Here is a 57,671-nt window from a genome sequence, read left to right as displayed (position 1 = left end):
TCAGCACGCGCGCAATGACAAACAGCAGGTCAGAAAGACGGTTGATGTAATTAGCGGATAGTTCGGGAACCTTTTCGGACTTGGATAGCGTTACTAGGCTACGCTCGGCGCGGCGACACACGGTGCGCGCAAAATGCGCAAGAGCTGCGGCGCGCGAGCCACGCGGCAGGATAAACTCCTTGAGCGGCGGAAGATCGGAATTAAGCGAATCCAGCGTTTTTTCCAGGCGCTCCACGTGCCTTCGAGCAATCGCAACATGTCCCGGCAGGCACAGCTCTCCGCCGAGATCGAACAGATCGTTCTGGATATCGCACAGACATGTCCTCACTCCCAAAGGCAGGTCTTCGGCGAGCAACACGCCGATGCAGGAATTCAATTCGTCAATTTCGCCGATCACCGCAATGCGCAGACTGTCCTTGGCAACGCGAGTCCCATCGCCCAAGCCGGTGCTCCCGTTGTCGCCAGTGCGCGTGTAAATTTTTGTCAGGCGATGCTTCATGATTTTTGCTTTCTACGCCACGGCTCATTATATGTACTAACAACATCGCTGAACAGTGCGAAACTTCGGAGCAGGCCGGTTCACACCATATGTTCCGGCGAACGTGGACGCCAATCCAAGCGGGCGGCTCGATTTGTTGTGAAAAAAAAGCGCTCTGGCGGGTGCCTCTCGGTGTGGGCAAACACCATTGACCTCAAGCCGAGTATCCTTTAAAGTGCCGCAATCTGTTTTATTCTCCAAACAAGAGCAATATGAAAAAAGCCAGTCTGTTTACCTTTAGCGCGATAATGTTGTTAACCGTATCCATTCAAGCCCACGCAGCGGGCGACGCGGCACTTGGAAAGGAAAAAAACTCGATGTGCGCCGGCTGCCACGGCATTCCTGATTGGCGCATCGCTTACCCCCAAGTGTACAGCGTACCCAAGCTTGGTGGTCAGCATGCCGCCTATATCGTCAAGGCGTTGCACGAATACAAGTCGGGAGCGCGCAAAGTGCCGACAATGAATGCCATTGCAGCCGGCTTGACAGATCAGGACATCGCAGACCTTGCCGCCTATTATTCGGGTGGTAATTAATTTAAGGCTACTAGGCGCAGGGAACAATGAAAAAATTGGTTACAGTAGCAGTTGCAGGCACATTGTTACTAGGTGCGGCCCATGCTTTTGCTGCCGGGGACGCAGCAGCCGGCAAGCAGAAATCTACCACGTGCGCGGCGTGCCACGGTGCGGATGGCAATAGCGTTGCGCCCGACTTCCCGCGACTCGCCGGCCAGCAGCCCGATTACATTGTGCACTCGCTAAACGCCTACAAATCGGGTGCGCGCAAAGATCCTATCATGGATGCAATGGCGGCGAATCTTTCCGAGCAGGACATTCAGGACCTGGCCGCGTATTTCTCCAGCCAAAAAGGCTTGTACGTGAAATACTGAATTTGACTAAAAAGCGGTGCGAACCTCTTTTTTTTGTTCCGAGTCGCCCGCCAGCTGAGCGGAGCGATAATCCAGCGCAGGTCAAATTCGGTGGTTAGTCCTTTTCCGTAGTCGTAGCAGAGCGTCTTTCGAGGCACTCGAAGTAAATTCGTTCGTCGGGCTTGGTATTGGCCCGCTGCGCGTGCCACATCATCTCCGCCAGACATTCCATAACCAGATGAAAAGCGGCATGCCGGTCCGCATTATTTTGCAGAATCCGTTTAAACAGTCGGTAAATGCCGCGCGGCTGGTCGATGGAAAGCTGCTCTTCGATCGCGAGGTGCATCCCCATATGCAGAAAAGGATTGATATCCCCTGTTTCGGGTAAATAGTCGCGGTTGAGATAGCGTGCCGGGTCATTCATCACAGAGTGATATTCAGGGTGCTGGATAATGATTTCCACGGACAGCTGTTCGAGCCCGGAAAGAGGCTTCCCTTCCTTGTATTTTTTCCAGGTATCGAAGAAAAAACGTCGTGCTTCGTCGCGCGAGGGGTTAAACATAAAATGAGCGAGGTATGAAAATTCAGTGGTAAGCGGTACAGATGTTCAACACGGATTCATGGTTCAAGCGAAATTTGCACTTCACTGCTTACCCCTGACCCCTCACTGTTTTGTTAGTGTATTCGCACAAATCGCTGATGATGCAAGCGGGGCAAGCGGGATTACGCGCCCTACAAACGTACCGTCCGTGCAAAATGAGCCAGTGATGGGCATCGCGGCGAAATTCTTTCGGTACGAACTTTAATAACTTGCGCTCTACCTGCAGCACATTTTTTCCGGGCGCGATACCGGTCCGGTTGGCAACTCGAAAGATATGCGTGTCTACTGCAATCGTCGGTTCGCCAAATGCGGTGTTGAGAATAACATTGGCGGTCTTTCTGCCCACGCCCGGCAGTCTTTCAAGTGATTCCCGGGAGCGCGGCACAGTGCCGCCATGTTCGTTTATCAGCATTTTACATGTGGCCAGCAGATTCTTGGCCTTGGTGCGGTACAGCCCGATGCTTCTGATGTATTTTTGCAATCCGGGCCGGCCCAATGCCAGCATCTGCTGAGGCGTATTGGCTACTGCAAACATTTTTTGCGTGGCGATGTTCACACTCTTGTCGGTCGCCTGCGCCGAGAGTATTACTGCAACCAGCAGTTCAAAGGGGCTGCGGTATGCAAGTTCCGTGGCCGGGCGGGGGTTGGCTGTTTTTAGGCGTGTAAAAATCTCCGCGCGCTTGGCCGCGTTCATTTCTGCAAGGAACCTCTCCGCGCACTGGCGCGCTCCAGGGCTCGTTGAATCGCGTCTTGCTTCCGTCCCTGCATGGCGACGAGTGTTTTTTGCGCGAGTTTTCGTTGTCTTTCCTGTTGCTCGCGCTGAATGCGCAAATTGCGAATACCGAAACGCTCACGAGCAGCGTCGGCATCCTGCTTGGACCAAACCGGCCGTGCCGACTGAATCATGCTTATACAATCTACGGGGCAGACCGGAATGCACAGCTCGCAGCCGGTGCAATAGGCTGCGATTATCGTGTGCATCTGCTTCGAGGCGCCAATAATCGCATCCACGGGACAGGCATCGATGCATAGCGTGCAGCCTATGCAGGTTTGCTCATCAACGGCTGCAATTTCCATCGGCTCTTTCACGCCGCAGCCTGGATTGAGCGGCATGAACTCGCGGCCTAAGAGCGCGGCAAGCTTGTGAATTCCAGTTTCGCCGCCGGGGGGACATTGATTGATTTCGGCTTCACCTGCGGCGATTGCCTTGGCGTACGGTTTACAGCCGGCGTAGCCGCATTTGCGGCATTGGGTTTGTGGCAGTATTGCATCGATTTGCCCAACAAGGGTAGACATTGAAGCCATGCTGCAATTTTACTCTTTTGACGCAAGGGTCATAGATTGGAAGATTCAAATCAATACGGGGGGCGAAACAGTACGAGGAAACCGGGCTGCACCACTTTTTTGTTGGCAAATTGCCGCAAAACGTAATGAGCAGGTCGAGATGCTAGGCTGCGGCTTTGCGGCGCTGCAGCCGTATCAGGCAGCGGTCTATCCACTGCGCGGTGAGCTTTTCCTGCAGCGAATTCTGGTTCAGTCGCGCTGAGAGCCCCTCGAAATCCACCTGGTCAAGCGGCTGATCCTGGTTAAAGCAGGAGAACACGTAACTAATCGCGCCGGTTTCCGGATCGACATGCGGCTGTAAGCATTGAGAACAGATCTCCTTCATCATGCACTGCATCGGCGAGTTGATTGAACCAATGGCAAAGTGATGCGGTTTGAGATACGGTTTGAGCACTGCATGCCGCTCTTCGGCAACTGCCGCCATCATCTTGTCAGAACCGATGGCGATGATGCGATCGGCGTCGTGCACTGCAATCTGTTGCGGCCCCAGCGCGCGCCGCGCGTAGGCGGTGATACCCTGTACGATGTTGCCGACAAAAGCGTGGTCCTGCGGCCGGTCCGGCTGAAAACCGGGATGTTCGTCGCAGCACCACACCACGACATCTGCCGCAGCTTTGATTTCTTCAGCCTTGTAGCGGTCAATTATCTTCTTGTAGCCGGCGAAATACAGCACCTTTGATCCGGCACGGCGCAACGCCTGGCCGATCGAAAAAAGCACCGCATTTCCCAATCCGCCACCGACAAGGATTACTGTTTCGCCCGAGGGGATCTCGGTCGGCGAACCGGTCGGTCCCATCAGAACCACCGGTTCTCCGGGTTTGAGCAGCGCGCACAGATCGGCTGATCCGCCCATCTCCAGAACGATGGTGGAAATCAATCCGCGCTTTGCATCCACCCAGGCGCCGGTCAATGCCAAGCCTTCCATCGTGAGTTGAGTACCATCGACTTTTATTGCACGCGTTTCGTAATTTTGCAGCCGGTAGAATTGACCGGGGCGGAAACGGCGCGCCGCCTGCGGCGCTTTGACAACGACTTCGACAATGCTCGGCGTAAGACGGATGACTTGGTGCACAGTAGCTCGCAGTTCATAGTCAAGGTGCGCGAAGAATTCCGCATCGCTTTTATCGCTGGCGGCCTTGACGCGCCCGAGCACGCGGCTCACTACCGGGTACCCCTGCCTTGCCCCGCCCATTGCCTTTACAACATTGCCATAATATGAGGGATGCAAGTCCCCGAAAAAACTGATGAAGCGGCCGTCGCTGCGCTTCGACAAAAGAACGTTCGCGAACTTCGGCTTGGAAATATTTCTCTCGGGTCTCACCGGATTGCCGTCTTCATCGCAGGCCTCGAAGTAGCGGCCGTCCAACTTGAAATTTGCCGGGTCTTCGCGGGCGAGCACCGTGTTCGGCTGCGTTCCCGCCGCCACCAAGATGGTGCGTGCCGGAAGTTCGACCTGGCTGACCTCCTTCCAGTGGCCTGCCGCGTCTCTGATCTGCGCGGACATGCGGATGGCGCGCGCCGCGCCGAAAGAATCGACTTCAACGCGCAGCGGATTCAAGCCTTCCGCAAAACGGACGCCTTCCTGCAGAGCCTTTTCCACTTCTTCATGGTTCAGCGTATAGGACGGGCTGTCAATCAGGCGCTTGCGGTACGCGATGAGCACGCCGCCCCAGCTTTGCAGCAGTTCCAGAATGCGCGGGGCACGGCCTTCGGCCTGAGCGGCCACGCGTTCTCCACGGAGGATACGAGCATGCTCTATAAACTCATCGGCAATATGCCGTTCTTCGGGATGCCAGTTGCGGCGCACCGCCGCCACGCCGCGCTCGGCGACTAGTGTTTCATAGCGATGCAGGAATTTCTCGACTTGCAACGGGTAATAAGCAAGCGATTCAGTCGCCGTGTCTATGGCGGTCAGACCACCACCGATCACCACCACCGGCAGCCGGATCTGCATGTTGGCGATCGAGTCTGTTTTCGCCGCGCCGGTCAGTTGCAGCGCCATGAGAAAATCCGACGCCGTGCGCACCCCACGCGCCAGCCCGTTTGGCATATCGATTACCGTGGGGCGCCCGGCGCCGGCGGCCACGGCGATATGATCAAAGCCATGCTCAAACGCATCGTCGACGGTGAGCGTGCCGCCAAAGCGCACGCCACCGTACATCGAGAACTGACGGCGGCGCTCCAGCAGCAGCCGGATCAGTTTCAAAAAATTCTTGTCCCAGCGCACTGTAATGCCGTATTCGGCTACACCGCCGAAACCCGCCATCACCCGCTCGTCGAGCGATTCGTACAACTCGCTTATATCGCGAATCGGCTTGAACGGCACCCGTTTGCCGTGCTCATCGACGCCTGATATTTCTGCGGGCAGCGGCTCGATTTTCAATCCGTCTATGCCGACCACGGTGTGTCCGTCGTTTATCAGGTGGTGCGCCAAGGTGAAACCTGCTGGACCCATGCCCGCAATCAGCACGCGGCGATGCGTCGGGGCTTTCGGCAATGGGCGCCGCAAATTAAGCGGGTTCCAGCGGCTGAGCAGGCTGTAAATTTCGAAGCCCCACGGCAATTCCAGCACGTCTTTTAACGTGCGTGTCTCGGCTTGGGGTATATTGACCGGGTCCTGTTTTTGGTAAATGCAAGACTTCATGCAGTCGTTGCAGATGCGGTGGCCGGTGGCTGCGACCATCGGATTATCTACGATGATCAGCGCCAATCCGCCTATGACCTGCCCCTGGGTCTTTACCTTGTGGAACTCGGAGATTTTTTCTTCGAGCGGGCAGCCGGCGAGCGTCACGCCAAAAGGGCTCTTTTTGAACCCTTCCACCGGCGGCTTTTCCTTGAGACCTTTAGAGCAGGAATCCTTATCCTGTTCGTGACACCAGATGCAGTAATGCGCTTCGTCGAGCGCGCCAACCAGGTCGGTGCCGGAATCGGTGAGCGCAAATCCCTGACGGCGCCGCAAGTGTTTCTCGTCGAGCGAATACGCGGTATAGCCTTTGCTGTCATCCGCAACCACCGGCACGAGCCGCATATAGTTGAGCTTGGATGGCGCCTTGAACAATACGCCACGGCGGTGATGCTCGCGTCCAAGGGGCGTGAGCGCCGCCCATGCGGCATACTGTAGCGCGAGTTGCAGTCTGTCGGCGTTGAGTACTTCATCCTTTTGCCATTGCGCAACGTGCTGGGCGAACGCGAGTTCCGAGAACGGCTCGCCAAAAAGTTCTGCGAGCTGTTTCTCAACAGCAGGACCGTCCACCGCGGCTGCTTCCTCGGGCGTTACTTTATTCATCGCCTTGCGTTGCACGAAAAGCCGTTTGCAACTGTAAAGGGGAGCCAGTTCATGATGGCGCGCAGAAAGCTTGCTGACTTCTTCTCGAATGCCGAACAAATCGGCGATAAAATCATCGAGATGCGGACTCACGGCTATCAGTAGTTCTGATTCTTCCATAGAGGACAGTGCTTGAGGATTGGCGCGCGCGGCTTCGAGGCGATGCCGCAGCGCAGAGTCCGCTTGGTCGAGAAAATTGAGAAATGCGGCATCGAGCCGCAGCAATCCATCACGAAGATAAAGATCATCAAAAGACAATTCGTGATGCAGCTTAGGTCTTGCTTCGCGTTGTGCGGTCATTCAAACCTTGACCCAACCCGTTTAAAAGTCTGCATTATCGCTTTTAAGGAGTGGCCATTCAACCATGCTCAGGTTATATGCATAGATATTGGGATTATATGAGTGGGGAAAAGATTCACTATGCGCATCAGGAAAACGCTCGAGCCGGATCGACAAAAGGCATTCCCCTATCTTCGGCGAGGTTTTGGTAAGTGACATGGCCCGCATGGGTCTGCAGACCGTTTTTAAGCCCGGGATCGGCGGACACCGCGGCCTTTAGTCCGAATTTTGCCAAAGCGCGGACATACGGCAGAGTCGCTCGCGTCAACGCAAGTGTAGCGCTGCGCGCGACGGCGGAAGGCATGTTGGCTACGCAGTAGTGCACCACGCCTTCGTCCACGTAAAGCGGGTTGGAATGCGTGGTCGGACGCGATGTCTCGGCGATGCCGCCCTGATCGATCGACACATCGACCAGCACCGATCCGGGCCGCATTTTTCTCAGGAGCTCGCGGGAAATAAGTTTGGGTGCCATTTTGCCCGCAATCGATACTGCGCCAACTACAAGATCGGCACCCGCCACGTGCTCGGCAAGGATCGACGGGTCTGAAAGTCGGCCTTTTATTTTGCCTGGATACGCTTGTTGAAGCTCCGCAAGCCGCGTAGCGCTCGCTGCGACGATGGTCACGTCGGCGCCCAAAGCCACCGCGATATGCGCGGCATTTGAACCCACCATGCCCGCCCCGATGATAACAACCTTGCCGGGTGCGACGCCCGAAATGCCGGGAAGCAGTACCCCGCTGCCGCCGTTCGCCATCAGCAAGGCCCATGCGCCGACCTGCACTGAAAGCCTTCCCGCAATTTGCGACATCGGCGCAAGCAGAGGGAAGCCGCCTCCGGCGTCAGTCACGGTTTCGTATGCCACGCAGGAGGTCCTTGCTTGCAGCATGCGGTCCAGCAATTTGCGGTTAGGCGCGAAATGCAGGTAGCAGAACAGCACTTGCCCGGCGCGCACCAATTCAAATTCTGCGGGCTGCGGTTCTTTTACTTTCACCACCAGTTCGCAGGCATAAATTTGGGCGGGGCTGTCGCCGATATAAGCACCGGCGTCACGATAAGCCGAATCCGGGAAGCCGATTCGCAAACCTGCATTAGTTTCGATCCATACCTCGTGCCCTTCGCGACAGAGCAACGTCACGCCTTGCGGAGTCATGCCAACCCGGTATTCCTGGTCTTTGATTTCCCTGGGTATGCCAATGCGCACGACTCGTATCCTGCGAGTTGATGGAAAATCCGTAATCGAGTTACAGCGCCCTGAGCAGTTCGCGCACCAATTCCGGTCCGCGGTAAATGAGCCCGCTGTATATCTGCACCAGACTTGCGCCGGCATGCAGCTTATCTAAAGCATCCTTGCCGTTCATGATGCCGCCAACTCCGATGATGGGCAGCTGTCCTTGCAACGCGGCTGCAAGTTGACGGATGACCGCAGTGGATTTCTCAGCTAACGGTGCGCCGCTTACGCCCCCGGTTTCCTGGCTTAAGCTTTCGATTCCGGCACGCGAAGTCGTGGTGTTGGTAGCTATTACGGCGTCAATCTTATGTGCAAGAAGCAAGGTAGCGGTGTCCTCAATTTCCTGGGGCGACAGATCGGGAGCGATTTTCAGCGCCAACGGCACGTGCTTCCCAAAAAGCCTGGCGAGCTTCTTGTGCTCCTCCTTTAACGCGCTCAACAAATCGTTGAGCCGCTGTTTCTGCTGCAGATCGCGCAGGCCGGGGGTGTTCGGCGAGGAAATGTTGATCGTGACGTAGCTTGCAAATGGATAAACTTTGCGCAGGCAGGCGACATACTCGCTGGCCGCATTTTCCCCTGGGGTGTCGGCATTGATGCCGATATTGATTCCCAGAATGCCTTTGTACCTGGCACGCCGAATATTTTTTACCATCCGCTCTGCGCCGTCGTTATTGAAACCCATACGGTTGATGATTGCCTGCGCTTGCGGCACGCGAAACAGGCGTGGGCGCGGATTCCCGGGCTGCGGACGAAGCGTAATGGTGCCGATTTCGATAAAACCGAAACCCAATGCGGCAAGGGCATCTATGTATTCACCATTTTTGTCCAAGCCGGCCGCGAGCCCGACCCGGTTCGGAAAATCCATTCCCAGAACGCGGCAAGGTTTGCCGCTGGCGGGCACACCGAATAATCGGTGCAAACCCAACGTGTGTCCAAATTTCAGGCAGGCGAGCGTCAAACGGTGTGAGGTTTCGGCATCCAGCTTGAACAGCAAAGGTCGCAACAAGGAATAAAACATGGCGTGAATTTAACTGTTTCCGGCGCCGCAAGAAATTAACCCGGCTGAAAAGCGGCCTCTTTTTCCGGAACTGAATGGCGCCGCAACAGCAGTTCGTATACGGCAAGCATCACCAGCCAGCAAATGAGTGCCGCCCAGAGCTGATGCGAAAAAAAATGCGCGCCCTGCATGACGCGCCCGAAGCCAAGTATAAATCCGAGACCCAAACCCCCGAATAGACCCCAATTTGCGAGCTTGCGATTGCGCAAATGCCGCCCGGCAAAATATAACGCCATTAAGCAAAAGCCCGCTGTAGAATGTGCCCCGGGCCAGCAATTACCGGATTTGACGCCCCGCGGTGTTTTTTCAAACAAAGCGACGTAAGGCGCATAGCCGCCAAATATTTTTAAATCATACGGGCAGTGCTTGGGACTTTCGTTTTTAAGCAAGTTCACCGTCGCGGTTGAAAGTGCCATCGCAAGAACCACAAAGACTAGAACACGGCGCAAGGGAGCCAGCATGGCAACCCAAAACGAGGACACATATGCCACGAGCACTGATAAACCCAAAAGGATCACTGCGTACTTGATCCAATGATGCATCACCGTTTCAAGAAACCAGTTGTCGCGTAGCGGGAAGCGTCGAGTTTCGGGATTGAAGAACAGACGCGTAATTCGCTCATCGATACCCAGTATGTAGATCACCCACAGTATCAGGGAAGCAGCTGCTGCGGGAATGACCAAATGCAGCAGGTAAAAATGCCGTGAGCTATTGTATATTTTCGGCCGCTGCGCAGTTTCTATCATTTTCGACAGAAAATTCAAGCCGCCATTTACGGTTAGAGGTAATTTCGATAAATGTAAAAACTGGTACGGTGACCGCTAAATGCTTGTCGCGTTTCTGAGCAGTTCTGAACCCCGTTCCGTTTTGATCTGAAAGCTGCTGGGTCCGCCACAGCCACAGGCGCGGTCTTTTCGAGCCCTGTCACCTTGCTGGTGTCAACAAAGCAGCATCTTGATCAGGTTGAGCAGCACAGATTAAGTTCAGGATCGCATTTAAGCGCGTCCTTGCCGCCCGGTAGCGCCCAGTCCTGCTGTGTTCAAGAATGCGCCGCCTTGAACGTCCTGCCAAGGTGCAACCACGTTGCTGTCAGGTCGCCGCAAGCGGGCCGAACAGCGGTTGCCAGCGCTCACCAATGAGTCCCTGCATCGGCTGAAATTTGGCTTTGTAGGCCATTTTGCGGCTTTCCGCGATCCAGTAGCCGAGGTACAGATAGGGCAACCCGAGGGCGCGGCACAATTCGATCTGCCACAACACATTATAAGTGCCGTAGCTTGCTCCCGGTACTCCAGGCTCAAAAAAAGTGTATACCGACGATAAGCCATCATGCAGGCGATCAATAATGCTAATCATGCGCAGTGTTGATCCATCGCGAAACTCCACCAGCCGCGATTCGACATTGCTTTGCAACAGGAAATGTTGGTACTGTTCGCGACTGTCCTGATCCATTCCGCCACCGGAATGGCGGCTTGCCTGATAACGCAGATACAGCGCGTAATGTTCGGCGTTGTACTTCAGGTCCAGCAATTCGGCGCGCAATTTCTGGTGACGCTTCCAAGCCCGGCGCTGCGCGCGGGATGGAGCAAAGGCGCTGGCGATGAGCCGCACCGGAATGCAGGCGCGGCAGCTGTCACAGTGCGGTCGGTAAGTAAATGCTCCGCTGCGGCGGAAACCGCTTCTCACCAGCTCGCTGTAAACCGCGGAGTCTATCAAATGGCTCGGGGTCGCCACTTGCGAGCGTGCCATTTTCCCGGGCAAATAACTGCACGGATATGGAGCAGTTGCATAGAACTGCAACACCGACAGCGGAAATTCATTCAAGTAAGTCATTATCAAACCGCCAAATTCCTTCTGCGCCCCCATAGTGTATCAATTCTTCAATGATTCGAGTAAATTGTGTGCGCGGAATTTCACGCGCGCCTAAGGATGCCAGGTGTGCAGTCTTCATTTGACAGTCAATGATGCCGAAATTCCAGCGCGCCAGTTGTCGAACCAAATGTACAAACGCGATTTTTGACGCGTCGCTTACGCGTGAGAACATTGACTCACCAAAGAACGTGCGACCCAGCGCTACACCGTAAAGACCCCCAGTTAGCTCGCCGTCTATCCATGTTTCCACCGAATGCGCATGGCCGAGCCGATGTAATTCTATATAGGCCTCGATCATTCTGGCGTTGATCCAGGTCCCACTTTGGTTGCGGCGCGGTGCGGCGCAACCCGTAATAACTTGGTCAAAAGCGCGGTCGGCGGAAACCCGGTAATCGTGTTTTTGCAATGCCTTGCGCAAGGAGCGGGAAATTTTAAGTTCTGCGGGGAATAACACCATGCGCGGGTCTGGTGTCCACCACAGAATGGGTTCGTCTTCGTTGAACCACGGAAATATGCCTTTGGAATATGCGTAAATCAGACGCTTGCAAGACAGATCGCCGCCGACCGCTAACAGACCGTTAGGCTCGGTAAGTGCGCGCTCCGACGGTGGGAATGAGATGTCGGAAGTCAGCCAAGGAATCATCGCTTCATTTTAGGCGATCATTCCGCATCCGGTATAGCTAAGGACAGTGCTTTAGTAACCGGAATATCCGGATTTATTCTTATCAACGAAGAGGAGCACGCCGCACGCCACTCGGGCCCCGGAATTTCCGTCAGGTTGCGAAATCAGGTCATCCGGATCGGCATGAACAATGACGCTCCGGTTAATAATACTGTCATAGGCGTTCGGGTTGAGCGCAATGCCCGAAGCCTCATAAGTGAAGGTGGCGTTGCCGGAGTGGTCGGCAGTCAGGTTGCCGAGGTCACCCGCTTTGTGCTCGGCGCTCCCAGGTGCGCCGTGTTTTTTGGCCAAGGGATTGAAAATTGGTCCCGCGCTCATGCCGTTCGCTGCGCTGCAATCGCCGTTTTGGTAAATGGCAAAACCGTGCAAACCCGGGGCCAGGCCGTGGACATTCGCGACCACAAGCACCTTGGCGCCTTTCTGAGTGAATGTAACAGTACCGCCGACCTGATTTCCTCTTGTAGGTTGCAGGCGTGCGATTGCGGGGGGTGTGGACCCGTCCATTCCGGCGCAACCCGCCAGCACCAGAAACAAAGTTGCAGCTGTAAGCAGAGTTTTCATTGCGAGCTCTTAGCCGTTACTAAGCTGCCAAACGGCGTTCAGCATCTGACTTGCTGTTGGCAGAATGCTTTCAGTTCGGTAACCACTGCCTCGCCGGTTACGGGTTTCTCCGCCGCGTTGGAGCCGTACTCCAAATTCAGCCTAAAGTCGTATTTGGAAAAAAAATCGTTGAACAGCTCTCCGCCCAGTGTTCCGACCGCGAACAATTCGTCTGTTTTCTTGTTATATTCAAGCATGATCGCAGCAAGCGGTTGCGGGGCGGGACCGGAAATTACTTTCGCGCCCTGGGCGGGATCGTATTCGCTATGTTCGGCGCAGCAGTGAATCACGTTGGCGTTCCCGATTTTTGGACTGACGTCTCCACGGAAACTGATAAAGCTGATCTGCCTGGTTGGGTACGCGAGCTGGTGGGCGCAGATTGCAGAATACGCGACAATCGAACGGTCCGCGCCGACCCCGCCGTTCCAGTGATAGCTTTTGCCGTCGGCAGTAGCAAGGATTGCGTCGCTGGTAGTGGGTTTGCCGAGGTTCAACAGGAAACACGGCGTGCCCACAAACGGGTAATTGAAAATATAGTTGCGCTTAATCTGCATTTCAGATGTCTTGAACGGGTGCCCGTCGTAGTCCACCAGAAGCGTTCTGGAGTAAAACCGGGGTTCACGGCTTTTCGCGGCTAAAGTGTCGCTGGCAGCCAGTGCTGCGGTGACGGCACAAATCTTGATGAATTCCCGTCGTTCCATGAGCGATCCGGAGGAGTGGTGCTTTTTTAGCACTCAACGCTCCGGGATGTCAACCGGACGGCCATGGATTAAAACCTGAAAAAAGCGGCGGAGATGTGCTCGCCGTCGGACGCTTGTCGTGATATCTGCGGCAACCAGCGACTGGCAATACGTTTCCGTTCAGGCTATTCTTGAATCTTGCATGATTGTGAGGAAAGAAAATGCCCGATCAAAGCCCGGAAGTTGAGGCTCTGCTCAAGGAACTTCGCACTTTTCTTGCCAACGGCAGCGAGCCGTGGGAACAAAGACGCGAACTGATGCAAAAAATAAATCATGTGATTGAAGGCGGGGAAGTGGATTTATTTGTAGGAATGGCACGAGAAATGAGCCGAATCGGCGCAACCTACGCCAACTTGTTGCAGGCGTTTGCCCAGTTCGGCGTTGCGCAGCAGGGTGGGGCGGCTCTCGTGGATTGGTTCACGCGTTCCTTGCGCCAGCCGACTTCCATGGTGCAGCCGTTCCCGTTTCAGGCAGGATTTGATTATTTCAAGCAGCTTTCCGATTTCATGAGCGCTCAAGCCAGGTCGGAAGACGAATCGCAAAAGAAAAAAGATTAACCCAGGGCTGGGCGTTTCACGGAAAAGCGACGTTGGCGCCGTGAGGAAAATAATATTGCAAAGCTTACTACTGCTAACATCGTCAAAAAAAACGGGCGTGGGGGACACGCCCGAAGTTTTATAAAGGAGAATGAGCAAGCGCGAAACTTCACGCTTGCAAAAAAATACCAGCAAGAACGGTGCCAGCAATCCATTCTCAGCTAATCAAGAGGTTATACGGCCGGGCAGGGCGGGCGCTTGTGCCGGAAACGATGCAGCTGTTGCACAATTGTCCGCGGATTTGGCAGTATGCTCTATTTGCGTCGAATTACGAGAATGAAGTTCCGGTTTATTTGCGTTTTTTTGCAGGCCCTGTTTCTATGCGGATGGGCGTTGCCGGCTTGGTCCCAAGCCGGCGAGGATGCGGTTGGCCTATTTCTGGTGGCGAAAAAGGACATAGTGGACCCGAATTTCCGCGAGACCGTGGTTCTGGTGCGCCGGATTCCCGGGGGTGCGATAGGAGTAATCATCAACCGGCCGACAGATTTCCCGCTAAGCAAGCTGTTCCCGGATTATCCGGTATTGAAAGAAAAGAACAATATTGTCTATATTGGCGGACCCGTTTACCCTCGGTCACTGGTTTTCGTGTTTCGTTCCAGCGAACCGCCACGGTGGAGCCTGCATATGATGGGCGACGTTTACCTGGGCTTGAGCATTGACCTACTCCAGAAATTACTGTCGAGTCCCCAAACGCAAAAGCAATTAAAGATTTACGCCGGGCACTCCGGCTGGGGAGAGGGGCAATTGCAAAACGAAATTGAGCGCGGCGATTGGTATGTGGTTCCCGCCGAAGCAAGTGTGGTATTTGAAATGGAACCGGATAAAATCTGGCCGGAGCTGATTAAGAGAGCCAGCACCCGCAGCGTAAAAATGGAACAGCCGGGCCTGCGTGATAGATGGATCCATAACGCCGGAGACGCGCACCGGCTAAATGTGCCGGTGAGTGTCTTTGGCGCGATGCAGACAACGGGAGTCCGGGTCGCACCGTAAAGTCCTCGTTGAAGGCTCCTTAACCGCCTGCATTTGACCGGTTCAGATCCGAATAAAGATGTGTCTATCCCGGGCGCGTGCGCAATAATTCGCAGTCGCCGAATCTAGCGACCGGTTGTAATCGCCTCAGCAGCGAGCGCGGCATGCGATCGAGATCTTCATCTCTTGCAACGACAAAACTTTCTTTGGTGCCCAAAACATATTTTGCCGCCTTATCAACGTCGGAAATTTGTTTAGCTTCCCCGTTTGAATAGAATTCCGCGGAATAGGGTTTGTCGAATAAATAAATAAGCGGGCTCGATGAATCGGAGCGCAGCATCTTATATCGCGCCACCACGTCTTTTTGAGATTTGTAAGGGGCCACATCCGGGACAATAAAGATCACCAGTGACAGCGCAATCACTGGCACGGGAAGAGCCAGAAACGCCAACCCGAGATTGCCAAAATCGGATTTAGGGCCAGTTTCTACTGGTAACCGCGGCTGCAAAACTTCCGCCAAAAGTAGTGCAAACGCGGGTAGGCCCGGTAACACGTAGGTCAACAAAATATTCGCACTGAACGTAAATAAAATTAATGGCCCTGCGGTCCAGAGAATCAGATAAGTAAGCCACTCGTCCTGGACTATTGCCGGAAGCGATGGCTTACAGGCCGTCGCCAACCTAACCAACCGAACGATAAATACAAGTGACCAGGGAAATGCCGCTACGATCCAATATGACCAGATCATGCCGCGCGCATGCATATGCGCAGCACCGTATAGGTCACCCCGCCAACCGCTGTGCAAATACCGATCCCAGTGCTCGCCCACGATAAAATAATGGAGAAAGCCGGGCGTGCGCATTTCGGCCAAGAGATACCAGGGAACGGCAATGATGAACATTAGAATAGTCCCTAGCGCCCAGGGTAGTCGCGCAAATAGCATGCGCCACTTTTTATGCCATGCTATCCAGATGCCGACCGGAATTAGAGTCAAAACGACGGCTACCGGGCCTTTAGCTAGAATGCCGATCGCCAAGCCGATAAAAAAAGCATAGCCCCACAAGCGCCCGTGCGGCCCAGTTTCGGCTAGAGCGCGCCAGAAGGCGACCATCGACAGGGTGGTGCCAAGGGTCAAGGCCTGATCCGTCATTACTTGGCCGGCCACAAAGAAAAATAATGCCCCAGTGCTTAGTACCACTAAGCTTATCAGCGCGACGCTCGAGCCGCGTTGTTTCAAAGCCAGGTGATAGATCAACCAACCGACTAAAATTGCAAGTACGAACGACGGCAATCGCGCCGCAATATCGTTGACGCCAAAAAGCTCTAGTGAACCCGCTGTCAGCCAGAAAGACAAGGGAGGCTTACCCCAGAATGGCACCCCGTAACTTATCTGTGGAGTTACCCAATTGCCGGTTTCAACCATTTTTCTGGCTATCTCTGCATAGCGTGATTCGGTGGTTTCGAACAGCGGGTACGCGCCAAGCGTAAGTAGTCGTGTCGCGATAGTCAGAAGCAACACTGTCAAAAACAGTTTCTTATGTTGGTTCATGTAAGCAAGCGCCACAGGTTGGTGAAAATGGGTTCCGGCGTGTAATCGTTTTGATTTATTTTGTGCTATGGCGTGGAGACGCCGCATGCCGGAAAGAGGATTAACAGGCATCTACAATCAAACAATTTTCGAATCGCCAAATTTTCGTCGCGGCATTCAGTATGCCACAGAAAAGCCGCACAATCGCCACCTGCATTACTGCAGTGGAGATAGAGATGAATAATGCCGGCCGTTACCGTTGGCGCAGAAAGCCCGCTGCTAATTGGATCAAATGCGCCTGACTCGTGGCGATGAAGAAAATGAAACAAAACTGTGCCCGGTTGCCGAAAACGGCGCTAACGGACATACTTAATGTGCATGGATCGCAAGCGTGAAGCGCGCAGCTTCGATGCTAAATGATGTTTGAGACGCATACCCATTTAGAACGGCATATTCCGGATTCCTCGGTCGCGGCCCCTGGGCCGAGTCCAAGTCGCGGAAAGCATCGGGCGTCATTGCCAGAAAAATCGGATCAGCCTGCGACTTATTCTGATTGTACGACGGTGCCAGGATGAAGATTTTGCTAGTCAGGCCGGACGGCATCGGCGATCAAGTGCTGTGTTTACCCGTAGCGTCGGCTCTTCGCAACCTGATGCCAGGCGCACGTATTACTTTTCTCTCCAGCACGTACGCGGCCCCGGTTTTGCAACATCACCCGGATATCGATGATGTACTGACCGTAAATGGCAACGAACGTTTCGGAGAACTGGTTGCACTGTTCCGCAAAGGGTTCGACGTTGCCGTTTTTCTCAAGCCGTTTCCCAAGTTGATGATTGCCGCGTGGGCCGCGCGCGTGCCAACCCGAGTCGCCACCGGCTATCGCTGGTACAGCATTTTTGCAAACCGGAGGGTTTATGAACACCGGCATGATTTTTCAAAGCATGAAAGCGAATATAATGTCAGCCTCCTGAAAGGACTCGGCCTCAGCCCCGGCCCAAACACGCGGCCGGTGCTGGTGCTGACGAGTGGCGAGCGGCAATGGGCTCAAAAGAGGCTCGATGGATTGCCCAGGCCGCGGGTTATCGTCCACCCGGGCGGAATTTCAACTCGTCGCTGGCGCATCGAACATTACTGGGATCTCGTACAAAAATTAGCCGGGAAAGGATTCGGCGTAATTCTCACAGGAAGCAGTGATGAGGGTCAACGTTTTGGTTCCGAGAGACCATCCGGTCAGGATTCATTGTACGGAGTCTTGAACCTCATGGGCCAGATGAGCTTGAGAGAGCTTATGGCCGTGATCGCTGGCAGCGACGTACTGATAGCCGGGTCAAGCGGCCCTATTCATCTCGCAGCGGGGCTCGGTTGTCCCATCGTAAGCATGTTTGACCCCCGCCGCAATCAACTCCCAATTCGCTGGCAACCGTTGGGGCAGGGCATCGTGCTCAGGCCTGATGTGCCGACCTGCGAAAAATGCATCTACGAAGATTGCCCTTATTGGGATTGCCTGGACCGGATCACGGTGGATCAGGTGGCGTCCCGGATCCAGCACGTGCTTGAGCACGCGGAACCGGTAAGTGTAATGCACGTGTAACTTTGCGACTCAACCTCGCAAATATCGCGCTTGCCGCAAGTCCGCGTCAGGTTGCGGTTAGGCCAGTACTGCCGTTCATGAATTCCAGTGCCCAGGTATTTTTCAGTGGCATAACCGCGCCCGGAGTTGACTGCAAATCTTCGTAGACGTGCTGCTTGTGAACAGTTGGCGCCCCGAACACGAATCGAACGTGCGACCTGCCCCTTAGGAGGGGGCTGCTCTATCCACTGAGCTATCGGGGCGACGCGCGCATTCTAGCCTATATCGCAGCCGCGAATCACGAATCCGGGCGCGCTTCAGTGCGCGATGTGCCTTGCGGGAACTCGCGTGCGAGGGATCGCAATTGAACGTTGACTTCATTGTGGATGCATTATTTCTTCGATGACCTTGGACGGGGGAGCGCCGCCGCTCGCGCGGCTTGTGCTTAATTCCACCGCCGGATAATAAAGCCCTGACAGTTTACGATCCCACCAAATCCCCTTGCTGTCTTTCTCTTCCGGGCTCGAAAACCGGTAGTCATAAAGCAGCGCGCGCACATATCGAGGAGGCTTGTCCGGAAACGGGTTGCCATCAAGCAGCGCAATGACTTCGCGGGAATTTTGCAGCAGACGCCGCAACAAACGCGAGAACCAAGGGTTGTTGTCCGGCGTCCCCAACGCCGCGAACCACATCTGCCAATCAAGCCGGGGCTGGTGCGGGATATTCCACGGCGGGCGCCGCGTTACATCACCCGGCTTGTACTTGAACGCGTATTCTTTCCAGCGTACGGCGTCATCTGAGCCTTCAATAATGATTTCCTGCCGCTCGGTGGTCATTACAGCGAACACACCGTATGTGTTGACGATACGGAACGGCCCAACGCCGTATTCGACCCACATAACAGGTGCCGGGACGCGGCCGTTGAATGTCGCATAAAGCTGTCCGCTGCTCACGAACACAATCAAAAGCGCAAGCGAACCGGTTACGAACAAAGCGATTTTTCCAGTTTCGAGGATTGGTTTGCGCTGTTGCAGCCACAGCGCCAGGCGTTGCGGGACTACCGTGCCAAGCGCGGCATCGTCAAACAGCGCCAGGCACAAGGTCATGGTGAGAAGGTTAAAAAAGTTGTAATTGCCGGTAAGTGATATGCAGATCTGAAGCAGAAAAAAACCGAAGGCAGCGACGAAGCGCAGCCGCCTGGGACAGAAAATAAAAAGCGGCAATACCAGCTCAACGAGGAAGGTGACAGCTGTAGCTGCCATAAGCACGCCCAGTGGCAAATGATCAACATACCAAGCAAGCGGTGTGGGCAGTGGCTGCGTTTGAAAATGGTAGGACAGGGCAGTAAGATTCCTCCAAGTGGGATCTCCGCTCAAGAGCTTGACCGCGCCTGACAGAAACATGAAGCGGAATATCAGCCATCGCAGCAGCCAAATTCCAATTCTTTGAGAAAAGCTCAATATAAGTCCGACAAATCCGGCTTCAAGCAACAGCAGGTCCCATTGAAACGTCATGAAGTCCTGGCCGGCATAGAAAAGCGAGAGATAAAGCGCATAAAGCAGCAGCAGGCACAGGCGCGGCAGAATATTGAACAGCAGCAGCAGAGACAGCGCGGCGCCCGCCCAGCATGCGGCTTGTATGGCTGAGTCCCCTGACGCCAGCCAGAATACCATCGGGAACGCCCAGTAGCGCTGCACGCCGAAAACCTGTTTGATGGCATCGATAAATTCAGGCAGCGGCAGTATGCCGTGGCTGCCGATCAGTCCAAGCGCCTGCACGCCGAAGGAAACAAATGCGGCGAGGTAGATAAGCGCAATGCCGCGCAGGAAAAGCCAGGAAACCAGCCCGAAGCTCGGCGGCGCGTAATCGTGTCCCCACAGCAGCAGACTCAAGCGGTGAAACGCGGGCCGGTGCGAAGCGATAAAGGCATAAGTCCACTCGGACACTGCGGCAAAACCTGGGAGATTGCGGTATAGCGCGAGCCAAATTCCTTTGCCGCGGGCGTGGCTCAGCGTAAGAAAACTGGCTTCGGCGGCACTGGCGGTCTTGCCGTCGGGTGCAATGTATTGAACGGCTCGTTGAAATTCCTTGATCGAAATTTGCGGGAAGCGCGAAGCAGCTTGCTGGTAGGGTTGGTAATTTACCCGGTCCTGAGTGAGCTTTTGCCAATAGCGCGCCCAGTAAGTGCAAAACCCGCAATCGCCGTCATAGATCAGGATTGGCCTGGAGCTGTCGGCATCGGCTGTTCCCATGGCTATAGATTATGCCTGAAGAGGAAAAAAAACGTCGATATCCGTTTCAGGCGAATATTTGGCTTACAATGCACGCAGTCCTTGTCATTTTGCTGAACAAATACATTGCCGCAACGATTGCCGCGCACCGTAATCATTCTCGGCTTGGTCAGCTTCTTTAACGACTTTGCGTCGGATATTGTCGTTCCGTTAATCCCAATCCTGCTTGCGACCGTTTTATCTTCGGGCCCCGTCGCACTCGGCTTAATCGAGGGTGTCGCGGATGCGGTAGCTAGTTTTTTAAAGCTATGGTCCGGGCGCCATTCTGACCAGTTGCATAGCAGGCGCAAGGGACTGACATTGTCTGGGTACATATTGTCCAATCTCGCGCGACCGCTGCTGGGTTTGGCAGGCAACTGGCCGCTGGTTCTTGTTTTGCGCAGTCTGGACCGGGTGGGCAAGGGCGTGCGCAGTGCGCCTCGCGACGCGCTGGTGGTGGACGCCACGCCTCCGGAGATGCGCGGCTACGCTTTTGGATTTCACCGTGCGCTGGACAACGGTGGGGCAGTTACAGGAAGTCTTGCCGCTGCCGGAATACTTGCGTATTCCGCGCTCTCCCTGCCGCAAGTGATTTTACTTTCCGCCATACCGGGATTTATTGCGGTATTAACCCTGCTGTGGGGAGTCCGAGAAACCACTGCAGTTGGAATACGGCCGCGAGCGGAACTGGCGCCGCTTTCCTGGCGTGGCCTGCCGTCGCCGATGCGGCGCTATCTTCTGGTACTGGGCTTGTTCACATTTGCCCGCGCCTCGGAAACGTTCATCGTCCTATTCGGATTTCAGCTGCATATCGGCGTGGTTGAGCTGCTGTTACTGTGGGCGGCGTTGAATCTCGCCAAAACCGCGACGTCGACTTGGGGCGGCAGGCTGGCCGATAAGCTGGGGCGCGGCACACTTTTGCTCATGAGTTGGACTGCCTTTGCCGTCAGTTTTCTGCTGCTCGGCAACGTTACCGGGAACTCGGGCTTGTGGGCAGTGACTATTGTATACGGTCTGTTCATGGGAATGAGCGAAGGCGCCGAGCGCGCGTTGGTTGGCGATTTTTCCAGTGTCGGCGAGCGCGGCACGGCATTTGGCTGGTACCATATGATACTGGGATTGACCGCTATTCCTGCGGGCGCAGTGTTCGGCGCAATTTGGCACTATCAAAGCGCGACAATGGCATTCTTTTTCGCGAGCGGTATGGCGGCGCTGTGTGTGCTGCTATTGCGCGCCTGGGTGTGGCCACATTTCATTTTGAATCAATCCGTGCCATGAAATTCGTGATTTTAGGGCTGGTGTTGGCGCTCGGCATGGTTTTTTGGAGCAATTTCGTGCGGGCCGCCGGCACTCCGAAGGCTGGCGAACCGGCCCCGGATTTCAGCCTGCCTGATCAGAACGGCACCGTGCACAGCCTGCGCGATTTCAGCGGCAAATGGTTGGTACTGTATTTCTATCCCAAGGACGATACGCCGGGGTGCACTCAGCAAGCATGCACCTTCCGCGACGACTTGCAGCAGCTGACGGCAATGGGTGCGCAGGTGGTAGGCGTGAGTGTGGACGATAGCGCGAGCCACGCTGCGTTCGCGAGGAAATACCATCTGCCCTTTCCCTTGCTGGCGGACAAAAATGGAGACACCGCGAAACGCTATGGCTCAATTTTAAATCTGGGCATCATCAAGTTTGCCAAGCGTAATACTTTCTTAATAAGTCCTCAGGGAAAAATCGCCAAGGTTTATCTCAGCGCCGATACTTCACGCAATTCCAAACAGGTCATTGAAGATCTGAAGCTGCTGGCTGCGAAATAATGCATGTTTTGCAATTGTCGATGATCATGTATGATAGGCGGCACGTGCGGCCACCCTGTCCGGTCTGGGCCGCGGAGCCTCACCCCATACGAATCGAAATATATAGTCGTTTGCCTAGACCGGTCCCGGGCTTTGCTCGGTTAGGCCGATTTAGGAGAATGAACTATGCCTTTTAGCAAACTCGGCCTCTCGGCCGAAATTCTGCGCGCAATTAGCGACCAGGGTTATAGCGAACCCACGCCTGTGCAGGAGCAGGCTATTCCGCCGATACTTACCGGGCTGGACGTGATGGCCAGAGCTCAGACCGGCACCGGCAAGACCGCGGGCTTTACCTGGCCCATCCTGCAGCGCTTAAAAATTCATTCCAATACCAGTACGTCTCCGGCGCGGCACCCAATACGCGCGTTGATTTTGGCGCCGACACGCGAGCTGGCGATGCAGGTGGCGGAAAGCGTTCGCACTTACGGCAGATATCTCATGCTGAAACCTGCAGTAGTCTTTGGCGGTGTCAACATCAATCCGCAAATTAAGGAATTGCAGTCAGGCGTAGATATACTGGTGGCTACCCCCGGGCGGCTGCTGGACCACGTGCAGCAGAGGACTGTTAATCTGTCCAGAGTGGAAATCCTGGTGCTGGATGAAGCGGATCGCATGCTGGATATGGGTTTCTTGCCGGACATCAGAAGAATTCTTGCACTGCTACCGACAAACAGGCAGAACCTGCTTTTCTCGGCCACTTTCTCCGAAGACATCAAGAAACTTGCGGACAGTCTTATGAAAAAACCGGCGCGAATTGAAATTGGACGAAGCAACGCCGCGGCGGAGATGGTGCAACATGTGGTGCATTTAGTTGATCAAAAGCGCAAGCGCGAACTGCTTTCGCACATTATCAAATCGCAAAATCTGCAGCAGGTACTGGTTTTTACCCGCACCAAGCATAGCGCTAATCGGCTTGCGCAGCAGCTGGTGCGCGATGGCATCCATTCCACCGCGATCCACAGCAACAAGAGCCAGCCGGCGCGCATCCAGGCATTGGCGGATTTTAAAAGCGGCAAAGTGAGAGTACTGGTTGCAACGGATATTGCGGCGCGCGGACTGGATATTGAGGAATTGCCTCACGTGGTGAATTACGAGCTGCCGCATGTCGCCGGAGACTATGTACACCGCATCGGCCGGGCGGGCCGCGCCGGCAGTTCCGGCAGCGCGATATCGCTGGTGTCGCCAGAGGAAACGGATCAGCTCAAGGACGTCGAACGCTTCCTCAAGTTCACACTGCCCGTCAAAGCCGTGCCCGGTTTTGGGCCGAATCAGAGAGCAGATCATCACGACAGAGGCCGACCGGGCATGGAGAAGCCGCACGCTTTTAAACGTGAGCACAGCAACGTTGTACATATTGCGCCGGCGGGCAAGCCGCGTGTTGTGCAGCAAACGCTTGCGCAGAGGCAACCTCATCCGAAGAAATCGGTACCCGCATTGTTTTTACCGCCTGGCAAAGCAAAACACAGCGCTTGAGTGCAGCTCGTCAAGATGGTCGATTTCTGGACCAATTGCGGATTTCATCAACTCAAGCGGGAAACACATGGGCGGCTGGTTCTCACCGACGATTTCCTGCGCAGTTACTTTATGCGGCCCGAATTGCACCCTATTCCGGGCTCTTGTGCCAGCGAGCGCACCCTGCATCAAGACCTGTTGGCCGATCCGCGGGCTCAAGTGCCTGATGCGCGCGTCGCCGCGATTGCCGACGAAGATTCCCGGGAAAATTACCGCATCATGCTTCGTTTCAGGGAGCGATTGCTAGCAGCACCGTCGCTAGAGGCGTGTTATGCCGCAATCTTTCAGGACGCCGACGCGACAGTACCGCCGCTTTTCATAGATCATTTGGTTCAGGTGATTTTGCGCCACATTCTCGAGTGGCACCCTGAACCATTGCGGGCGCGCGCGGCGGAAATGCTGTTCCGGGAGCAGAAAATCAGTTTCAATAACGGCGCAGTCCTGGCGGCAGATGCAGCAACCCTAAATACACATGCGCAAAACGGCGGTCTTGGCAACATCGGGCGCTTTCTCATCGAGGCGCAGGCCCCATTGAAAGACCTTGGCCTGACCGTGCTGGACGACGAAAACGCCGCATTTTACTGGGGGCGCGACGAATATCACGATACGGTGCTTGTGTTAAATTCGTCTCATCCCGGCTGCGCTGCGTTGTGCCGCGTCCTCGAAGCATGGATTGAGCATTTTCATAAAGTGCCGGTAAAGGTGAACGCGGTGCCTAAAATCGAGAGCGAGGAATGGTTCTGGCATGTCGGCCTGGATGCCGAGGCGAGCGCCATCCTAAATGACGTGTACCTCGGCAAGGAGGTATCGGAGGAACGCCAGCGCCGGCTGTTGTGCCTGTTCCGATTGGATTTTCTCGATGCTCAAGATATGCGCACAGAAATCGCCGGGCGACCTGTATTTCTCGGCATGGCGATGACCGCCGACAACCGGTTGCATATGAAACCGCAGAACCTATTAATGAATCTGCCGCTGGCGCGGCGCTCCTGAGGCGGGGACAAATATGAGATTCCCTAAACTCGATCGCGCACGTGCCGCGGGATTTTGCTTCGCTCAATCGAATTAGCATCACGTTTCTCAAGGCGATCGTTCCGGGCGATTGCCGAGCACCATGCCGAACGCGCGCCCGTAGTCCAGAGTTACGATTTCCCGATTCTCATGTTTCCTACCGCCCGTGCTGCGACTTGATGCTGTCGAGGATGCCGCTGTCAAGCGAGGATGCCCCTTCTTCTTGGCCCAGCTGCGGCCGACGCTCAGCGACGAGCTTGGGCGTTTGCCGGTAGGTGAGATAGCGCTGCAGCGCCGCATGCACGTGGCTTTTCAGCAGTCGGACGTTCACCGGCTTGTTGAGGAAACGGAAGATCTGTGCCTGATTAATGAGCTCGATCACGAGTTCCGAATCCGACGCGGTGGTGACGACGACGGACAGGATTTGCGGATGCTCCTGTTTCAGGAGCTTCAACATTGCGGTTAGTTGCTCGTGGCCGGAGTCAATATCGGCAATCACGACCGCGATTTCCTGTGACCGTAATGCTGCGAACGCGGATTCGAGATTCGCTGCGTGGATTACCTGGCACAACCCGCCGATTAGCTCGCGCGTAACGCGGAAGATTTCTTCGTCCTTATCTATTACCAGTATTCCTGCATCCATTTTTTTCGGAAGTGCCACCGGCTCGGTCTTGGTATCGGCGAGCTCCAGCGCAATGGTCGCCGCCTCTGCGATGATTCGCTGCAACTCACTGTTGTCCCACGGTTTGCTGATGAAGCGGTAGACCTCGCCGTCATTGATCGAGCCTACGATCGCGGCCAGGTCGGAATAACCGGTCAACAGGATGCGTACGCTGCGCGGCGAAATCTCGCGCGACCGGCGCAGCAGTTCCACGCCCTGCATCACCGGCATGCGTTGATCGCTGACGATAACGTGCATCTGGTGTTTGCCGAGAAAATCAAGCGCCTTGTTGCCGTCGGTGGTGGCGAACACATGATAGCGCGTCCGGAAAAGCGATTTGAGCGCAGTCAGTATTCTTTCTTCGTCGTCGATTACCAGCAGGCATGCTCTTTTCACGCCGGTATCGAGGCTGATTGCGCTTTCGCCGGCCATCTCCAGCAGTATGTCCACGTTCTCGGCAACCGGCTTCGCCCCGGCGGTATTGAGGAGCTTCGCCGCGTTGAGCAGCGCCTTGCTATCAAGCGCCGCGGCGGCCGGGCCGGCCGCAGCACCGCTCGAATTGAGGGACGCACCGAGCGCTTCGCGAAACGCCTCGGAAAATTCGCGCGCGCTCTGAAAGCGATCCCGGCGATTCTTGGCAAGCGCTTGTTGCAGCACGCGGTCCATTAGCGGCGACAGCTTGGGATTCAGGAGCGACGGATTGGCCGGCGTCTCGTTCAACACCTGCTGCATTATAGTGGCGGCGGTCCCGTAAAAGGGTTTGCTGCCGGTCAGCAGCTCATACGCGATCACGCCAATCGCGTACAGGTCGGCCAGCTCATTGACATCGGCACCGAGGAACTGCTCGGGGGCCATGTAATGCAGCGTGCCGAACACGTCTCCGGACTGTGTCAGATCAGAAGACTCAATGTGCGCAATGCCGAAGTCGCTGATTTTGATTCGGCCGTCGTTGTTGATCATGATGTTCGACGGTTTGATGTCGCGATGTATGACGCCTTCGCCGTGCGCATAGCCGATGCCGTCGAGCAACTGGCGGATTATCTCGCCGACTTCGTGCATTTCGTACACAGTTTCCTGCGCCAAGTGCCGCGCCAGGGTCTTGCCGTTGACCAGCTCCATCACGATGTATTCGGTTTCTTCGTCCTCGCCATAGTCGTAGATCTGCACGATGCGCGGATGCACCAGACGGCCGACGGCCTGCGCCTCGTGCTGGAAGCGATTCCTCACCTGTTTAAGCTCGCCGGGGTCAAGCGAAGCCTTGGCGATCGCTTTTATCGCGACGCTGCGCGAGATCGCGGGATCCCATCCCTTGTAAACGACGCCCATGCCGCCCTTGCCGAGTACGCCCTGTATTTCGTATTTGCCGATTTTGACTGGATGCGTCATTGCCGTGGCGTGGTGTTATGCAGCAGTTTTTGCTTCGGCCGGCGGTTTCACCGGCAGCCACACGGTAAACGTAGTGCCGGCGCCGACCTTCGATTTGACGCTTATGCGACCGCCGTGCTGTTGGACAATCTTGTAGGATATGGAAAGCCCGAGCCCGGTACCCTTGCCGATTTCCTTGGTGGTGAAGAATGGATCGAATATCTTCGGCAGTACTTCGGGCGGGATACCTTTGCCGTTGTCCGCGATATCGACTTCTACGCCGTCGCCGTCGCGAGTCGTGGTGAGAGTGAGTATGCCGTTGCCGGCATCCATCGCCTGGGTCGCGTTGGTAATCAGATTGAGGAACACCTGGTTGATTTGCGACGGCGCACAGGAAATTTCAGGAATATTGTCAAAGTATTTTTTGACCGTGACTGATTTCAACATGTGCTTAGCGAGTAGCAGGGTGCTGTCGAGGCCTTCATTCAGGTTGAAGCTCGTCACTTTACTGCGATCAAGACGACTGAAGTCCTTCAGGTTGCCGACGATCTCCGCTACCTGGCCCGTGCCGTAGAGTCCGTCCTTGACCAGTTTGTTCAGCTCTTCTATCACACGGTGCTGCTTGAGTCGTGCGATCTGCGCCGACACCAGCGCGAACTGACGGTTCAGTTCCTCGGCGTTGGCGTTGCCGCCGGCCTGCAACAGCGCGAGTAGCCTCTCGGAGTGCTCAATCACGGTGCCGAGGTTGGGCAGCGTATCGGCAACCGTGCCAAGGCTGTTCTTGACATAAGCGAGCGGCGTATTGATTTCGTGCGCAACGCCCGCCACCATTTGGCCGAGGGACGACATTTTCTCTGACTGGATAAGCTGCGCTTCAGATTCTTTGAGATGTTTGAGCGCTTCGGACAATTCGCGCGTGCGCTCTTGAACGCGGAGTTCGAGGCTCACGTTCGCGGCCTTAAGCTTGGCGCCGAGATAAGCCAGCAGGATCAAGAGAGCGCTGGCGTAGGCGATCAGGTAAACGCGATAGCGCTCCTTGTCCTGCAGCGTTACCTCGAGCTCGCGGCTGAAGGAAGACGTCAGAGTGTCCAGGCGCGGGCCGGAGGTCAGGTACTCAAGCTTGGTGAACAACGCTTGCGCGGCCGCCTCATGCTTGAGCAGTGCTTGCACCGCTGCTGCGAGTTCGCTTGCTTTATTGCGCAGTGGGTCGGGAAATTCCTGGAGTTGCGCTGCGCCGGCTTCGAGGCTCGCGCGCTGCGGGTCCTGCGCCAGCCAGTAGTATAGCGGTGCCGCAGCAGCCAGTCGGCTCAGTGCTTGCTCCAGGTCCGGGGAGCGCGGTCGCAGTTCGGACGCCAGCGTACTCAGTTCCGCGCAGTCTTTGAGCACCGCTTGCAAGGAATCATTAGCACTGCGGTTTTCTTGCTTGAATTTCTCAACCAGCTCCGCTTTTTGCAAGATCGCCTTTCTGAGTTCCGGAAGCCCGGCGCTTAATGCCGCGCTTCGCGTCGTTTGCAACGCGCTATCTAGGTTCTGAAGTGTTTTGAAGGCGACGGACCTACGGTTGCTCACAGGCAGCTCATTCGAGCCGAACTCGAGACGCGCCCGCAGCACGTCTACGTCCCAGCGCCCGTCAATTTCCTTCAAAACGCGCAGGTCATCCAAAATCTCGTTCCGCTCGCGCAGGTCGACTGCCTGGGTCTTGCTGTAGAGAAACAGCAATACTCCTGCCAATACTAGCGCGGCGAGGCCCAGCAAAATGTTATGCAGCAGGTCGGACTTGATCATATAGCAGTCTGATTCATGGTCATTTGCGGCTGCCGCATACACCGATCCGCTTAGCGTTTGGCCTGGGTCATTCAGTCAATTGCTGAGACGTTTCCGCCGGCAACTTTGTAGGGATTAAACTGGGATCATTCGGTAAATACCGGGCAATCTACCTGAACCTTTGAAAAGAGGCAATTCGATTCTCGCGCCAGCGCCGTTCCCCAACGCTCGCGGTCTTCAATGTTGCACGTTGCGGCTTGCCATGCATTTGGTAAAATCGCCGGCGGCGGCAGTTGTGCCTCTTCAAGCGAGCTTGTTCTGCGGCCGGATTGCGCAGAATACAAAGGTTCAGAGACCACAAACCAGGAAACACGTATACAATAATATGTGCGCCGATCGTTTTGAAACGGTTCCGGCAATCATTATCGCAATACTTATGACCTCTCCAACAGCGCATGAATGCACCAGATAGCATTGTTTCGCTCAAGCTAAATAACACTGCATTGTTCCGGCAGCAGTGTTGCGTCAACGGTGAATGGGTCGATGCCGACAGCAATGCGATATTTGCCGTCGCCAACCCGGCGAATGGCACGCAACTTGGCACGGTGCCTGATATGGGCGCCCAGGAAACGCGACGCGCAATACAAGCCGCGCACACCGCGTGGCCTTCCTGGCGCGCGAAGACCGCCAAGGAGCGGGCGGTCGTGCTGCGCCGCTGGTTTGATCTCATCATGGCCAACCAGCAGGACCTTGCATTGCTGATGACGGCCGAACAAGGCAAGCCGCTGGCGGAGTCCAAAGGAGAAATTGCGTACGCCGCGTCCTTTATCGAATGGTTTGCTGAAGAGGGCAAACGCATATACGGCGACACCATTCCTCAGAATCACCCCGACAAGCGCCTGATCGTAATCAAGGAACCGATCGGCGTCTGTGCCGCGATTACCCCGTGGAATTTTCCCGCGGCAATGATTACCCGTAAAGCCGGGGCGGCACTCGCAGCCGGCTGTGTCATGGTGCTAAAACCCGCGGAACAAACGCCTTACTCGGCCTTGGCGCTCGCCGTGCTCGCCGAGGAGGCCGGAATATCGAAGGGGGTGCTGAACGTGGTGACCGGTGACGCGCCGACGATAGGTGGCGAAATGACTGCCAATCCGCTGGTGCGCAAGGTCACCTTTACCGGTTCCACCGAGGTCGGGAAGCTGTTGATGAGCCAGTGCGCCGGCACGGTGAAGAAAATCTCGCTGGAGCTGGGCGGCAATGCGCCGTTCATTGTGTTTGATGACGCGGATCTGGATGCCGCAGTCGAAGGGGCGCTGGCGTCCAAATATCGCAACACCGGACAGACTTGCGTGTGCGCCAACCGCATCCTGGTTCAGGATGGCGTCTATGACGCTTTTGCCGCAAAACTGGTAGCGAGAGTCAAAGGCTTCAAAGTCGGAAACGGTATGGAAGCGGGCGTGGTTCAGGGTCCGCTGATCGATGCGCAGGCGTTGCAGAAAGTGGAGGGCCATATCGCCGATGCCACGGCCAAAGGCGCGAAACTACTGTTGGGCGGCAAGCGCCACGCCCTGGGAAGAACTTTTTTTGAGCCCACCGTGCTCACAGACGTCACTACCGGCATGCGGCTCGCGCACGAAGAAACGTTTGGCCCGGTGGCGCCGCTATTCCGCTTCAAAACGGAGCGGGACGCGGTATGCATCGCCAACGACACCGAATACGGACTCGCGGGATATTTCTACAGCCGTGACATTGGACGAATTTTCCGTGTTGCCGAAGCGCTCGAATGTGGAATGGTGGGCGTCAATACCGGCCTCATTTCCAATGAGGTCGCGCCATTCGGAGGAGTGAAGCAATCCGGGATCGGCCGCGAAGGTTCCAAATACGGAATTGAAGAGTTTGTGCAGCTGAAATACATTTGCTTCGGCGGCATAGAAAAGCCTAACGCCTAGCCTATCAGCAGATAACCAAGAGCGTTCTTCAAGCCGCGCACCTTGTCCCATTTGCGTGCTGTGCGTGCACTGCCGCTCGCGATGCTGCGTTGGATTGAAGCCGGTCGGCGATCAGAGCGGGCGAATTTAATTCCGAGATAAACGCCGATAACGCGCTCCTGGATGACAGTAAAATTGGATGAAAATCGTAACGCTAAACACGCCGGCGTGCGCGCAGCTCACCCCGTGGAAACGGGGATGCTCGAATCCGGGGCAAGCAGAAAATCGCGCACGATTTTGATCTGGTCCTCGGACATCAACATTGGCGCATGACCAATACCGGAAAATTCGACCAATTCGGTGTGCGCTTTGCGTTCGCACATTTTCGCCGCAGTTTCTTTGAGCAGGAAATCGGACTGTGCTCCGCGCAGAATCAACACCGGGCAGCGTACATTTGACCAGATGTTCCATAAGTCCAGGTCTTGGAAAAATTTTCTTTTGAACGGCTCACCGATTTTCGGGTCGTATTTGAAGCCATAGCTGCCGTCATCAAACCTCCTCACGGTGTGGGTGATGAGATGGCGCCACTGCGCTTCGGTGAGCGGCCCGAATGTGGAGTACACTTTGCGAAAGTCGGCTTCGAATTGCTCAATGCTGGCGTAGCGCGGATCCTTGCCGACATAATCACTCAGGATGTTCAGGGCGTTGGCGGGAACGAGCCAGCCAACATCGTTCATTACCAGGCGCCGTATCGGCGATTTCGGTTGCGCCGCCAGCATCATGCCGATCAGACCGCCCATCGACGTTCCCACCCAGTCGACGTAACGTACGGATGGACGGCGCAACAGCCTGGCAATGAAGCGCGACACCCGGGTGCCTGGACCAATGCGCGCAATCAGTGCCGCCATGTCGGAAAGATAAACCGGGTAACTGTAATCCTCGCTGTGGGCCAGCCAATCGCTTTTTCCGCGGCCCGCGACGTCGGGGCACACCACGTGGCAATCGTTCGCCAGCGCCATGGCGAGAAAGTCGAAGTCGCGCGAGTTGCGAGTGAGGCCGTGCACGCAAACCACAGCATGCGGATTATCGGGACTGCCCGATTCGGTATAAGCAATGCGATGAAAGCCGTGAGGGCCGAGGCTCAGAAAACTGTTTTCTCGCATTTTTCGCCCTCGCTAAGCTTGGTTAGGTAATTCCCAACATGCCGCAATTGCCGTTTTGATCCAGGCGCAGTCACTGCTCAGCGTGCTCAACCGATAATAGCTTTTACGCCCGATTTCCGATTTTTCCATTTTTCTGATTTTCTCCGCTTTGATGTTGGCTCGGTGTGCAACGAGTCCCATGCGTCCATATTTCTGCTGTTCAATGATTATGTCTTCAATCGGACTTTCGGAAAACCACACCCAGTCATCAAGGAAATCGCTGGCCAAAGCTTGCAGCCGCTGATACAGCGGTTCGTCGATCTTTTCACCGGGCGCGAGTTCCCGGTAATCATTCGCTACGCTCTCCGATTCAAAGTTCCAACGTTCTGTCCACTCGGCTTCCAGGCCGTCGCTCGAGAAAAGCTCGATTTGATCGTTGTTCTTGCTGATTCTGAAAAAAGCATGATGTTCGCCGGTGACAACATACCCTGCGTATTCGCCGACGCGAATTTTCATTAACGCAATGGCATGCCTGAGATAGCCATTTTCCTCAACTTCAATGTCCAGTTGCATTTGGCTTCCGGCGCGCTCAGAGTCCTCAAGCGGCCGGACCTGCTGCTCGGTGACTTTGCCGTTCTGGATCACCGCGCTGCCACTTACCGCGTCGCGGTGATTGATCCATTGCAGCTTGATCGTCAGGTCGGGAAAGATTTGCGAGGTGGTGACGAAAGCCGGAAAGGGAATGCCCCGGTTGACTTCGAAACGGTAAACCACATCAGGTGAAATATATTGCTCCTGCAGGCCCTGAACATCATCTTCCTTAGCCAGCAGCGCGCCGATTTCGCGCTTAAAGGCATCGAGCGATTTAGCGTCACCACTTATTGTAACGGTAGTTTGAAACGCGGCGGACATGTCGATCCAATTGGAATGGCTGAAAGGATTTTATTGTTGGTGGAGGCGGGGGGAATCGAACCCCCGTCCGCAGGCCCTCTACATGCAGTTCTACATACGTAGTCAGGCTGTTTGATTTAGCCGGAACGCCGCCAGCCGACGGGCTGCGCCACGGCGAGTTACCTATGATTTAGTGCTTGCTCAAAGTAACCCTGAGCAGCACGATCTCATGTAAATGACTCTGTTGTCGGTTGCCCGACCCGGCCCATGAGCGTTCCGGTGCAGAGTCCAGCCGGGATTAAGCGGCTAGAGCGTAACGCATGTCGTTCGCGTTTAATTGCTTTCCAGTGGATTTGCGAGGGAACTGGTCCTCGGTATGCCCTGCGCTGCGTTGCGACCTACGTCGAAACCAAGTCGCCCCCATTTCTAAAACCGAAAAACAGCAATGATCATTATCTCATAAATGGGTGCTATCAAAGAAATTGCAAGATTTCGAGAGGGTTAAAGATATGCGCGTCGGCGCCCCAAGTTTCGGGACGGGCGCCGTTTCCGAGATAGCCATAGCGCGCGACCATTGACTGCATCCCTGCGGCGCGCGCGGCCAGAACGTCGCGTTCGTCGTCGCCGACATAAACGCAAGCCGGTGGCGGTATGCCGATTTTGCCGCTCGCCAACAGCAGCGGTTCCGGATGCGGCTTCGAGTTAATGCCGGTATCGCCGCTGACGATGCAGGAGGCACGGCGGTCGAGCTTGAGTTTTTGCATCAGTGGCACGGTGAAGCGCTTCATCTTGTTGGTAACCACACCCCAGGGCATTCGTCTCGCTTCAAGTTCCGCCAGCACTACGGGAATATCGGCGAACAGCCGGGTATCGTGGCAAAGTCGCTCTTCATAGAAATTCAGAAATTCAGCACGCCGGGCGTCATAAGCCGCATCTCCCGGCGCGAGATTGAAACCGATCTTCATCAGGCCGCGGCCACCCTGGGAGACGTACGGACGTATGCTCGCCAAGGGCAGAGCGGTCAGGCCATGTTTTTCACGCTGGCGGTTCAGTGCATATCCCAGATCGGGCGCAGTGTCGGCGAGAGTGCCGTCGAGATCGAACAGTACCGCTTTAATCATGGTGAAAAATGATACGCGACCAAAACCCCGAACGCCCAGTATTAATCCGCCGTTGCATGCAAAATGTAATTTGCATCGGTGTCAATTCCAATGGCGTAAATTTTGCTGAATGGGTTGTAGGTCAGGCCGGTAATGTGTTCTACGTTCAATCTGGCATCGCGGCAGAAGCGCGCCAGCTCCGATGGCTTAATGAACCGGGCATAATCGTGGGTTCCGCGCGGCAGGAGTCTCAGTACATACTCAGCGCCGATGACCGCGACCAGATACGATTTCAGATTGCGATTGATGGTTGAAAAAAATATATGACCGCCCGGTTTAACGAGTTCGGAGCAGGCTCGCACCGTGCTCGCGGGATCCGGTACGTGCTCGAGAAATTCCATACAGGTGATGATCTCGTAATAACGCGGCTGCTCGCGCGCCAGGTCTTCTACGGCGACGTTACGATAATCCACGTCGTTACCCGATTCAAGCAGATGCAGCCGCGCGACCTTGAGCGCGCCCTCTCCCAAGTCTATTCCAGTCACGTGTGCTCCGCGCGCGGCCATGCTCTCCGCGAGAATGCCGCCGCCACACCCGACATCCAGCACTACTTTACCGTTGAGGCCGGCGAGCTTGTCGACGTAATCGAGGCGCAGTGGGTTCATGTCGTGCAGTGGCTTGAACTCGGCATCCGGGTCCCACCAGCGGTGCGCGAGCTTACTGAATTTCTCAAGTTCCAGCGGATCGACGTTCATGCTTTTATGCTACACCGATTTTTTCCTGCCAGTAACGCGTTTTAGCCGCAATGTCTTCCTCGTCAAGCGTGGTAAGCTGACGGTTATCGAGCAGCAACCTTCCATTAACCCAGACGTGGCTTACCTGATCGCGTGCTGCGGTATAAATTAAATGCGATACGGGGTCGAAGCAGGGTGAAAGCTCAAGGCTCGAAAAATCGACTGCGGTGATGTCAGCCAATTTGCCCTGAGTCAGCGAGCCGATTTTGCCGTCCAAGCCCAAGGCTCGGGCGCCGTTAAGAGTAGCCATTTGCAGAGCTTGATGGGCGGGAAGAGCATCGGCACTGCCGCTTACGGCCTTTGCGAGTATTGCGGCAAGACGCATTTCCCCGAACAAGTCCAACCGATTGTTGCTTGCAGCGCCATCCGTACCGAGCCCGACGTTAATGCCGTGACCCAGCAATGATGCGACCGGCGCAAGGCCACTGGCAAGTTTCAAGTTGGACGACGGGCAGTGAGCGACGCTGCAGGATTGGCTCGCCAGCAACTCGATATCTTGCGGTGTCACGTGCACGGAATGCACGGCAATGAAACTTGGGCTCAACAGACCGAGCGCGTGCAGCCGCTGCAGGGGACGCAGTTTATATTGCGCCAGGCTGCGCTGAATTTCGTCCTGTGTTTCCTGCACGTGGATATGTATCGGCAGGTCCAGCTGCTGCGAGTAAATGAGCAGTTTCTCAAATGTCTTGTCGCTTACGGTATAAGGGGCATGCGGCGCCATGCAAAATGTCAGCAGCGGCTGCTGACGCAATTCATCGCGAGTAGCTAGGCCCTTGTTGAGGTAATCCTCGGGGTCACCGGCATAGTTGCTGGGAAACTCGATTACGATGATGCCGATCGCCGCGCGCATGCTCGCGGAGAGCACCGCCTTTGCGGCCGCCTCAGGAAAGAAATACATGTCGTTGAAGCAGGTGATGCCACCGCGCAGCATCTCGGCGCAGGCGAGCAGCGTCCCGTCCCGCACGAATTGCTGCGACACATGCTTGGCTTCAGCCGGCCAAATATGCTGATTCAGCCAGTCCATCAGCGGCAGGTCGTCCGCGAGGCCGCGCATCAGAGCCATCGCCGCATGAGTGTGCAGATTGACGAGCCCGGGAATAAGCGCATGGTTTTGCAGACGCACCTCCTGTTTTGCCTTAAAGCGCTCGCGTGCTTGAGCTGTAGGCAATACCGCATGTATGGTTCCATTGCTGATAGCAACGGAATGCCTTGGCAAAACTTCGGGCGGTTCGACCGGAATGACCCAACCGGCATCGATCAGAGTGTCGACGATTGGCAGCACATGCATCCTATAAAATAAAAAAGCCCTGCGCAAGGCAGGGCTTCCATTGTAACTGCGTTTGTTTTTATTGTCCTTCGGGGATCACGGCTGTCACGTCGACTTCCACGCGGCGGTCAGGCTGCAGGCACTGGATCAGCTCCTTGCGCTTCATGTGTTTGCATTGATCCAAGGTTACTACCGGCTCGGTTTCGCCTTTGCCAATAGCGCTGATCTTATGAGCGTGAACGCCGTGCTCAACCAGGAATTTTTCCACCGTTTCTGCGCGCTGCTCGGACAACTTCTGGTTGTAGGCATGCGAACCAATCGGATCGGCATGGCCCGTCACGGTGAGCGTTTCATACTCGGCGTTTTGCAATTTGGCTGCGAGTTCGGAAAGCCTTTGTTCGCCGGCAGGGCGCAACTGCGCTTTGTTGAAATCAAACAAGGCATCCGCAGAAAGCGTGATATGTTGCGGCGCCGGTGGCGGCGGTGGCGGGGGTGGCGCTTCTTCCGGGGGCGGAGGCGGCGCCTCTTCGACCACGGGCGCTGGAGCCGCTTCGCACAGTTCTTTCGGCATCAGGTCCTTGTCACATTCGCAACCGATGGGGAACTGGGCGCCGGGGCGTATATATTCTTCAGCAAGCTTTTGTGACCAATAGCCGGTTCTCCAGCATAGGCCGGCCCCACTGCGGGCCAGTTGACCACGTTGATCAATTACATAGGGAACCGGAGTGGCTGAAGTTTGCGCCAGAGCTGCATAGGCAGCTAAGCCCGATGCCGCTACTGAAGCCGCCACAAAAACGAGCTTTAAAAGTCGTCGAGTCATATTTCCTCCTCTTTTATTAATGGCTTGAAGCTAATCGTTGATCGACTGTGGATTGGATGGAGAGTGATGGGCTTTGCAATTCGGCATATTAATTCAATCTCCTGGTTTTGGCAATTTTTACGCGGTCGTCTTTGAAGTCAATGAGTCCGCATCGCACGGCACGCGCTGCTTGGCCCTAAAGGGTTGCGCATGATAAAATTTCAAATTTAATTTTCGCGTTGTATGCCGAGAAATTCGTCTAAAAAGCCCGCGCTTCATGGACCAATTCGCCAAAGAAACTTTGCCGGTTAGCCTCGAAGAAGAGATGCGCCGCTCGTATCTCGACTACGCGATGAGCGTCATCGTCGGTCGCGCATTGCCTGACGTGCGCGATGGTCTGAAACCCGTGCACCGCAGGGTACTGTTTGCAATGCATGAAGCCAATAATGTGTGGAACCGCCCCTATGTGAAGTGCGCGCGCATCGTCGGTGATGTGCTGGGCAAATATCATCCGCACGGAGATGCCGCGACTTACGAAGCCCTGGTACGCATGGCTCAGGATTTTTCAATGCGCTACACGCTCATCGACGGGCAGGGCAACTTCGGATCAGTGGACGGTGACGCACCGGCGGCGTACCGCTATACCGAATGCCGCATGGACCGGATTTCCTCCGAAATTCTGGCCGACATCGACAAGGAAACGGTGGATTTTGCACCCAATTACGATGGCAAGGAACAGGAACCCGCGGTTTTGCCGACCAAGGTGCCGAACCTGCTGGTCAACGGTTCGTCCGGAATCGCGGTGGGGATGGCGACCAATATTCCACCCCACAATCTGAAAGAAGTCGTCGACGGCTGTCTTTTGCTTCTCAAGAACCCGCAAACCGAGCTCAATGAATTGATCGAATTGATTCCGGCGCCGGATTTTCCGACCGCCGGCGTGATATACGGCGTATCCGGCGTGAAGGAAGGGTATCGCACGGGCCGCGGGAGAATAGTAATCCGCGCGCGCACGCATTTTGAGGATTTGGAGCGAGGTAATCGCCAGTTGATTATTGTTGACGAGCTTCCATACCAAGTAAACAAGGCCGCCCTGCTCACGAGAATCGGTGAGCTGGTACGTGACAAAAAAATCGACGGCATTTCCGATTTGCGGGATGAGTCGGACAAGTCAGGCATGCGGGTGGTTATTGAACTCAAGCGCGGAGAGAACCCCGAGGTGGTGCTGAATAACCTGTATAAGGAAACGCAGCTGCAGGACACCTTCGGCATGAATATGGTGGCGCTGGTGGACAATCAGCCGCGATTGCTCAATCTCAAGGACCTAATTGAATCGTTCTTGCGTCACCGTCGCGAAGTGGTGACGCGGCGCACCGAGTTCGAATTACGCAAAGCGCGCGAGCGCGCACATATCCTGGAAGGATTGGCGGTAGCGCTCTCCAACGTGGATGAAATCATCAGCCTCATTAAGAGCGCAGAATCCCCGCCCGCGGCAAAGGCGCAGTTGATGGCGCGGCATTGGCGTTCCAAGCTGGTCGAAGAAATGCTACGCCGCGCCAGCTCAGATGCTTCGCGTCCCGACGGACTCGGCGCGGAATTCGGCCTGCGCAAGCAGGGCTATTTCCTGTCTGATGCACAGGCACAGGCGATTTTGGAACTACGCCTTCAGCGTTTGACCGGCCTGGAGCAGGAGAAAATATTTACAGAATACAAGGACGTGATGGAAAAAATCACCGATCTTACGGATGTGCTGGTGAAGCGGGAACGCATCACCCGCATCATCGCCGACGAGCTCACGGCGATTAAGGACCAGTACGGCGACGACCGCCGCAGCGAGATCGTGGTGGACACGCAGGACCTGGCAATGGAAGACTTGATCGCCTCAGAGGACATGGTGGTCACCTTGTCACACGGCGGCTATATGAAATCGCAGCCGGTTGCGGATTACCGGGCGCAGAAGCGCGGCGGGCGCGGCAAGCAGGCGGCGACCACCAAGGACGACGATTTCATAGACAATTTGTTCATCGCCAATACCCACGACTACATTCTGTGCTTTTCGAACCGCGGCAGGGTCTACTGGCTCAAGGTTTACAATGTGCCGCAGGGCAGCCGTGCCAGCCGCGGCAAGCCCATTGTTAATCTCGTACCATTGATGGAGCACGAAAAGATCACCGCGGTTTTGCCGGTCAAGGAATTTGACGATCAGCACTTTGTATTCATGGCGACTGCCAATGGCACGGTCAAAAAGACCGCGCTCTCCGCGTTTTCGCGGCCGATGTCCAAAGGCATTATTGCGGTAAATTTAGAGGACGGCGATTATCTGGTTGGAGCTGCGCTCACGGACGGCAAGAGAGATATCATGTTGTTTTCGGACGGCGGCAAGGCGATGCGTTTCGCTGAGCATGAAGTACGTTCAATGGGCCGCAATGCGGCCGGCGTGCGCGGTATGAAGCTGGGAGCGGGTAAGCACGTAATTTCACTACTCACCGCGCAGGACGAAACCCAGTCGGTACTGACGGCGACCGAAAACGGATTTGGCAAACGCACTCCGATCGCTGAATACACGCGACACGGACGCGGCACGCTGGGCATGATCGCGATTCGTACAACCGAGCGCAACGGCAAGGTGGTGGCGGCAACACTGGTAAATAAAGACGATGAAATAATGTTGATTACCACCGGTGGCGTGTTGATCCGAATGCGTGTTTCCGAAATCCGGGAAATGAGCCGCTCAACCCAGGGTGTGCGGCTGATCGACCTCGGGGACGGTGAAACGCTTGCGGTTTTGGGAAAGGTTGTGGAACGGGATGAAGAAAACAACGGAGAAGGAAACCCGTGATGAACGACGTAAAAGCATATAACGCAACAGCTCGCGTCTACAATTTCAGTCCCGGACCGGCAGTGCTGCCGCGAGAGGTACTGCAGTGCGCGCGCGAAGAAATGCTGGATTGGCACGGCAGTGGGATGTCAGTTATGGAAATGAGCCACCGCGGCAAGGAATTCACGACCATCATCCGCCGCGCGGAAGCTGATTTACGCGAGCTGATGCGCATTCCGGCTCATTACAAGGTACTGTTCCTGCAAGGCGGCGCCAGCTTGCAATTTGCCATGGTGCCGGTCAACCTATTGCGCGGCAAGAACTCTGCCGACTATATTTTTTCCGGTGAATGGTCAAAAAAGGCGATCGCCGAGGCAAAAAAATTTTGCGCAGTAAATGTTGCGGCCACCTCCGAGGATGCTGGATTTACCTATGCGCCGGGGCAAGAGCAGTGGCGGCCTGATCCCGACGCAGCCTACGTGCATTACACGCCCAACGAAACCATCGGCGGCGTGGAGTTTCACTGGGTTCCAGAGACCGGTGAAGTTCCGTTGGTGGCCGACATGTCGTCGAACATACTGTCGCGCGCAGTGGACGTAAGCCGTTTCGGGTTGATTTATGCGGGGGCGCAGAAAAACATCGGGCCGGCAGGGTTGACCATCGTCATAATACGCGAGGATTTGATGGGGGGCGCGCTTTCGGGCATGCCTTCGATGCTGGACTATAAAGTTCATTCGGACAACGATTCCATGTACAACACCCCGCCTGCTTACGCGATTTACATCGCCGGGCTCAATTTCCAGTGGTTGAAAAAAATCGGAGGCATCCCCGCGATGGAAATGCGCAACATTGAGAAATCGACGGTGCTTTACGATTTTCTCGACACCAGCCGGTTTTTCAGCAATCCGGTGCGGAAAAGCGACCGTTCACGCATGAATGTTCCGTTCAGGCTAAAAAATACCGCGCTGGAACAAGAATTTCTGAATCAGGCGCAAGCGAGAGGGCTGGTGCAACTTAAGGGGCATCGTTTAGCGGGCGGCATGCGCGCGTCCATTTACAACGCGATGCCCCTGGAGGGCGTGCAAACCCTGGTAGAGTACATGCGAGAATTCGAAGCGCAATATGCCTGAGGCGTATCACATCCTCATGCTTGGCCAGGTTTCGGCGCGTGGCCTAAAGCGCTTTCCGCACAATTATGTCGTGAGCGATCAGGTGAATGAACCGGATGCCATCCTGGTGCGCTCGCAAAACATGCACGAGATGGTGATTCCGTCCACAGTCAAGGCGATCGCGCGCGCCGGCGCCGGCACCAACAACATTCCGGTCCAACGGATGAATGATCGCGGTGTGCCGGTGTTTAATGCTCCTGGGGCGAATGCCAACGCAGTGAAAGAGTTAGTGATTGCAGCCATTCTGATAGCTTCGCGCAACCTGGTGCAGGCGATTCGTTTTGTGAATACTCTTCAGGGCGACGACGAAACATTGGGAAAGAAAGTAGAAGAAGGGAAGAAACAGTTTTCGGGTTTCGAGCTCCCGCATCGTTCGCTCGGCATCATAGGACTCGGCGCGATCGGCGGCATGGTTGCGGACGCAGCGATCAAGCTTGGCATGCGGGTTATCGGTTTCGATCCGGAAATCACCGTGGAAGCGGCGTGGAGCGTGCCGTCGCAGGCGAAGAAGGCGCACAGTATCGATGAATTACTTAAATACAGTGACTTCATTTCGCTACATGTCCCGCTGGTGGATGCGACAAAGAACATGATTGACGCCAACCATGTCAACAAAATGCGCCAGGGCGTGGTCTTGCTGAATTTTGCGCGCGACGGCCTTGTGGACGAGGACGCAGTGCTGGCGGCGCTGGGTTCGAAAAAAATCAGGTATTACATGTGCGACTTTCCATCCGCCAAGCTTAAGGACCAGCCCGGCGTCGTGGCGCTGCCGCATTTGGGCGCCTCAACTCAGGAAGCCGAAGACAATTGTGGAGTAATGGTGGTAGACCAGGTGCGGGATTACCTTGAGAACGGCAATATATTGAACGCGGTGAATTTCCCCAATGTGATCATGATGCGGGAATCGCCGTACCGCGTGGGAATAGCCAATGCCAACGTGCCCAACATGGTGGGGCAGATTTCCACCACCATGGCACAGGCGGGACTTAACATCCATAACATGATGAACAAATCAAAAGGCGCGATGGCTTATACCCTGGTGGATGTGGACAGCCCGGTGTCGGGGAAGGTTATCCAGCAAATCGCAAGCATTTCCGGCGTTCTTTCGGTGCGTAATCTGCCGGCGCAGGTGAAATAACCCGGCTGATCAAATCGTGAGTGACGAGCTTAAAAAATTGCGGGCAAGCATCGATGCGCTGGATCAGCAGATGCTCGAGCTCCTCAATCGCCGCGCCGCACATGCCCGTTCCATCGGGCGGCTCAAGAACGGTGCCGTCTACCGCCCTGAGCGCGAAGCCCAGATCTTGCGGCGTATTAAAGACGCCAACTCCGGCCCGCTATCCGATGAGACCGTAGCGCGACTATTCCGTGAAATTATGTCCGCCTGCCTGGCGCTGGAAAAACCGATGGCAGTCTCTTACCTCGGGCCACAGGGAACGTTCAGTGAAGCTGCCGCTATCAAGCATTTTGGCCACGCTGCGCATGCCGTAGCCTGTGCTTCAATAGACGAAGTGATGCACAAGGTGGAAGCCGGTGAAGTGGACTACGCGGTGGCCGCGGTGGAAAATTCTACGGAAGGCGCGGTAGGCCGGACTCTGGATCTGATGCTTGCCACTCCGCTCAAAATTTGCGGCGAGGTGGTGTTGCGCGTGCACCAGCATTTGCTGCGCAAGACCAAAGGCCTCAAGAACGTCAAACGGATTTACTCACATGCGCAATCGTTCGCTCAATGCCACGAGTGGCTGAACCTGAACCTTCCGAATGTACAGCGGGTGCATGTTGCGAGCAACGCCGAGGCCGCGCGTCTTGCGGGCAAGGATAAGGCAAGCTGCGCGATCGCGGGAGACATGGCAGCGGAACGCTATAACCTCAACGTCCTGACTTCGAATATCGAAGACGAGCCCAACAATACTACGCGTTTCTGGATACTCGGCGTGTACGATGCAGAGCCGTCCGGTAAAGACAAAACGTCGCTGGTGATGTCCAGCAAAAATATTCCGGGAGCGGTGCATCAATTGCTGACTCCGCTTGCACATTATGGCGTAAGCATGAGCAAGCTCGAGTCGCGCCCGTCGCGTACGGGTCTTTGGGAATACGTTTTCTTTGTTGATATCGAAGGCCACCAGAAAGAAGAAAATGTGGCGAAAGCGCTTGCTGAACTGGCTGATAGGGCCGCTTTCTTGAAAATCCTCGGATCGTACCCCGCCGCGGTGCTTTAATTCGTGAACCGTAAACGGTGATCAGTGAACAGTGATATGCCAGGATTTGCAACTGTTTTATTGCACGATTTACCCTTCACCGTTCGATTTTCACCGTTAACGCTATGATGGACTTATGTGAACTGGCTCCTCCCTATATCCGCGCTCTGGCGGCTTACCAGCCGGGGAAGCCCATTTCCGAGCTCGAGCGCGAGCTGGGGCTGAAAGACGTCATCAAGCTCGCATCCAACGAAAATCCCCGGGGCGCGAGTCCCAAGGCGCTTGCCGCAATTCGCGAGGCATTATCGGATATCGCGCGCTATCCGGACGGCAATGGATATACCCTGAAGCGGGTCTTGTCCTCGCGGCACGAAATTCATCCCGAACAGATTGTGCTGGGCAATGGCTCAAACGATGTGCTGGAACTCGCTGCGCGCGCATTTCTCGCTCCCGGAACACAGGCCGTTTATTCGCGGCATGCTTTTGTAGTGTATCGCCTGGCAACGCAGGCATGCGGCGCACAGGGGGTCGAAGCGCCGGCAAAAAATTTCGGTCATGACCTGGATGCAATGTTACAGGTGACAAATGCGCAAACGCGCATTGTGTTCATCGCCAATCCCAATAATCCCACCGGCACGCTGTTGTCCGTCCCAGAGCTGCAGGCTTTTTTGCAGCGTCTCCCCCAGCAAGTATTGGTGGTTCTGGACGAGGCCTATAATGAGTATTTGCCGGATGAGCTGAAAACTCCCGGCGCGGCCTGGCTTAAGCAATTTCCCAATCTGATTATTACACGTACTTTTTCCAAAGCTTACGGCTTGGCCGGACTGCGGGTAGGTTACGCAATGGCGCACGCGCAAGTCGCTGACCTCATGAACCGCGTGCGCCAGCCCTTCAATGTCAGCAGTGTCTCCCAAGCGGCTGCGATTGCGGCGCTCGACGATCAGGAGTTCGTCACGCAAAGCTACCAGCTCAATCAACGGGGCATGATGCAAATCACGCAAGGCTTTAAGCGATTGGGAATCCGTTTTATTCCATCCTACGGAAATTTTGTGTGCTTCTTTGCCGGTGATGCCAAGGCCCTGTATCAAAACTTGCTGCAACGCGGGGTCATCGTCCGTCCCATCGGCGATTATGGGATGCCGGAGTGGCTGCGGGTAAGCATCGGCCTGCCCGAAGAGAATGAAAAATTTCTCAAAGCATTGCAATTGGTTCGCGAAGCAGCGTGACATGGCGAAATTACAATTAGGCAAAGTGGTGATATTCGGCGTGGGGCTGATAGGCGGCTCATTTGCCCTGGCACTAAAGCGCGCGGGCTTGGCCAAGCACGTGGTCGGCGTAGGACGAAGCCGCGCCAATATGGAAAAAGCGCTGCGGCTCGGCGTGATTGACGAAGCGTGTGACGACGCGGCCCAAGCAGTGCCGGGTGCCGACCTGATTATGCTGGCGCTGCCCGTAGGACAAATGCGCCGGGTGATGTGCGAGCTTGCGCCGCGTTTAGAGCCTCATACTATGGTAACGGATGCCGGCAGCACCAAGCAGGATGTGGTGGCTTTTGCGCGTGAATGCCTGGGAGCGCACCTTGCGCGATTTGTGCCGGCCCACCCGGTTGCTGGCGGGGAACAGAGCGGAGTAGGCGCGGCGAGTTCCGAGCTTTTTGTTAACAAGAATGTGGTGGTGACGCCACTGGCGAGAACCGACGGCAAGGCGTTAAAACGGGTCAAGGATTTGTGGAAGGCCTGCGGCGCGCGTGTAAGGCAAATGACGCCACGCCAGCACGATGAGACCTTTGCCGCGGTGAGCCATTTGCCGCATCTGCTCGCCTACGCGCTTATGGACACGATCGCAGCAAAACCCAATGCAGCCAAGTTGTTTAATTATGCGGCAAGCGGCTTCCGCGACTTTACGCGCATTGCCGGAAGTTCTCCGGAAATGTGGCGCGATATAGCCATGGCCAACCGCAAAATCCTGCTCAAAGAACTGGCGGCATATCAAAAACAATTGAGCCGCATCGCCGGCCTGATGAGAAAAAGCGACGGGACTGCGCTGGAAGAAATCTTTACCCGCGCTCGCAGCGCGCGCGCGAGATGGCTGCTGGATAAATAATAAGATGTCTTTCGATTATCGGGTCGAACCCGGCGGCACACTTTCGGGCACGTTGCGCGTACCGGGCGACAAGTCCATTTCCCACCGCGGTATCCTGCTGGGTTCGATCGCTGAAGGCGCGAGCGAAATCAGCGGATTCCTTGAAGCCGAAGATACACTTGCTACGATTAACGCGATGCGTGCCATGGGCGTGCGCATCGACCGTCCTGCAAGAGAAAAAGTCCGGATTTACGGGGGAGGATTGCGCGGGCTGAAAGCCCCTAAAAAAGTACTCGATTGCGGTAACTCGGGCACCTTGATTCGCCTGCTGTGCGGCTTACTCGCCGGCCAGTCTTTCAACTGTGAATTGACGGGAGACGATAGCTTGCGCAAGCGGCCAATGGAACGCATAACGGCTCCTTTGCGCGAAATGGGAGCGGACATCGTCGCAGGTGAAAACGGCACTCCGCCGCTCAAGCTCAGAGGCGTCTCCGAGTTGCGCGCAATCAATTACACGATGCCCGTGGCCAGTGCCCAGGTGAAATCCGCGCTTTTGCTTGCAGGTCTTTATGCCAGAGGCCGTACCTGCGTCGTCGAGCCTGCGCCTACGCGAGATCACACCGAACGCATGCTGCAGGGCTTTGGTTATAGCGTCCAGCGTGAAGGTAACACCGCTTGCATCAAAAGCGGCGGAACATTGAAGCCGACAAATATCAATGTGCCGGGCGATATTTCTTCGGCAGCATTTTTCATGGTCGGTGCAAGCATTGCGCCGGGTTCCGATATCACGCTAACTCATGTCGGGGTCAATCCCACGCGCACCGGAGTGATTGAGATTTTGCGCTTGATGGGAGCGGATATTAGTTTATTCAATCAAAGCAGCGCAGCGGGCGAAGCGGTAGCGGACGTGCGGGTGCGCCATTCCCGCCTCAAGGGCATCGTGATTCCACGCGGGTTGGTGCCGCTCGCCATAGATGAATTTCCGGTTTTGTTCGTCGCCGCAGCCTGCGCAGAAGGCGAAACGGTGCTCACCGGCGCTGAAGAGCTGCGAGTCAAGGAAAGCGACCGAATCCAGGTAATGGCGGAGGGACTGCGCCTGCTGGGAATTGTCGCCCGGCCTGCCGCGGACGGTATGCGTATCCGGGGCGGGGACTTTTCAGGAGGGGCGATTGAAAGCCATTCCGATCACCGCGTAGCCATGGCATTTGCCGTGGCCGGACTGCGCGCTGCTGGTCCGATCATCATCCGCGATTGCGCCAACGTAGCGACTTCTTTTCCCGGCTTCTGCGCATTGGCGCAGAGTGTGGGGCTAAAGATCAGCGAGGTATAAGGAGTGAGCGACGAGGCGAGCCAGCCGCCGGTGATTGCGATTGACGGACCGTCGGCCTCAGGCAAGGGCACGGTGGCGCAGCGAGTCGCGCGCGAACTGGGATTTCATTATCTCGACAGCGGCTCGCTGTATCGCCTCGTTGCGCTGGCTGCGCGAAAGCGCGGCGTGTCGCTCAATGATGAAGCGGCGCTGGCAGCGCTGGCGCAAACGCTTCGGGCGGAATTTCAAGGCGACGAGATTATCTTGGAAGGCGTGCGCGTAACGGAGCAAATCCGTGCTGAAAATTGCGCATCAGACGCTTCCAAAGTGGCCGCATTCCCTAAAGTAAGGCAGGCTTTGCTGAGCATGCAGCGCGCATTCCGCGAACGACCAGGCTTGGTCGCTGAAGGCCGCGACATGAGCTCGACAGTATTTCCTGACGCGAAGCTTAAGGTGTTTCTCACCGCGAGTCCCGAAGTACGCGCCGGGCGCAGATATAAACAGTTGAAGGAAAAAGGAATGTATGCTAGCATTCCAACCCTTTTGCAGGAAATTAAGGAGCGCGATGCGCGCGATAGCGAACGCCCGGTTGCGCCCCTGCGACAGGCCGCCGGCGCCGGTTTGCTGGATACCACCGCGCTCACTGTAGAGCAAGCGGTTGCAGAGGTTATTACAAGGTATCGCGCTCTCGTAATTTGATTTTTTTGAGTGCTTGAAGTTTGCCAGAACTTAAAGCTGATTTTAACCAACCCCTCGTCAACAGGACGGGATTACAGGTGTTAGTTTAATGATGGTTACTGCTTCCACGGCTTCAGACAGCTCTGAAAATTTTGCCGCGTTATTCGAAGAAAGTTTGTCACGCCAAGAGATGCGCGTTGGCGAAGTCATCACCGCTGAAGTAATTCGGGTGGATACAAATTATGTGGTGGTGAATGCCGGCCTTAAATCGGAAAGCTTTATTCCGGTAGAAGAATTTCACAACGATAAAGGTGAAGTCGAAGCTAAACCCGGTGACTTTGTGGAAGTTGCAATCGAGGCTTTGGAAGACGGCTATGGGGAGACGCGGTTGTCGCGCGAGAAAGCCAAGCGGCTCGCAGCCTGGCACCAGCTCGAAGTGGCTCTTGAGAAGGGAACTCTGGTTCACGGATTGATCAATGGCAAAGTAAAAGGCGGGCTCACGGTCATGGTAAACGGCATCCGCGCATTTTTGCCCGGCTCGTTGGTGGATATCCGCCCGGTTAAGGACACGAATCCTTACGAAGGCAAGGATATGGAATTCAAGGTGATCAAGCTCGATCGCAAGCGCAACAACGTGGTGGTCTCGCGCCGCGCGGTGCTTGAGGCAAGCCAAGGCGCCGAGCGCCAGGCGTTTTTGCAAAGTTTGCAGGAAGGCGCGGTGGTCAAAGGCGTGGTAAAAAACATTACCGATTACGGCGCATTTGTAGACCTGGGGGGTATCGACGGCTTGCTGCACATCACTGACCTGGCGTGGCGCCGCGTGCGTCACCCTTCCGAAATCCTGTCCGTCGGCGATGAAGTCGAAGCCAAGGTACTCAAGTTCGACCAGGAAAAGAACCGCGTGTCGCTGGGGCTTAAACAGCTGGGCGATGACCCCTGGGTCGGGCTTTCCCGCCGCTACCCACAGGGTACGCGACTTTTCGGCAAGGTGAGCAACCTGACCGATTACGGCGCATTCGTTGAAATCGAGCAGGGCATCGAGGGCTTGGTGCACGTGTCCGAGATGGACTGGACCAATAAGAATGTTCATCCGTCCCGAGTGGTGCAGCTCGGGGATGAAGTGGAAGTGATGATTCTGGAAATTGATGAGGAACGCCGCCGCATTTCCCTGGGAATGAAACAGTGCAAGCCCAATCCATGGGAAGAATTCGCTCACAATCACAAGAAGAGTGACCGGGTACGCGGGCAAATCAAGTCAATCACCGATTTTGGAATATTCATCGGCCTGCCGGGCGGCATAGACGGGCTGGTACACCTGTCAGACTTGTCGTGGACTCAGCCGGGTGAAACCGTGGCACGCAATTACAAAAAAGGCGATGAAGTTGAAGCGGTAGTGCTTTCCATCGACGTTGAACGCGAACGTATCTCTCTCGGCATCAAGCAGCTGGACGGCGATCCCTTCACCAGCTATATCGCAACGCACGACAAAAACAGCATGGTGACCGGAAAGGTGAAGTCGATTGATCCCAAGGGCGCTGTGATTGCGCTGGACAGCGACGTGGAAGGGTACTTGCGCGCGTCTGAAGTGTCGCGGGATCGTGTTGAAGATATCCGCACCCATATTAAGGAAGGCGATGAAGTCAAGGCGATGATCATCGGCATCGACCGCAAGAATCGCAATATTAATTTATCGATCAAGGCAAAAGACCTGGCTGAAGAAACAGAAGCAATGTCGAAAATGGCAACGGAGGGCGCCGCCAATACCGGTACCACTAATCTTGGTGCGCTGCTAAAAGCAAAACTGGATGTTAAAAATACCGAACAATGAAGGAAAAACCATGACAAAGTCCGAGCTGATCGTAAAATTGGCAGGGCGTTATCCGCAGCTGGTGGCAAAAGACGCGGAACTCGCCGTAAAAATGATATTGGACGCTATGACAAAAAGCCTGGCGCAAGGTAGCCGCATCGAAATCAGGGGGTTCGGCAGCTTTGGCCTGAACTACCGCCCGCCGCGTACCGGGCGCAACCCCAAATCAGGGGAGAGAGTGAAAGTCCCGGAAAAATACGTGCCGCATTTCAAGGCGGGCAAGGAATTGCGTGAGCGGGTTGATAGTAAAAAATAAAAAGCGTTGCTGTTAGCCAATCAAAGGCGGCATTCGGTGACATGCCGCCTTTGTTACATATGGATTTCTGCGCGCATATATGCGATACGTCTCGTGGTTCTTTAAAATTGTCTTATTTCTGCTACTGCTTGGCTTTGCGGTAAAGAATACCGAAACTACAGTATTGCATTACTACCTGGGATATGAATGGCAGGCGCCGTTGGTTTTGATCCTGCTGGTTTTCTTCTGCGTCGGCGCGGCAGTCGGAATTATGGCCAGCGTAGGCTACATCGTCAGGCAAAAACGCAAGATGCGGGCGCTGCAGCGCGAGCTCAAGCTGAAAGATCGAGAAAACGAGCATGCCGTGCATGAAGTCTGATTTCGCCAGTCCGATATTGCTGTATCCATTAATTTCCCATTTTGAAAATCGGCATGGAAATTGAATTCTGGTGGCTGCTCGCATTTCCGCTGTTCTTCGGTCTGGGCTGGATTGCCGCGCGCATCGACATCAAGCAATTGCTTTCCGAGTCGCGCGCACTGCCCATGTCCTATTTCAAAGGGCTGAATTTTTTGCTTAATGAGCAACCCGATAAAGCGATAGAAGCGTTCATTGAAGTGGTCAAGGTAGACCCGCAAACGGTGGAGCTGCATTTTGCCTTGGGCAATCTGTTCCGGCGGCGTGGTGAAGTGGAGCGCGCCATACGCATGCACCAGAACCTGGTGGAACGCGCCGACCTGGGGCAGGAGCAGAAGCTCAATGCAATGTTTGAGCTGGCTAAAGATTATCTCAAGGCCGGGCTGCTTGACCGCGCGGAAGAATTGTTCACCAAATTGCAAAGTACGCCTCACGCGGAGCCGGCGTCAAGGCATCTCCTGGAAATTTACCAGCAGGAAAAGGACTGGTCAAAATCGATTCAGATTGCGCAACAGCTTGATAAAATCACCAATCAATCGTACCAGAAGGAAATCGCCAATTTTTACTGCGAGCTGGCGGCCAATGAAATTATGCATTCCAGGGCCCAAAATGCCAGACCACACTTGGAGGCGGCATTGGCGACTCACCGCAAATGCGTGCGCGCCAGCATTTTGCTGGGCGACTTGGAAATGCTCGAAAAGCAGTATGAAAAAGCTATTGCGGCCTGGAAACGCATCGAATCACAGAATCCCGCTTATCTTTCCCAGATAGCGGAAAAGCTTCTCGATGCTTACCGGCAATTGGGCAAGACGGATGAAGGGCTGCAATTGCTGCGCGGCTATCTTTCCAATTATCCTTCGCTGGATCTGTTAAATGTGGTGTTTCAGGCAACTCTAACGCGCCAGGGCGCGGAGCCTGCGTATCAGCTTGTGCGTTATGAAATGAAGCGCGCGCCTTCCTTACTTGGCTTGGACAAGCTGCTGGAAGCGCAAATGCTCGAGGCGCCGCTCGAGCGACGCCATGATTTGGAACTGATGAAGAATTTAGTGCATAGCCACACTCGTGGTCTGGCCATGTACCGTTGTGAAAATTGCGGGTTCCGGGCGCGGCAGTTTTATTGGCATTGCCCGGCTTGCGGCGGCTGGGAGACCTACCCGCCGCGCAGGACCGAAGAGGACGAACTGGCGGCATGAATGAACCCCGCACCATTGTCGCGTTGGATTTTGCCGACGCGCAATCGGCTTTGCAGTTCGTGAACAAGGTCGAGCCTCAAGCGTGCCGCTTAAAGATAGGACAAGAACTGTTCACTTCCGCCGGTCCGCAGCTTGTTGAGCAGCTGGTGCGGCGCGGATTCGGCATGTTCCTGGATTTGAAGTTTCACGACATTCCGCATACGGTTGCCCAGGCCTGCAAAGCAGCTTCAAGGCTTGGCGTGTGGATGCTCAGCGTGCATGCGCTGGGTGGCAGCTCCATGCTTACCGCGGCACGCGAAGCTGTGGGCGGTGTTCTGCCGCGGCCGCTGCTGATTGCAGTCACGGTCCCGACCAGCATGGGACGCGAAGAGCTCGGCCAGCTGGGAATTAGCGGCGAGATCGATGGTGCCGTGTTACGGCTCGCACGCGTTGCGCATCAATGCGGGGCCGATGGCGTGGTATGTTCGGGGCGTGAAGCGCGTGAGTTGAAAAAGCATTTTGGCCCGGAATTCTGCGTGGTCACACCCGGCATCAGGCTGGCGCAGGTTAATCATGACGACCAGTTGCGCGTGGTGACGCCGCGCCAAGCCGTGCTCAACGGAGCTGATTATTTAGTGGTTGGCCGGCCGGTGACGCGGGCGGCCGATCCGCTGCGGGCTTTGCACGAAATCAACAGGGAAATGTCAGGAAGCCAAGCATGAGAGCACGAACGAATGCCGGCGCGCTGGCCGGAGTTGATTTTCACGCCATGAGTAAAGCGCGCGTGCTGGTGGTTGGCGATGTGATGTTGGACCGTTACTGGTTCGGCGATGTGAGCCGCATTTCCCCGGAAGCTCCGGTGCCGGTGGTGAAGATCGAACGGACAGAGGAGCGTCCGGGCGGCGCCGCCAACGTGGCACGCAACGTCGCGGCGCTCGGCGCGCAAGCGGAATTGCTTTCGGTAATAGGCAATGATGAAGCAGGCGCCTGCCTGGAACGTCTGTTGCGCGCTGAACAAATCCCTTCGCTGCTGCACCGTGATAATGCGATTGCCACCACCGTTAAGTTGCGCGTCATCGGGCGTCAGCAGCAATTGTTGAGGGTTGATTTCGACATCCAGCCCAGCCACGAAGTGTTGGTGTCGAAGCTCGCCGACTTTGAAAAGAAGCTCCCATCCTGCGACGTAGTTGTATTGTCTGATTACGGTAAAGGCGGTCTAACGCATATCGCGAAAATGATAAGCATGGTGAAGCGGTCCGGGAAGCCGGTGCTGGTTGATCCCAAAGGAGACGATTTTGATCGCTACCGCAACGCCACGATTCTTACCCCAAACCGGGCGGAATTCCGACAGGTTGTCGGAGGATGGAAAAACGAGCGCGAGTTTGCGGAAAAAGCCCGTCAACTCATCGAAAAGCTGAAATTACAAGCATTGCTGATTACACGCAGCGAGGAGGGCATGACCCTGTTCAGCGATCGAAAAATGGTGAATGTGCCCGCCCAGGCCCGGGAAGTATTTGATGTCAGCGGTGCGGGCGATACCGTCATCGCGGCGTTGGGGGTGATGCTGGCAAGCGGAGCGGATTTGCAGGATGCGGTGCGTATCGCGAACCGCGCCGCAGGCATTGTGGTCGGCAAACTTGGTACCGCGGTAGTGCACCGGGAAGAGCTTTTTGCGAGTTAAGGAAAACAGGCCATGTACACGGTTGTAACGGGAGCCGCCGGGTTTATCGGTTCAAATCTGGTGAAAGCGCTAAATCAGCGCGGAGAAACCGACGTCCTTGCCGTGGATGAGTTAAGACCCGCCGATAAATTCGCCAATCTGGTTGATTGCGAAATCGCAGACTTCCTTGAGAAAGACGCTTTTCTCGAGCGTTTGATGGAAGGCGATTTTGATGACACTATCAGCGCCGTTCTGCACCAGGGCGCGTGCACGGATACCACCGAGAGCGACGGCCGCTATATGCTGCAAAACAATTACCGTTATTCTGCGCAGTTGCTGGATTATTGCCGCGACGAAGATGTGCCTTTCATTTATGCCTCCTCGGCCGCGGTCTACGGCGCGGGCAAGGTATTCAAGGAAGCGCGCGAACATGAAATGCCGCTTAATGTTTACGGCTATTCCAAGTTTTTGTTCGATCAGATGGTGCGGCGCAGACTGGATGAACGCAGTGCGCAGGTCGCCGGCCTGCGCTATTTCAACGTATACGGCCCGCGCGAGCGCCACAAGGGAAAAATGGCATCTGTGGCTCTGCATTTTTTTGATGAATTCCGAGCCTCCGGAAATGTTAATTTATTTCACGGCAGCGGGGGCTATACAGACGGCGAGCAACGGCGTGACTTCGTATCCGTCGAGGACGTAATAAAGGTTAATCTGTTTTTTCTGGATCAACCCGGGATATCCGGGATTTTCAACGTGGGCACCGGGGCGTCTCAGACCTTCAACGATGTCGCGGTGGCCACCGTCAACGCCTGCCGGAAAAGGACACCCCAATTGACTCTAAAGCAAATGCAGGGACAGGGTATTATTCGTTACATACCGTTCCCGGAAACACTGCAGGGAAAATACCAACATTACACCCAGGCCGATATCAGCGCCTTGCGCAGCGCGGGGTACGAGGAGCCGTTTTTGACCGTAGAGGAAGGTGTCGCACGTTACGTCGAGTGCTTGCTGGGTCAAATTTAGGCGCGCTTCCTGATGCAGTTTGCAAATTCGGGCGCGGCATTGGCTATGATATAAGTGTGGCATTTTGAGAGTACCGCATGTATAAAACCATCGAGCAGTTCGTGGGCGATACGCCGCTGGTCATGCTGAAGCGGATTCCAGGGAATACGACCAATACCGTCCTGGTCAAGTTGGAAGGCGACAATCCTGCGGGGTCGGTGAAGGACCGCCCGGCGCTTTCGATGATCACGCGCGCGCAGGCGCGCGGTGACATTAAACCGGGTGACACCTTAATCGAGGCGACCAGCGGTAATACCGGAATCGCGCTGGCGATGGCCGCAGCGATGATGGGTTACCGAATGATTCTAGTGATGCCCGAACATTTGAGCCTGGAGCGGCGCCAGACGATGAAGGCCTTCGGCGCGGAATTTGTGCTCACGCCGGAAAAAGGAGGCATGGAGGCGGCGCGGGACACCGCCGAACGCATGCGCGATGAGGGGCAGGGCATCATACTTGATCAATTTGCCAATCCGGATAATCCGCTGTCCCACTACGAGGGTACCGGGCCCGAAATATGGCGCGATACCCAGGGCAAGATCACGCATTTCGTAAGCAGCATGGGCACAACCGGCACTATCATGGGCTGCTCGCGTTTTTTCAAGGAAAAGAATCCGGCGATCCAGATTATAGGCTGTCAGCCTACCGAGGGTTCGCAGATACCCGGCATTCGCAAATGGCCTGAACAGTATCTCCCCAAGATATTCGACCGCAGGCGGGTGGACCGCGTGATAGAGGTAAGCCAGCGGGATGCGGAGGAAATGACGCGCAGACTGGCCCAAGAAGAAGGCATCTTCGCAGGCATCTCTTCAGGCGGCGCGCTTTGGGCGGCGCTGCAGGTTTCCGCTGAAGCAAAAAACGCGGTGATCGTATCAATCGTGTGCGATCGCGGGGACCGCTATCTATCCACCGGCGTATTTCCGGCGTAATTGATGACGCCAGTCCTTGCTTTCGACATCGAAACAGTTCCTGACATTGAGGGCTTGCGCGGTCTTCACGCGCTCGATCCCGAGCTGCCAGCGCATCAGATTGCCGAAATGGCGTTTCAGCAGCGCCGCCAATCGAGCGGCAGCGATTTTCTGCCGCCGCATCTCCAGCGTATAGTGGCGATCGCCTGCGTCTTGCGCGACAAGGACGGTTTCACGGCCTGGTCTCTGGGCGACGCAAAATCCACAGAGGCCGATCTGATCCGGCGCTTTTTCGAAGGAATCGAAAAATATACTCCGCAGATGGTTTCCTGGAACGGCGGCGGTTTCGATTTGCCGGTATTGCATTACCGGAGCCTGATCCACGGCATTCCTGCCGCGCGCTACTGGGACATGGGCGAGAATGACAAGGAGTTTAAGTGGAACAATTACATCAGCCGGTACCATCTGCGCCATTTGGATCTAATGGACTTGCTCGCGCTTTACCAACCCCGCAATAATGTTCCACTGGATGAAATCGCGAGGCTCATTGGATTTCCAGGCAAACTGGGCATGGACGGGTCAAAAATATGGGAGGCATACCAAAAAGGCAAAACCACCTCGATTCGCAATTACTGCGAGACGGACGCCGCGAACACGTATTTGCTGTATTTGCGCTTTCAGCTGGTGCGCGGGGCGTTCAGTAATGAGCAGTACCGGCGCGAATGCGAACTGGTGCGGGCAAGCCTAAGCAAAAGTCCGGAGGCGCACTGGCGCGAATTTTTGAGTGAATGGCGCGCCGCCTAAATTCTAGGGTTCGCGATTGTCATCCGAAGCCGTCATTGAATCCCTGGATCAGGAAGGTCGCGGCGTGGCGCATGTTGCCGGCAAGGTTGCCTTTATCGAACATGCGCTGACGGGCGAAGCGGTCGTTTACTCGGCTTATCGCAAAAAAACAAACTGCGAGTTTGGCAAAGCTGAGCGCATTCTGCGCCCAAGCTCCATGCGGATTGCACCGCGCTGCCGCTACTTTGGAATTTGCGGCGGCTGCAGCTTGCAACATCTTGACGCAAAAGCCCAGGTGGCTGCGAAACAGCGCATACTCGAGGACACTCTTTGGTACATCGGCAAAGTCAAAGCAGAAACGCTGCTGTCGCCGATCTACGGGCCGGATTGGGAGTACCGGCACAAGGCGCGGTTTGCTGTGCGCCATGTTTCGAAGAAAGGCGGCGTGCTGGTGGGCTTTCACGAGAAGCACAGCAGCTTTGTTGCCGATATGCAAAGCTGCGAAATCCTGCCGCGAAGGATTTCGGAACTGATTAAACCGCTGCGCGTGTTAATTGCCTCCTTATCCCTGCGCGAGCGAATACCGCAAATCGAATTGGCGGTCGGAGAAGCGGCGGACGTGCTGGTGTTGCGCGTTTTGGACGAATTGAATAGCGCAGACGAGGAATTGCTTAAGAGATTCGCCGATTATCATGGGGTATATTTTTACCTGCAGCCGGCAGGTCCCGAATCCGCGTACGCTTTTTACCCTGATAATAGGCCCGGGCTTTATTACACGCTTCCCGAGTTCGACTTGGTCCTGGCGTTTCATCCGACCGACTACACCCAGGTCAATCACGCCATGAACCAAGTGCTGGTGCGCCGCGCTATGCAATTGCTGGATCCGGGTCCGGGCGAGCGGATCGCTGATCTATTCTGCGGCCTGGGAAATTTCGCTTTGCCTGCAGCGCGCCGCGGGGCGGTGGTGGTGGGGATAGAAGGCGGGGCGGAACTCGCGCGGCGTGCTGAAGAAAACGCTGCGCATAATGAATTGACCGAATTAACCGATTTCCATGTCGCAAACCTGTTTCAAGCCACCGAAGCCTCATTGGCCGATTACGGCAGTTTTGACAAGATGTTGCTGGATCCGCCGCGCGATGGCGCAGTAGCGGTGGTGAAAGCGCTGGGGGAGCGCGCACCATTGCGCATCGTCTATATTTCCTGCAATCCCGCGACGCTGGCGCGGGACGCAGCGGTGCTGGTGCATGCAAAGGGCTACCGGCTCGAAGCGGCGGGAGTGATAAACATGTTCCCGCATACCTCGCATATCGAGTCAATCGCTCTGTTCGAGAGAGCCAAATAAAAAGGGCGGCCGAAGCCGCCCTTTTTAAATTAAGAACGAGTTCAATCCCGCTGTCCGGAGAATGCCAGCAGCAAATTCAGCAGATTGATGAAAATATTATATATGTCGAGATAGATCTTGAGAGTGGCCATGACGTAGTTGGTTTCGCCGCCGTGTATGATTTGGCTTACGTCATACAGGATATAGCCCGAGAACAAAAGAATTATCAGCGCCGAAAGCGTCATGGATGCGGCGGGAATCTGGAAAAACAAATTGGCGATTGAGGCAACGAACAGCAGAACCAACCCGACCAGCAGGAACTTGCCCATGAAGCTGAAATCCTTCCGGGTGAAAGTCGCGATTCCCGCGAGAGTAAAGAAAATTACCCCGGTTCCGCCGGCAGCTATTCCTATCAGTTGCCCGCCGTTTCTGAAGTGCAGAGCGTATTGCAGCATCGGCCCCAGCCACCAGCCCATTACAAAAGTAAAAGCCAGCAGCAGTACTACCCCCCAGATGCTGTTGCGCGTTGCGCCCACTGCAAACATCAATCCGAACATCGCCGCCAGCATCAGCAACGGACCCGCGATCGGATGCTGCGCCAGGAACGTAAAATTGGTTGCGGTGCCGACTGTCGCGCCGATCACCGTTGGAATCATGGTCAAGCCCAGCATCAAGTAGGTGTTGCGCAGCACCTTGTGCTGGACCAGAGCCAGTTCTGTTGATGGTACGGTTGCTTGTATATCCGGTTGCATTAAGACTGCTCCTCGAAAATTAGCTTGAGCACATGCTCAGCGCTTAAGACTACTCGGCCGCACCGAAAGTTTCAAGCCGTGAAAAACGTAACTTAGACAAAACAAAGCGTTAGGATTTATGATGCGCACTAAAGGAGAGTTGGCAGAGTGGTCTATTGCGGCGGTGTTGGAGCATGCGCAGCCTGCTCCAATGAAGGCAAACCTGCTTGCAGGTTATGCCGGAGCTAAAACCGTTTACGCTAAAAATGGATAACGGAAGGTTGGCCGAGTGGTTGATGGCACCGGTCTTGAAAACCGGCAGGGGCGCAAGCCTCTCGTGAGTTCGAATCTCACACCTTCCGCCAACATATTGTCGGGGGTTCGAATCCCTCACTCTCCGCCAATAAGAGTAATAACTAATTGTTCAATAAATTATATTGGAAGCAATGGCGCCGCATGCCACAACGTCTCGCACACTCATGTACCGCGTCCTTATCGCGATGGAGTTTCATTAGAGGCATCGGTACTTATGCGATTATCCCATGTACGCTTCCGTAATTGTCCAGAGCGACTGCGCCGCGCATACAGTTGAGTCGAACACATTATTCTTGGAGAATTAAGAGGGCGCCGCGTTTGTCGCAAGAAGCATAAATGTGTGTCGTTCGGCGTACTTAGCTGATTGAGAGAACAAGCTATGAAAAAGCGCGGCTTGGCAATCTTAGCAAGCTCACTGCTAACGGGTTGTACGCTTGCGCCCTCCATCAGCGTGCTTGGCGCGTACTTTCCGGACTGGCTGTTCTGCATCGTCGCCGGTGTCAGCCTCACCGTGATCGTTCACGTAGTCCAGAATAAGACGAACCTTGGGTCTTGGCTGACGCCAATGGCATTGACCTATCCGGCATTGACCGCGCTGTTTTCGCTTGCTGTATGGCTGATCTTCTTTCAAAACTGAAAGCCCGGCGCGACTCACATGACGACGACTCCCGACACATCGCGCAAGAAAAAAATACCCGCGATTGCTCTGACGCTGCTCGCCTTGTTGCTGCTCCTCTTTGTCATCTGGC

52 protein-coding genes, 2 tRNA genes, 1 other RNA gene and 1 pseudogene (1 of these 56 running past the window's edge) are annotated in these 57,671 nt (G+C 55.4%); 31 read left to right on the top strand and 25 right to left on the bottom strand.

Features of this window, described 5'->3' with window-relative positions; genetic code table 11:
- A protein-coding gene (locus tag VLV32_08625; protein HUL41949.1) for a cob(I)yrinic acid a,c-diamide adenosyltransferase crosses the window boundary here: on the bottom strand, positions 1-499 show its 5' portion. 53 nt of this gene lie to the left of the window's left edge; 499 of the gene's 552 nt are visible here — the first part of the coding sequence; its start codon is at positions 497-499; its stop codon lies off the left edge, out of view.
- 287 nt (positions 500-786) lie between these two features.
- Here VLV32_08625 and VLV32_08620 point away from each other — a divergent pair, with 287 nt between their 5' ends.
- Together VLV32_08620 and VLV32_08615 are read left to right on the top strand one after the other, a co-directional pair.
- Positions 787-1,074: a cytochrome c gene (locus VLV32_08620; protein HUL41948.1), complete on the top strand. Its 288-nt coding sequence runs from the start codon at positions 787-789 to the stop codon at positions 1,072-1,074.
- A gap of 26 nt (positions 1,075-1,100) precedes the next feature.
- Positions 1,101-1,427 carry a cytochrome c gene (locus VLV32_08615; GenBank protein HUL41947.1) on the top strand — a complete coding sequence of 109 codons (327 nt, stop codon included), beginning with the start codon at positions 1,101-1,103 and terminating at the stop codon, positions 1,425-1,427.
- Between the two features lie 94 nt (positions 1,428-1,521).
- Here the strand turns inward: VLV32_08615 and VLV32_08610 are convergent, their stop codons facing one another.
- From VLV32_08610 to VLV32_08560, 11 genes are all read right to left on the bottom strand, one after another.
- Entirely contained in the window at positions 1,522-1,968 is a 447-nt protein-coding gene (locus VLV32_08610; GenBank protein ID HUL41946.1) for a DUF1841 family protein, read from the bottom strand.
- A gap of 88 nt (positions 1,969-2,056) precedes the next feature.
- On the bottom strand, positions 2,057-2,701 hold the full coding sequence (nth, locus tag VLV32_08605; GenBank protein ID HUL41945.1) for an endonuclease III: 645 nt from the start codon (positions 2,699-2,701) through the stop codon (positions 2,057-2,059).
- Positions 2,698-3,312: an electron transport complex subunit RsxB gene (locus VLV32_08600; protein HUL41944.1), complete on the bottom strand. Its 615-nt coding sequence runs from the start codon at positions 3,310-3,312 to the stop codon at positions 2,698-2,700. The genes nth and VLV32_08600 overlap by 4 nt, the downstream gene beginning before the upstream one ends.
- A 142-nt stretch (positions 3,313-3,454) precedes the next feature.
- Positions 3,455-6,976: an FAD-dependent oxidoreductase gene (locus VLV32_08595; GenBank protein HUL41943.1), complete on the bottom strand. Its 3,522-nt coding sequence runs from the start codon at positions 6,974-6,976 to the stop codon at positions 3,455-3,457.
- 127 nt (positions 6,977-7,103) lie between these two features.
- A complete protein-coding gene (gene ald / locus VLV32_08590; GenBank protein ID HUL41942.1) occupies positions 7,104-8,216 on the bottom strand; it encodes an alanine dehydrogenase in 1,113 nt (370 codons plus the stop codon).
- Positions 8,217-8,256: 40 nt separating this feature from the next.
- Positions 8,257-9,261, bottom strand: coding sequence for a quinone-dependent dihydroorotate dehydrogenase (locus tag VLV32_08585; protein ID HUL41941.1), 1,005 nt, complete (start codon positions 9,259-9,261; stop codon positions 8,257-8,259).
- 35 nt (positions 9,262-9,296) lie between these two features.
- Positions 9,297-10,046 carry a phosphatase PAP2 family protein gene (locus VLV32_08580; GenBank protein HUL41940.1) on the bottom strand — a complete coding sequence of 250 codons (750 nt, stop codon included), beginning with the start codon at positions 10,044-10,046 and terminating at the stop codon, positions 9,297-9,299.
- A 343-nt stretch (positions 10,047-10,389) separates the two neighbouring features.
- A complete protein-coding gene (locus VLV32_08575; GenBank protein ID HUL41939.1) occupies positions 10,390-11,130 on the bottom strand; it encodes an arginyltransferase in 741 nt (246 codons plus the stop codon).
- Positions 11,114-11,812, bottom strand: a complete 699-nt coding sequence (aat, locus tag VLV32_08570; GenBank protein ID HUL41938.1) for a leucyl/phenylalanyl-tRNA--protein transferase — start codon at positions 11,810-11,812, stop codon at positions 11,114-11,116. Before aat ends, VLV32_08575 begins: the two co-directional genes overlap by 17 nt.
- A 51-nt stretch (positions 11,813-11,863) precedes the next feature.
- Positions 11,864-12,412 carry a superoxide dismutase family protein gene (locus tag VLV32_08565; GenBank protein ID HUL41937.1) on the bottom strand — a complete coding sequence of 183 codons (549 nt, stop codon included), beginning with the start codon at positions 12,410-12,412 and terminating at the stop codon, positions 11,864-11,866.
- 38 nt (positions 12,413-12,450) lie between these two features.
- Complete coding sequence (locus tag VLV32_08560) at positions 12,451-13,152, bottom strand: (2Fe-2S)-binding protein (GenBank protein HUL41936.1); 702 nt, start codon at positions 13,150-13,152, stop codon at positions 12,451-12,453.
- A 200-nt stretch (positions 13,153-13,352) separates the two neighbouring features.
- Here VLV32_08560 and VLV32_08555 point away from each other — a divergent pair, with 200 nt between their 5' ends.
- Positions 13,353-13,748 carry a hypothetical protein gene (locus tag VLV32_08555; protein HUL41935.1) on the top strand — a complete coding sequence of 132 codons (396 nt, stop codon included), beginning with the start codon at positions 13,353-13,355 and terminating at the stop codon, positions 13,746-13,748.
- 315 nt (positions 13,749-14,063) lie between these two features.
- Positions 14,064-14,777 (top strand): YqgE/AlgH family protein, encoded by a 714-nt coding sequence (locus VLV32_08550; protein HUL41934.1) that lies wholly within the window; start codon positions 14,064-14,066, stop codon positions 14,775-14,777.
- Between the two features lie 64 nt (positions 14,778-14,841).
- Here VLV32_08550 and VLV32_08545 read toward each other — a convergent pair whose 3' ends face one another.
- Positions 14,842-16,305, bottom strand: a complete 1,464-nt coding sequence (locus VLV32_08545) for a glycosyltransferase family 39 protein (protein HUL41933.1) — start codon at positions 16,303-16,305, stop codon at positions 14,842-14,844.
- Positions 16,306-16,855: 550 nt separating this feature from the next.
- Here VLV32_08545 and VLV32_08540 point away from each other — a divergent pair.
- Positions 16,856-17,875: a glycosyltransferase family 9 protein gene (locus VLV32_08540; GenBank protein ID HUL41932.1), complete on the top strand. Its 1,020-nt coding sequence runs from the start codon at positions 16,856-16,858 to the stop codon at positions 17,873-17,875.
- 166 nt (positions 17,876-18,041) lie between these two features.
- Here the strand turns inward: VLV32_08540 and VLV32_08535 are convergent.
- Together VLV32_08535 and VLV32_08530 are read right to left on the bottom strand one after the other, a co-directional pair.
- A tRNA-Arg gene (locus VLV32_08535) sits at positions 18,042-18,117 on the bottom strand.
- A 114-nt stretch (positions 18,118-18,231) separates the two neighbouring features.
- The gene (locus VLV32_08530) at positions 18,232-20,106 is read right to left on the bottom strand and encodes a lipase maturation factor family protein (protein HUL41931.1); all 1,875 of its coding nucleotides are present in this window, start codon (positions 20,104-20,106) and stop codon (positions 18,232-18,234) included.
- A 117-nt stretch (positions 20,107-20,223) separates the two neighbouring features.
- Between VLV32_08530 and VLV32_08525 the strand changes: the two genes are divergently transcribed.
- The 4 genes from VLV32_08525 (at position 20,224) to VLV32_08510 (ending at position 24,473) form a co-directional block, all read left to right on the top strand.
- The gene (locus VLV32_08525) at positions 20,224-21,402 is read left to right on the top strand and encodes an MFS transporter (GenBank protein ID HUL41930.1); all 1,179 of its coding nucleotides are present in this window, start codon (positions 20,224-20,226) and stop codon (positions 21,400-21,402) included.
- The gene (locus VLV32_08520) at positions 21,399-21,932 is read left to right on the top strand and encodes a peroxiredoxin (protein ID HUL41929.1); all 534 of its coding nucleotides are present in this window, start codon (positions 21,399-21,401) and stop codon (positions 21,930-21,932) included. Before VLV32_08525 ends, VLV32_08520 begins: the two co-directional genes overlap by 4 nt.
- 165 nt (positions 21,933-22,097) lie before the next feature.
- Complete coding sequence (locus VLV32_08515; GenBank protein ID HUL41928.1) at positions 22,098-23,444, top strand: DEAD/DEAH box helicase; 1,347 nt, start codon at positions 22,098-22,100, stop codon at positions 23,442-23,444.
- Positions 23,445-24,473, top strand: a complete 1,029-nt coding sequence (locus tag VLV32_08510; protein HUL41927.1) for a DUF6352 family protein — start codon at positions 23,445-23,447, stop codon at positions 24,471-24,473. It begins immediately after the preceding gene.
- A 175-nt stretch (positions 24,474-24,648) separates the two neighbouring features.
- Here the strand turns inward: VLV32_08510 and VLV32_08505 are convergent, their stop codons facing one another.
- Entirely contained in the window at positions 24,649-26,538 is a 1,890-nt protein-coding gene (locus tag VLV32_08505; protein ID HUL41926.1) for a protein kinase, read from the bottom strand.
- A 15-nt stretch (positions 26,539-26,553) separates the two neighbouring features.
- The gene (locus VLV32_08500; protein ID HUL41925.1) at positions 26,554-28,302 is read right to left on the bottom strand and encodes an ATP-binding protein; all 1,749 of its coding nucleotides are present in this window, start codon (positions 28,300-28,302) and stop codon (positions 26,554-26,556) included.
- 434 nt (positions 28,303-28,736) lie between these two features.
- Here VLV32_08500 and gabD point away from each other — a divergent pair, with 434 nt between their 5' ends.
- On the top strand, positions 28,737-30,230 hold the full coding sequence (gabD, locus tag VLV32_08495) for an NADP-dependent succinate-semialdehyde dehydrogenase (protein HUL41924.1): 1,494 nt from the start codon (positions 28,737-28,739) through the stop codon (positions 30,228-30,230).
- A gap of 218 nt (positions 30,231-30,448) precedes the next feature.
- Here the strand turns inward: gabD and VLV32_08490 are convergent, their stop codons facing one another.
- The 7 genes from VLV32_08490 to VLV32_08460 form a co-directional block, all read right to left on the bottom strand.
- Complete coding sequence (locus VLV32_08490; GenBank protein HUL41923.1) at positions 30,449-31,372, bottom strand: alpha/beta hydrolase; 924 nt, start codon at positions 31,370-31,372, stop codon at positions 30,449-30,451.
- A gap of 12 nt (positions 31,373-31,384) precedes the next feature.
- Positions 31,385-32,263: a hypothetical protein gene (locus VLV32_08485; protein ID HUL41922.1), complete on the bottom strand. Its 879-nt coding sequence runs from the start codon at positions 32,261-32,263 to the stop codon at positions 31,385-31,387.
- A 37-nt stretch (positions 32,264-32,300) separates the two neighbouring features.
- Positions 32,301-32,664: a transfer-messenger RNA gene (gene ssrA, locus VLV32_08480) on the bottom strand.
- 51 nt (positions 32,665-32,715) lie between these two features.
- A complete protein-coding gene (locus VLV32_08475; protein ID HUL41921.1) occupies positions 32,716-33,363 on the bottom strand; it encodes an HAD-IA family hydrolase in 648 nt (215 codons plus the stop codon).
- Positions 33,364-33,404: 41 nt separating this feature from the next.
- Entirely contained in the window at positions 33,405-34,097 is a 693-nt protein-coding gene (ubiG, locus tag VLV32_08470) for a bifunctional 2-polyprenyl-6-hydroxyphenol methylase/3-demethylubiquinol 3-O-methyltransferase UbiG (GenBank protein HUL41920.1), read from the bottom strand.
- A 4-nt stretch (positions 34,098-34,101) separates the two neighbouring features.
- A complete protein-coding gene (locus VLV32_08465) occupies positions 34,102-35,418 on the bottom strand; it encodes a TRZ/ATZ family hydrolase (GenBank protein HUL41919.1) in 1,317 nt (438 codons plus the stop codon).
- 64 nt (positions 35,419-35,482) lie between these two features.
- Positions 35,483-36,223: an OmpA family protein gene (locus VLV32_08460; GenBank protein HUL41918.1), complete on the bottom strand. Its 741-nt coding sequence runs from the start codon at positions 36,221-36,223 to the stop codon at positions 35,483-35,485.
- Positions 36,224-36,479: 256 nt separating this feature from the next.
- Between VLV32_08460 and gyrA the strand changes: the two genes are divergently transcribed.
- The 18 genes and pseudogenes from gyrA to rlmD all read left to right on the top strand — a co-directional run bounded on the left by gyrA (position 36,480) and on the right by rlmD (position 55,897).
- On the top strand, positions 36,480-39,041 hold the full coding sequence (gene gyrA, locus VLV32_08455) for a DNA gyrase subunit A (protein HUL41917.1): 2,562 nt from the start codon (positions 36,480-36,482) through the stop codon (positions 39,039-39,041).
- Entirely contained in the window at positions 39,041-40,150 is a 1,110-nt protein-coding gene (gene serC, locus VLV32_08450; GenBank protein HUL41916.1) for a 3-phosphoserine/phosphohydroxythreonine transaminase, read from the top strand. Before gyrA ends, serC begins: the two co-directional genes overlap by 1 nt.
- A complete protein-coding gene (locus VLV32_08445) occupies positions 40,143-41,327 on the top strand; it encodes a phosphoglycerate dehydrogenase (GenBank protein HUL41915.1) in 1,185 nt (394 codons plus the stop codon). Before serC ends, VLV32_08445 begins: the two co-directional genes overlap by 8 nt.
- 16 nt (positions 41,328-41,343) lie before the next feature.
- A complete protein-coding gene (gene pheA, locus VLV32_08440) occupies positions 41,344-42,408 on the top strand; it encodes a prephenate dehydratase (GenBank protein ID HUL41914.1) in 1,065 nt (354 codons plus the stop codon).
- 107 nt (positions 42,409-42,515) lie between these two features.
- Positions 42,516-43,613, top strand: a complete 1,098-nt coding sequence (gene hisC, locus VLV32_08435; GenBank protein ID HUL41913.1) for a histidinol-phosphate transaminase — start codon at positions 42,516-42,518, stop codon at positions 43,611-43,613.
- Position 43,614: 1 nt separating this feature from the next.
- Positions 43,615-44,490, top strand: coding sequence for a prephenate dehydrogenase/arogenate dehydrogenase family protein (locus VLV32_08430; GenBank protein HUL41912.1), 876 nt, complete (start codon positions 43,615-43,617; stop codon positions 44,488-44,490).
- Between the two features lie 4 nt (positions 44,491-44,494).
- Positions 44,495-45,799 (top strand): 3-phosphoshikimate 1-carboxyvinyltransferase, encoded by a 1,305-nt coding sequence (gene aroA, locus VLV32_08425; GenBank protein HUL41911.1) that lies wholly within the window; start codon positions 44,495-44,497, stop codon positions 45,797-45,799.
- A 3-nt stretch (positions 45,800-45,802) separates the two neighbouring features.
- Positions 45,803-46,477, top strand: a complete 675-nt coding sequence (gene cmk, locus VLV32_08420; protein ID HUL41910.1) for a (d)CMP kinase — start codon at positions 45,803-45,805, stop codon at positions 46,475-46,477.
- 88 nt (positions 46,478-46,565) lie between these two features.
- Positions 46,566-48,284, top strand: a complete 1,719-nt coding sequence (gene rpsA / locus VLV32_08415; protein ID HUL41909.1) for a 30S ribosomal protein S1 — start codon at positions 46,566-46,568, stop codon at positions 48,282-48,284.
- Between the two features lie 10 nt (positions 48,285-48,294).
- Positions 48,295-48,567: pseudogene (locus VLV32_08410) on the top strand (integration host factor subunit beta).
- A 91-nt stretch (positions 48,568-48,658) separates the two neighbouring features.
- Positions 48,659-48,937, top strand: coding sequence for a LapA family protein (locus VLV32_08405; GenBank protein ID HUL41908.1), 279 nt, complete (start codon positions 48,659-48,661; stop codon positions 48,935-48,937).
- 53 nt (positions 48,938-48,990) lie between these two features.
- The gene (gene lapB / locus VLV32_08400) at positions 48,991-50,166 is read left to right on the top strand and encodes a lipopolysaccharide assembly protein LapB (protein HUL41907.1); all 1,176 of its coding nucleotides are present in this window, start codon (positions 48,991-48,993) and stop codon (positions 50,164-50,166) included.
- Positions 50,163-50,867, top strand: a complete 705-nt coding sequence (pyrF, locus tag VLV32_08395; protein HUL41906.1) for an orotidine-5'-phosphate decarboxylase — start codon at positions 50,163-50,165, stop codon at positions 50,865-50,867. The genes lapB and pyrF overlap by 4 nt, the downstream gene beginning before the upstream one ends.
- Positions 50,864-51,826, top strand: a complete 963-nt coding sequence (gene rfaE1, locus VLV32_08390) for a D-glycero-beta-D-manno-heptose-7-phosphate kinase (GenBank protein HUL41905.1) — start codon at positions 50,864-50,866, stop codon at positions 51,824-51,826. The genes pyrF and rfaE1 overlap by 4 nt, the downstream gene beginning before the upstream one ends.
- Before the next feature lie 12 nt (positions 51,827-51,838).
- A complete protein-coding gene (gene rfaD / locus VLV32_08385; GenBank protein HUL41904.1) occupies positions 51,839-52,828 on the top strand; it encodes an ADP-glyceromanno-heptose 6-epimerase in 990 nt (329 codons plus the stop codon).
- Positions 52,829-52,905: 77 nt separating this feature from the next.
- Positions 52,906-53,793: a cysteine synthase CysM gene (gene cysM / locus VLV32_08380; GenBank protein ID HUL41903.1), complete on the top strand. Its 888-nt coding sequence runs from the start codon at positions 52,906-52,908 to the stop codon at positions 53,791-53,793.
- 3 nt (positions 53,794-53,796) lie between these two features.
- Positions 53,797-54,576, top strand: a complete 780-nt coding sequence (locus tag VLV32_08375) for a 3'-5' exonuclease (GenBank protein ID HUL41902.1) — start codon at positions 53,797-53,799, stop codon at positions 54,574-54,576.
- A 34-nt stretch (positions 54,577-54,610) separates the two neighbouring features.
- Positions 54,611-55,897: a 23S rRNA (uracil(1939)-C(5))-methyltransferase RlmD gene (gene rlmD, locus VLV32_08370; GenBank protein HUL41901.1), complete on the top strand. Its 1,287-nt coding sequence runs from the start codon at positions 54,611-54,613 to the stop codon at positions 55,895-55,897.
- Positions 55,898-55,938: 41 nt separating this feature from the next.
- Here rlmD and VLV32_08365 read toward each other — a convergent pair whose 3' ends face one another.
- On the bottom strand, positions 55,939-56,628 hold the full coding sequence (locus tag VLV32_08365) for a Bax inhibitor-1/YccA family protein (GenBank protein HUL41900.1): 690 nt from the start codon (positions 56,626-56,628) through the stop codon (positions 55,939-55,941).
- 118 nt (positions 56,629-56,746) lie between these two features.
- Between VLV32_08365 and VLV32_08360 the strand changes: the two genes are divergently transcribed.
- The 3 genes from VLV32_08360 (at position 56,747) to VLV32_08350 (ending at position 57,559) form a co-directional block, all read left to right on the top strand.
- Positions 56,747-56,881 carry a hypothetical protein gene (locus VLV32_08360; GenBank protein ID HUL41899.1) on the top strand — a complete coding sequence of 45 codons (135 nt, stop codon included), beginning with the start codon at positions 56,747-56,749 and terminating at the stop codon, positions 56,879-56,881.
- Position 56,882: 1 nt separating this feature from the next.
- A tRNA-Ser gene (locus tag VLV32_08355) sits at positions 56,883-56,972 on the top strand.
- A 329-nt stretch (positions 56,973-57,301) separates the two neighbouring features.
- A complete protein-coding gene (locus VLV32_08350) occupies positions 57,302-57,559 on the top strand; it encodes a YtcA family lipoprotein (protein HUL41898.1) in 258 nt (85 codons plus the stop codon).
- Positions 57,560-57,671: the final 112 nt, after the last annotated feature.

The sequence above is a fragment of the Burkholderiales bacterium genome, from assembly GCA_035518095.1.
Taxonomy (GTDB): Bacteria; Pseudomonadota; Gammaproteobacteria; order Burkholderiales; family JAHFRG01; genus JAHFRG01.
The sequence above is the reverse complement of the archived record's forward strand: the minus strand, read 5'-3'. Positions and strand labels throughout refer to the sequence as shown.

What these genes read in the sequence shown, in the direction of transcription:
- VLV32_08620 (HUL41948.1), top strand. Translation starts at nt 787, where the DNA reads ATGTTGTTAACCGTATCCATTCAAGCCCACGCAGCGGGCGACGCGGCA.
- VLV32_08615 (HUL41947.1), top strand. Translation starts at nt 1,101, where the DNA reads ATGAAAAAATTGGTTACAGTAGCAGTTGCAGGCACATTGTTACTAGGT.
- VLV32_08610 (HUL41946.1), bottom strand. Translation starts at nt 1,968, where the DNA reads ATGTTTAACCCCTCGCGCGACGAAGCACGACGTTTTTTCTTCGATACC.
- nth (HUL41945.1), bottom strand. Translation starts at nt 2,701, where the DNA reads ATGAACGCGGCCAAGCGCGCGGAGATTTTTACACGCCTAAAAACAGCC.
- VLV32_08600 (HUL41944.1), bottom strand. Translation starts at nt 3,312, where the DNA reads ATGGCTTCAATGTCTACCCTTGTTGGGCAAATCGATGCAATACTGCCA.
- VLV32_08595 (HUL41943.1), bottom strand. Translation starts at nt 6,976, where the DNA reads ATGACCGCACAACGCGAAGCAAGACCTAAGCTGCATCACGAATTGTCT.
- VLV32_08585 (HUL41941.1), bottom strand. Translation starts at nt 9,261, where the DNA reads ATGTTTTATTCCTTGTTGCGACCTTTGCTGTTCAAGCTGGATGCCGAA.
- VLV32_08580 (HUL41940.1), bottom strand. Translation starts at nt 10,046, where the DNA reads ATGATAGAAACTGCGCAGCGGCCGAAAATATACAATAGCTCACGGCAT.
- VLV32_08575 (HUL41939.1), bottom strand. Translation starts at nt 11,130, where the DNA reads ATGACTTACTTGAATGAATTTCCGCTGTCGGTGTTGCAGTTCTATGCA.
- aat (HUL41938.1), bottom strand. Translation starts at nt 11,812, where the DNA reads ATGATTCCTTGGCTGACTTCCGACATCTCATTCCCACCGTCGGAGCGC.
- VLV32_08565 (HUL41937.1), bottom strand. Translation starts at nt 12,412, where the DNA reads ATGAAAACTCTGCTTACAGCTGCAACTTTGTTTCTGGTGCTGGCGGGT.
- VLV32_08560 (HUL41936.1), bottom strand. Translation starts at nt 13,152, where the DNA reads ATGGAACGACGGGAATTCATCAAGATTTGTGCCGTCACCGCAGCACTG.
- VLV32_08555 (HUL41935.1), top strand. Translation starts at nt 13,353, where the DNA reads ATGCCCGATCAAAGCCCGGAAGTTGAGGCTCTGCTCAAGGAACTTCGC.
- VLV32_08550 (HUL41934.1), top strand. Translation starts at nt 14,064, where the DNA reads ATGAAGTTCCGGTTTATTTGCGTTTTTTTGCAGGCCCTGTTTCTATGC.
- VLV32_08545 (HUL41933.1), bottom strand. Translation starts at nt 16,305, where the DNA reads ATGAACCAACATAAGAAACTGTTTTTGACAGTGTTGCTTCTGACTATC.
- VLV32_08540 (HUL41932.1), top strand. Translation starts at nt 16,856, where the DNA reads ATGAAGATTTTGCTAGTCAGGCCGGACGGCATCGGCGATCAAGTGCTG.
- VLV32_08530 (HUL41931.1), bottom strand. Translation starts at nt 20,106, where the DNA reads ATGGGAACAGCCGATGCCGACAGCTCCAGGCCAATCCTGATCTATGAC.
- VLV32_08520 (HUL41929.1), top strand. Translation starts at nt 21,399, where the DNA reads ATGAAATTCGTGATTTTAGGGCTGGTGTTGGCGCTCGGCATGGTTTTT.
- VLV32_08515 (HUL41928.1), top strand. Translation starts at nt 22,098, where the DNA reads ATGCCTTTTAGCAAACTCGGCCTCTCGGCCGAAATTCTGCGCGCAATT.
- VLV32_08505 (HUL41926.1), bottom strand. Translation starts at nt 26,538, where the DNA reads ATGACGCATCCAGTCAAAATCGGCAAATACGAAATACAGGGCGTACTC.
- VLV32_08500 (HUL41925.1), bottom strand. Translation starts at nt 28,302, where the DNA reads ATGATCAAGTCCGACCTGCTGCATAACATTTTGCTGGGCCTCGCCGCG.
- gabD (HUL41924.1), top strand. Translation starts at nt 28,737, where the DNA reads ATGAATGCACCAGATAGCATTGTTTCGCTCAAGCTAAATAACACTGCA.
- VLV32_08490 (HUL41923.1), bottom strand. Translation starts at nt 31,372, where the DNA reads ATGCGAGAAAACAGTTTTCTGAGCCTCGGCCCTCACGGCTTTCATCGC.
- VLV32_08485 (HUL41922.1), bottom strand. Translation starts at nt 32,263, where the DNA reads ATGTCCGCCGCGTTTCAAACTACCGTTACAATAAGTGGTGACGCTAAA.
- VLV32_08475 (HUL41921.1), bottom strand. Translation starts at nt 33,363, where the DNA reads ATGATTAAAGCGGTACTGTTCGATCTCGACGGCACTCTCGCCGACACT.
- ubiG (HUL41920.1), bottom strand. Translation starts at nt 34,097, where the DNA reads ATGAACGTCGATCCGCTGGAACTTGAGAAATTCAGTAAGCTCGCGCAC.
- VLV32_08460 (HUL41918.1), bottom strand. Translation starts at nt 36,223, where the DNA reads ATGACTCGACGACTTTTAAAGCTCGTTTTTGTGGCGGCTTCAGTAGCG.
- gyrA (HUL41917.1), top strand. Translation starts at nt 36,480, where the DNA reads ATGGACCAATTCGCCAAAGAAACTTTGCCGGTTAGCCTCGAAGAAGAG.
- serC (HUL41916.1), top strand. Translation starts at nt 39,041, where the DNA reads ATGAACGACGTAAAAGCATATAACGCAACAGCTCGCGTCTACAATTTC.
- VLV32_08445 (HUL41915.1), top strand. Translation starts at nt 40,143, where the DNA reads ATGCCTGAGGCGTATCACATCCTCATGCTTGGCCAGGTTTCGGCGCGT.
- hisC (HUL41913.1), top strand. Translation starts at nt 42,516, where the DNA reads ATGGACTTATGTGAACTGGCTCCTCCCTATATCCGCGCTCTGGCGGCT.
- VLV32_08430 (HUL41912.1), top strand. Translation starts at nt 43,615, where the DNA reads ATGGCGAAATTACAATTAGGCAAAGTGGTGATATTCGGCGTGGGGCTG.
- aroA (HUL41911.1), top strand. Translation starts at nt 44,495, where the DNA reads ATGTCTTTCGATTATCGGGTCGAACCCGGCGGCACACTTTCGGGCACG.
- rpsA (HUL41909.1), top strand. Translation starts at nt 46,566, where the DNA reads ATGATGGTTACTGCTTCCACGGCTTCAGACAGCTCTGAAAATTTTGCC.
- VLV32_08405 (HUL41908.1), top strand. Translation starts at nt 48,659, where the DNA reads ATGCGATACGTCTCGTGGTTCTTTAAAATTGTCTTATTTCTGCTACTG.
- lapB (HUL41907.1), top strand. Translation starts at nt 48,991, where the DNA reads ATGGAAATTGAATTCTGGTGGCTGCTCGCATTTCCGCTGTTCTTCGGT.
- pyrF (HUL41906.1), top strand. Translation starts at nt 50,163, where the DNA reads ATGAATGAACCCCGCACCATTGTCGCGTTGGATTTTGCCGACGCGCAA.
- rfaE1 (HUL41905.1), top strand. Translation starts at nt 50,864, where the DNA reads ATGAGAGCACGAACGAATGCCGGCGCGCTGGCCGGAGTTGATTTTCAC.
- rfaD (HUL41904.1), top strand. Translation starts at nt 51,839, where the DNA reads ATGTACACGGTTGTAACGGGAGCCGCCGGGTTTATCGGTTCAAATCTG.
- cysM (HUL41903.1), top strand. Translation starts at nt 52,906, where the DNA reads ATGTATAAAACCATCGAGCAGTTCGTGGGCGATACGCCGCTGGTCATG.
- VLV32_08375 (HUL41902.1), top strand. Translation starts at nt 53,797, where the DNA reads ATGACGCCAGTCCTTGCTTTCGACATCGAAACAGTTCCTGACATTGAG.
- VLV32_08365 (HUL41900.1), bottom strand. Translation starts at nt 56,628, where the DNA reads ATGCAACCGGATATACAAGCAACCGTACCATCAACAGAACTGGCTCTG.
- VLV32_08360 (HUL41899.1), top strand. Translation starts at nt 56,747, where the DNA reads ATGATGCGCACTAAAGGAGAGTTGGCAGAGTGGTCTATTGCGGCGGTG.
- VLV32_08350 (HUL41898.1), top strand. Translation starts at nt 57,302, where the DNA reads ATGAAAAAGCGCGGCTTGGCAATCTTAGCAAGCTCACTGCTAACGGGT.